41 protein-coding genes, 1 tRNA gene and 3 pseudogenes (1 of these 45 running past the window's edge) are annotated in these 57,671 nt (G+C 44.7%); 21 read left to right on the forward strand and 24 right to left on the reverse strand.

The annotated features are described in order from the left end of the window. Together QUA36_RS31260 and QUA36_RS04335 are read right to left on the reverse strand one after the other, a co-directional pair. Positions 1–269 (reverse strand): helix-turn-helix domain-containing protein (locus QUA36_RS31260; protein WP_445301419.1); only part of this gene is annotated, 269 nt, incomplete at its 3' end. A gap of 18 nt (positions 270–287) precedes the next feature. After that, positions 288–1,010 carry an IS1 family transposase gene (locus QUA36_RS04335; RefSeq protein WP_333455773.1) on the reverse strand — a complete coding sequence of 241 codons (723 nt, stop codon included), beginning with the start codon at positions 1,008–1,010 and terminating at the stop codon, positions 288–290. A gap of 1,327 nt (positions 1,011–2,337) precedes the next feature. Here QUA36_RS04335 and QUA36_RS04340 point away from each other — a divergent pair. Together QUA36_RS04340 and QUA36_RS04345 are read left to right on the forward strand one after the other, a co-directional pair. After that, positions 2,338–8,412 (forward strand): AAA family ATPase, encoded by a 6,075-nt coding sequence (locus QUA36_RS04340; RefSeq protein ID WP_333455775.1) that lies wholly within the window; start codon positions 2,338–2,340, stop codon positions 8,410–8,412. Between the two features lie 9 nt (positions 8,413–8,421). After that, entirely contained in the window at positions 8,422–9,921 is a 1,500-nt protein-coding gene (locus QUA36_RS04345; RefSeq protein WP_333164107.1) for a response regulator, read from the forward strand. Between the two features lie 839 nt (positions 9,922–10,760). Here QUA36_RS04345 and QUA36_RS04350 read toward each other — a convergent pair. The 4 genes from QUA36_RS04350 to QUA36_RS04365 form a co-directional block, all read right to left on the reverse strand. Beyond that, positions 10,761–10,834: transfer RNA gene (locus tag QUA36_RS04350), tRNA-Pro, on the reverse strand. Between the two features lie 37 nt (positions 10,835–10,871). Further along, positions 10,872–11,240: a DUF1818 family protein gene (locus QUA36_RS04355; protein ID WP_333164104.1), complete on the reverse strand. Its 369-nt coding sequence runs from the start codon at positions 11,238–11,240 to the stop codon at positions 10,872–10,874. 148 nt (positions 11,241–11,388) lie between these two features. After that, entirely contained in the window at positions 11,389–12,033 is a 645-nt protein-coding gene (locus QUA36_RS04360) for a hypothetical protein (RefSeq protein WP_333164101.1), read from the reverse strand. 248 nt (positions 12,034–12,281) lie between these two features. Next, entirely contained in the window at positions 12,282–12,515 is a 234-nt protein-coding gene (locus QUA36_RS04365) for a DNA-directed RNA polymerase subunit omega (protein WP_333164099.1), read from the reverse strand. Between the two features lie 80 nt (positions 12,516–12,595). Here QUA36_RS04365 and QUA36_RS04370 point away from each other — a divergent pair, with 80 nt between their 5' ends. Then, entirely contained in the window at positions 12,596–13,288 is a 693-nt protein-coding gene (locus QUA36_RS04370) for a GDSL-type esterase/lipase family protein (protein WP_333164096.1), read from the forward strand. Positions 13,289–13,502: 214 nt separating this feature from the next. Here the strand turns inward: QUA36_RS04370 and QUA36_RS04375 are convergent, their stop codons facing one another. After that, complete coding sequence (locus QUA36_RS04375; protein WP_333455778.1) at positions 13,503–14,981, reverse strand: amidase; 1,479 nt, start codon at positions 14,979–14,981, stop codon at positions 13,503–13,505. A 447-nt stretch (positions 14,982–15,428) separates the two neighbouring features. On the opposite strand from QUA36_RS04375, the gene QUA36_RS04380 reads away from it, so the two are divergent. Next, positions 15,429–16,682 carry an S-layer homology domain-containing protein gene (locus QUA36_RS04380; RefSeq protein ID WP_333455780.1) on the forward strand — a complete coding sequence of 418 codons (1,254 nt, stop codon included), beginning with the start codon at positions 15,429–15,431 and terminating at the stop codon, positions 16,680–16,682. A 127-nt stretch (positions 16,683–16,809) separates the two neighbouring features. Here QUA36_RS04380 and QUA36_RS04385 read toward each other — a convergent pair whose 3' ends face one another. The 7 genes from QUA36_RS04385 to QUA36_RS04415 form a co-directional block, all read right to left on the reverse strand. Further along, entirely contained in the window at positions 16,810–17,319 is a 510-nt protein-coding gene (locus QUA36_RS04385; protein WP_333455782.1) for a pentapeptide repeat-containing protein, read from the reverse strand. 85 nt (positions 17,320–17,404) lie between these two features. Continuing rightward, the gene (locus QUA36_RS04390) at positions 17,405–18,754 is read right to left on the reverse strand and encodes an LCP family protein (protein ID WP_333455519.1); all 1,350 of its coding nucleotides are present in this window, start codon (positions 18,752–18,754) and stop codon (positions 17,405–17,407) included. 14 nt (positions 18,755–18,768) lie between these two features. Further along, a complete protein-coding gene (locus tag QUA36_RS04395; RefSeq protein ID WP_333168680.1) occupies positions 18,769–19,116 on the reverse strand; it encodes a DUF6717 family protein in 348 nt (115 codons plus the stop codon). 424 nt (positions 19,117–19,540) lie between these two features. After that, a complete protein-coding gene (locus QUA36_RS04400; protein WP_333455784.1) occupies positions 19,541–20,716 on the reverse strand; it encodes an aminotransferase class V-fold PLP-dependent enzyme in 1,176 nt (391 codons plus the stop codon). A 49-nt stretch (positions 20,717–20,765) separates the two neighbouring features. Further along, the gene (locus QUA36_RS04405; RefSeq protein ID WP_333455786.1) at positions 20,766–21,371 is read right to left on the reverse strand and encodes a molybdenum cofactor guanylyltransferase; all 606 of its coding nucleotides are present in this window, start codon (positions 21,369–21,371) and stop codon (positions 20,766–20,768) included. Positions 21,372–21,544: 173 nt separating this feature from the next. Continuing rightward, complete coding sequence (locus QUA36_RS04410) at positions 21,545–22,609, reverse strand: anthranilate phosphoribosyltransferase family protein (protein WP_333455787.1); 1,065 nt, start codon at positions 22,607–22,609, stop codon at positions 21,545–21,547. Between the two features lie 121 nt (positions 22,610–22,730). Beyond that, positions 22,731–23,705: a LysR family transcriptional regulator gene (locus tag QUA36_RS04415; RefSeq protein WP_333455789.1), complete on the reverse strand. Its 975-nt coding sequence runs from the start codon at positions 23,703–23,705 to the stop codon at positions 22,731–22,733. Positions 23,706–24,296: 591 nt separating this feature from the next. Between QUA36_RS04415 and QUA36_RS04420 the strand changes: the two genes are divergently transcribed. Continuing rightward, positions 24,297–27,725 carry a PAS domain S-box protein gene (locus tag QUA36_RS04420; RefSeq protein ID WP_333455791.1) on the forward strand — a complete coding sequence of 1,143 codons (3,429 nt, stop codon included), beginning with the start codon at positions 24,297–24,299 and terminating at the stop codon, positions 27,723–27,725. A 13-nt stretch (positions 27,726–27,738) separates the two neighbouring features. Here QUA36_RS04420 and QUA36_RS04425 read toward each other — a convergent pair whose 3' ends face one another. Further along, a complete protein-coding gene (locus QUA36_RS04425) occupies positions 27,739–29,955 on the reverse strand; it encodes a polysaccharide biosynthesis tyrosine autokinase (protein WP_333455793.1) in 2,217 nt (738 codons plus the stop codon). Positions 29,956–30,013: 58 nt separating this feature from the next. Then, positions 30,014–30,765, reverse strand: a pseudogene (locus tag QUA36_RS31265) (IS5 family transposase). Positions 30,766–31,295: 530 nt separating this feature from the next. On the opposite strand from QUA36_RS31265, the gene QUA36_RS04435 reads away from it, so the two are divergent. The 4 genes from QUA36_RS04435 to QUA36_RS04450 all read left to right on the forward strand — a co-directional run bounded on the left by QUA36_RS04435 (position 31,296) and on the right by QUA36_RS04450 (position 38,079). Continuing rightward, entirely contained in the window at positions 31,296–34,073 is a 2,778-nt protein-coding gene (locus QUA36_RS04435; protein WP_333455795.1) for a polysaccharide biosynthesis protein, read from the forward strand. Positions 34,074–34,153: 80 nt separating this feature from the next. Then, the gene (locus QUA36_RS04440; RefSeq protein ID WP_333455797.1) at positions 34,154–35,479 is read left to right on the forward strand and encodes an MATE family efflux transporter; all 1,326 of its coding nucleotides are present in this window, start codon (positions 34,154–34,156) and stop codon (positions 35,477–35,479) included. Beyond that, complete coding sequence (locus QUA36_RS04445; RefSeq protein ID WP_333455799.1) at positions 35,436–36,641, forward strand: glycosyltransferase family 1 protein; 1,206 nt, start codon at positions 35,436–35,438, stop codon at positions 36,639–36,641. The genes QUA36_RS04440 and QUA36_RS04445 overlap by 44 nt, the downstream gene beginning before the upstream one ends. Next, entirely contained in the window at positions 36,619–38,079 is a 1,461-nt protein-coding gene (locus QUA36_RS04450; RefSeq protein WP_333455801.1) for an O-antigen polysaccharide polymerase Wzy family protein, read from the forward strand. The genes QUA36_RS04445 and QUA36_RS04450 overlap by 23 nt, the downstream gene beginning before the upstream one ends. A gap of 21 nt (positions 38,080–38,100) precedes the next feature. Here the strand turns inward: QUA36_RS04450 and QUA36_RS04455 are convergent, their stop codons facing one another. Continuing rightward, positions 38,101–39,852 carry a glycosyl hydrolase family 28-related protein gene (locus QUA36_RS04455; RefSeq protein ID WP_333455803.1) on the reverse strand — a complete coding sequence of 584 codons (1,752 nt, stop codon included), beginning with the start codon at positions 39,850–39,852 and terminating at the stop codon, positions 38,101–38,103. A 249-nt stretch (positions 39,853–40,101) separates the two neighbouring features. Here QUA36_RS04455 and QUA36_RS04460 point away from each other — a divergent pair, with 249 nt between their 5' ends. From QUA36_RS04460 to QUA36_RS04495, 9 genes and pseudogenes are all read left to right on the forward strand, one after another. Next, positions 40,102–41,292 carry a glycosyltransferase family 4 protein gene (locus QUA36_RS04460; protein ID WP_333455805.1) on the forward strand — a complete coding sequence of 397 codons (1,191 nt, stop codon included), beginning with the start codon at positions 40,102–40,104 and terminating at the stop codon, positions 41,290–41,292. Next, the gene (locus QUA36_RS04465) at positions 41,289–42,425 is read left to right on the forward strand and encodes a glycosyltransferase (RefSeq protein ID WP_333455807.1); all 1,137 of its coding nucleotides are present in this window, start codon (positions 41,289–41,291) and stop codon (positions 42,423–42,425) included. Before QUA36_RS04460 ends, QUA36_RS04465 begins: the two co-directional genes overlap by 4 nt. Positions 42,426–42,459: 34 nt before the next feature. Further along, positions 42,460–42,537 (forward strand): annotated as a pseudogene (locus QUA36_RS31270) (4-Cys prefix domain-containing protein); the annotation flags it as partial. A 30-nt stretch (positions 42,538–42,567) separates the two neighbouring features. After that, entirely contained in the window at positions 42,568–43,413 is an 846-nt protein-coding gene (locus QUA36_RS04470; RefSeq protein WP_333455809.1) for a serine/threonine-protein kinase, read from the forward strand. A 127-nt stretch (positions 43,414–43,540) separates the two neighbouring features. After that, a pseudogene (locus QUA36_RS31275) lies at positions 43,541–43,931 on the forward strand (sugar transferase). Positions 43,932–44,044: 113 nt separating this feature from the next. Beyond that, positions 44,045–45,124 (forward strand): GNAT family N-acetyltransferase, encoded by a 1,080-nt coding sequence (locus tag QUA36_RS04480; protein WP_333455813.1) that lies wholly within the window; start codon positions 44,045–44,047, stop codon positions 45,122–45,124. Between the two features lie 47 nt (positions 45,125–45,171). After that, positions 45,172–45,930: a class I SAM-dependent methyltransferase gene (locus tag QUA36_RS04485; RefSeq protein WP_333455815.1), complete on the forward strand. Its 759-nt coding sequence runs from the start codon at positions 45,172–45,174 to the stop codon at positions 45,928–45,930. 441 nt (positions 45,931–46,371) lie between these two features. After that, positions 46,372–47,082, forward strand: coding sequence for a sugar transferase (locus tag QUA36_RS04490; RefSeq protein WP_333455817.1), 711 nt, complete (start codon positions 46,372–46,374; stop codon positions 47,080–47,082). 240 nt (positions 47,083–47,322) lie between these two features. Then, entirely contained in the window at positions 47,323–48,459 is a 1,137-nt protein-coding gene (locus tag QUA36_RS04495) for a DegT/DnrJ/EryC1/StrS family aminotransferase (RefSeq protein ID WP_333455819.1), read from the forward strand. Between the two features lie 130 nt (positions 48,460–48,589). On the opposite strand, the gene QUA36_RS04500 is transcribed toward QUA36_RS04495, so the two are convergent. Further along, positions 48,590–49,888, reverse strand: coding sequence for a HEAT repeat domain-containing protein (locus tag QUA36_RS04500; protein WP_333455821.1), 1,299 nt, complete (start codon positions 49,886–49,888; stop codon positions 48,590–48,592). 223 nt (positions 49,889–50,111) lie between these two features. On the opposite strand from QUA36_RS04500, the gene QUA36_RS04505 reads away from it, so the two are divergent. Next, positions 50,112–50,981: a lipid kinase gene (locus tag QUA36_RS04505; protein ID WP_333161188.1), complete on the forward strand. Its 870-nt coding sequence runs from the start codon at positions 50,112–50,114 to the stop codon at positions 50,979–50,981. Between the two features lie 84 nt (positions 50,982–51,065). Here the strand turns inward: QUA36_RS04505 and QUA36_RS04510 are convergent, their stop codons facing one another. The 4 genes from QUA36_RS04510 to hemW all read right to left on the reverse strand — a co-directional run bounded on the left by QUA36_RS04510 (position 51,066) and on the right by hemW (position 55,032). Then, positions 51,066–52,631, reverse strand: a complete 1,566-nt coding sequence (locus QUA36_RS04510) for an FAD-dependent oxidoreductase (protein ID WP_333455823.1) — start codon at positions 52,629–52,631, stop codon at positions 51,066–51,068. A gap of 196 nt (positions 52,632–52,827) precedes the next feature. Beyond that, positions 52,828–53,100 carry a DUF1830 domain-containing protein gene (locus QUA36_RS04515; RefSeq protein WP_333161192.1) on the reverse strand — a complete coding sequence of 91 codons (273 nt, stop codon included), beginning with the start codon at positions 53,098–53,100 and terminating at the stop codon, positions 52,828–52,830. A gap of 101 nt (positions 53,101–53,201) precedes the next feature. Beyond that, complete coding sequence (locus QUA36_RS04520) at positions 53,202–53,462, reverse strand: hypothetical protein (RefSeq protein WP_333455825.1); 261 nt, start codon at positions 53,460–53,462, stop codon at positions 53,202–53,204. Positions 53,463–53,688: 226 nt separating this feature from the next. Next, positions 53,689–55,032 carry a radical SAM family heme chaperone HemW gene (hemW, locus tag QUA36_RS04525; RefSeq protein WP_333455827.1) on the reverse strand — a complete coding sequence of 448 codons (1,344 nt, stop codon included), beginning with the start codon at positions 55,030–55,032 and terminating at the stop codon, positions 53,689–53,691. A 53-nt stretch (positions 55,033–55,085) separates the two neighbouring features. Here hemW and QUA36_RS04530 point away from each other — a divergent pair, with 53 nt between their 5' ends. Both QUA36_RS04530 and QUA36_RS04535 read left to right on the forward strand, forming a co-directional pair. Next, positions 55,086–55,325: a hypothetical protein gene (locus QUA36_RS04530; RefSeq protein WP_333455829.1), complete on the forward strand. Its 240-nt coding sequence runs from the start codon at positions 55,086–55,088 to the stop codon at positions 55,323–55,325. Between the two features lie 106 nt (positions 55,326–55,431). After that, entirely contained in the window at positions 55,432–56,511 is a 1,080-nt protein-coding gene (locus QUA36_RS04535) for a PIN/TRAM domain-containing protein (protein WP_333161322.1), read from the forward strand. 293 nt (positions 56,512–56,804) lie between these two features. Here QUA36_RS04535 and QUA36_RS04540 read toward each other — a convergent pair whose 3' ends face one another. Continuing rightward, entirely contained in the window at positions 56,805–57,377 is a 573-nt protein-coding gene (locus QUA36_RS04540) for a Uma2 family endonuclease (RefSeq protein WP_333451545.1), read from the reverse strand. Between the two features lie 92 nt (positions 57,378–57,469). After that, on the reverse strand, positions 57,470–57,671 hold the final stretch of the coding sequence (locus tag QUA36_RS04545) for a Tex family protein (RefSeq protein WP_333455831.1). 2,009 nt of this gene lie beyond the right edge of the window; 202 of the gene's 2,211 nt are visible here — the last part of the coding sequence; its start codon lies beyond the right edge, outside the window; it ends in the stop codon at positions 57,470–57,472.

Here is a 57,671-nt window from a genome sequence, read left to right on the forward strand (position 1 = left end):
TTTGACCCTTTATGTCCTAGTTTGATTCCGGCGATGCCTTTGGTTTTAAATTGCTTTTTCCAATAACCAATAAAAAACTTACTTACACCCAAAATCTGGCTAATTTCATGGTAGATATTACCTGAGATCGCCATCCTTACAGCTATTGCTCGTTTTAGTTCTCTGGCATCGATATCACTTTTAATGAAAGATTGTAAACAATCTATTTCTTTTTCCCTATCTTTTTGGGTAGTCCCCTGAAGGAAAGGATCGAGAGAATAAAACTGAATTCAAAGAAAAGTAGGCATTTAGAGTTGTAAACTAGCATTGTAATGATGTACGAAGCGCCAAATTGCAGCAATATGATTTTCTAATTTTTTAGAGAAGGCTAAGCTCTTTCTTACCAGTCGAGAAACTCTTTGTCGAAGAGTACAGTTGAAGCGCTCGATATAGCTAGTCAAACCACTGTCTTTATCTACACTTTGATGACGAATGCTTGGCAATACAGAATCATAAGCACTCCAATGGTCTGTATAAATTACTGCACATTGACGGTACACTGGTGGTATTGAATTCCATAAAGATTGAGCCGATACTGCGCTACGATCTCCAATATGTACACCAACAATTTCCCTAGTCTCGGCATCCAATGCCAGCCAGACCCACTGCTGATTCCCTTTACTATCAACGAATGACCATAACTCATCCATCTGAACATTCAAGCGCTTTTTTTCCTTGGGAGTCACCTCTACTTGCTTCTTAACAGCAGCCGCTTGGCTATTGACATATCGCTGCACTGTATCTTCTGACACTTGCAGTACCCGAGCAATCCCCGCTTGAGAAATACGTTCAAGTAACATCCGTGACATTAATTCCTTTTGTTCTTTTGTAATAGGTTTCCATGCCGGATTTAAAACAAATTGACGGCCACATTTTCGACATTTATAGTTTTGTTTACCCTGTCGAGTTTGACCGTTCCGACTAACTTCTTTTGAGCCACAATTAGGACAATGGGGAATCTCTATTGTCATATCACACTATGGTAAACACTTCTCTCTAATAGTAACTTACTCGATCCTTTCCTTCAGGGCACTACCTCTTTTTGGGGCAGTTGTAAGTTATTCATGGTTTTATTGTCACAATCAAGTATTGCATATAATTGTATCATAGTCTTGATAATGATTTAGGATTGCTATACTAGGCATAAACTACGAAAAGTAATAACTTTAATTGTTAACGCTGAGGGTTTGCTCGCTAAAAAAGAAGCATAAATAGAGCGAAAAAAAGATAGCTATTAAAGCGGGAAGCGGCAGCCATCATGAGGAAGATGCAAACAACCCCGTCACACAATAGTTTCATTATTTGATGAGGGACGATCGCCCCAGCAAATTAGGCATATTATCAAAGGATACGCTCGCCTCTGTTCTGGGGGAAACTAAATCCAAACCAAAACTCCAACACGCCCGCCATGCCCAAACTTCCCGAATGCGTAGGCGTAAGCCGGGGTCGAGCCATCGCTGTCTCCTCTACGCCCGCAACCCACACTTAATCTGTGCAGTTCATCCCACAGGCTCAGACACCGACACTTGCCCCGACCTTTGACCAGACCCCAACGCCTAACCCGATGAACTGTGGGAACCCGAAGGGGCAAGCTACTATGGCTGCGAATTGATTCTGCAACCGAGGCAGCGGTGGACACCAGAGAAACAGTTAGAACTTTTGGATACCCACTCACTGTTTACTGGCCGGTGTCTCCAAGGTGAAATGACTTACCCCCAGTATGAAACGCCGCCTGTTCATTGGGATTGTTCGGCTTGCGGATGGATCACTGATTCGGTTTGAGGTGATGGTCATTGGTAACAAGTTAAGCTAATAAAGCATTTGTCAATCAGCAATTATGCTCAACATTTACTCGGATTTTGGGCATAAAACTGAGATTTTGGCGATCGAGGAATCATGCCTACCATGATATTTATACCTACTCCCTATCAAATCGTAAATTTTCCACTCCTAAAAAAGTGGTTTTTTTGAGTAATATTACTGATTGACAAATGCAATTAAGTCTTAGCTTGTCACCAACGGGTGATAGTTGACAAGGATAATTATCAGCAAGGGGAAAACGCTCCCTCGACACCCCACTTGAAAGTGCAGCCGACTAATCCCCCAACAAACACCCAAAACGCGCATTGAGGCAGCACAGTTAACAACACAATCTCATGAGACCACGATTGCCAGAAGCGAAACATGAGCTCACTTTTGTTGAGTAAATTACTATGTTACAATCAGCTCCAATAATAATTAAGTTTTAAAATCGGCCTTAACCTCACGCTCAATTCCCTTGCGATCGCTAGAATAACAATGACTATCAACTTAGCTGGCTATCAATTCGTTGAAACTCTCCACAGCGGGATAAGAACTTCAGTCAATCGCGCTCGGAGGATTTCGGACTTGTCCAGCGTGATCGTCAAAACGCTAAAGGCTGAGTATCCCACTCTTTCTGACATCACCCGCTTGCGGCACGAATATCAAATTCTGCAAAGCTTGAACGTAGAACCGATTATCAAAGCCATTAGTTTAGAAAGCTATAAAAACGGTTTAGCACTGATATTACAAGATTCAGGCTCCGAGTCTCTCAACGATTGGATGAAGGGTAAAAAACTCACAATCATTCAATTTCTTTCTTTGGGTCTCCAGCTTGTCTCTGCCTTAGCAGAAATCCATAAACATAACATTATTCATAAAGATGTAAAGCCACAAAATATAATCATCAACCCAGCCACTGAAAAAGTTCAAATTATTGATTTCAGCATCGCTTCGCGCCTAGAGCGAGAAAATTCGACGCTCAGCCATCCAGATTTGCTCGAAGGCACCCTCGCTTATATGTCGCCCGAACAAACTGGCCGGATGAATCGGTCAATTGACTACCGCACTGATTTTTATTCACTAGGCGTTACCTTCTATGAAATGCTCACAGGCGAGTTGCCCTTTAATTCCACAGACCCGCTGGAATTGGTACACAGCCATATTGCCAAAACTCCCATTCCCCTTCACCAGCTAAATCCTGAAATCCCACCACAAATTTCAGCGATTGCGATGAAGTTATTAGCTAAAAATGCTGAAGACCGCTACCAAAGCACTGAGGGACTAAAATTTGACTTAGAAACTTGCTTGGTAAAACTACAGGCTAGCGGATATATTTCCAACTTTGTTGTTGGAAGTGCGGATAAAGCAGGGCAATTAAATATACCGCAAAAGCTCTACGGTCGCGACCAAGAAATTGAAATAATTATAGAAACTTTCGATCGCGTTGCCAGTGGCACCACCGAATTAATGCTGGTTTCCGGTTATTCCGGGATAGGCAAAACAGTGTTGGTCAATGAAGTTCACAAACCCATTGTGCGGCAACGAGGCTATTTTATTGCGGGTAAATTTGACCAGTTCAAGCGCAATATTCCTTATGCTTCCCTCATTCAAGCATTCCAATCCTTAACTCAGCAACTTCTAACCGAAGGCGAAGCAGAAATCCAAACTTGGAAAGAAAAACTGTTATCCGCTTTAGGCGATAACGGACAAGTCATCATAGATGTTATCCCTGAAGTCGAATTAATTATTGGCAAACAGCCACCCGTAGCAGAATTAGGGGCAACTGAAGCTCAAAATCGTTTCAGTCGCGTGTTTAAACAATTCATTGGCGTATTTACCACTATTGACCATCCCTTAGTTATTTTCCTCGATGACTTGCAGTGGGCGGATTCGGCATCGTTGAAATTAATTGAATTGCTAATAACTGATTCTGATAGCAAGTATTTATTGCTGATTGGGGCATATCGAGATAATGAAGTTTCTCCCACTCATCCGACGATTCAAACGATTGACAAGATTCGCAAAACGGGTGCGACGGTGAATAATATTGTCCTTCAACCATTACACCTGGTTCATGTCGAAGAATTAATTGCGGATACTTTAAATGAATCTGGCGGTTCGGAATCCCTGTCTGTAAAGACGCGAAATTTCGCGTCTCTACTTTTTAATAAAACACAGGGCAATCCTTTCTTCTTAAGTCAACTCCTCAAAACTCTCTATCAAGAAGATTTGTTGACTTATAACTTCACCCCCCTAATCCCCCCTTACCAAGGGGGGACAAAGGGGGGTTGGCAATGGAATATCGAACAAATTCAAGCGATCGGCATCACCGATTACAATGTTGTCGAACTGATTGCTAGAAACATACGCAAATTGCCCGAATATACACAAAAAGTATTAAAATTTGCTGCTTGTATTGGCAACACTTTTAACTTAGAAGTTTTGGCGATTGTTAATCAGGAATCATCCTTAATCACGGCGGCGCAATTGTGGGAAGCACTTCAAGCTGGGTTGATTTTACCTTTGAGCAATGAATACAAAATTCCCCTCGTATTTAGTCAGGAAGAATCGGGCGGTTTTACATTAACTGATGTCAAGGTTGACTACAAGTTTTTACATGACCGAGTGCAGCAAGCTGCCTATTCTTTGATTCCCGATGATCAGAAAAAAGAGACCCACTTAAAAATCGGTCAACTGCTCCTGCAAAGTACAACGCCAGAAGACCGAAAAGAAAATATTTTCGCTTTAGTTAACCAACTCAATTATGGTACAGACTTACTTACAACTGAATCCCAAAAATATGAACTAGCCCAATTGAATCTGATTGCAGGTCAGAAAGCGAAAGCTGCTACAGCCCACGATTCCGCCGTCAAATATTTGCAAGTGGGTTTATCTCTGCTAGCGGTAGATAGTTGGGACAATCGGTATGAACTGGCATTAAGGCTGCATGAGGAAGCAGCAGAGTCAGCATATTTGAGTGGTGATTTTGACGGAATGCAGAGATTCGTTGAGATAGTACAAAACTGCGCCAAAACGCTATTGGACAAAGTAAAAGTGTACGAAGTCCAGATTCAAGCTTATATGGCGCAGAACAAGCTGCTCGAAGCATTGAATACGGGGCTACAAGTCTTAAAGCAGTTGGACGTAGAGTTTCCTGACTCACCAAACCCATCTGATATTGGGCAGGCGCTGGGGGAAACTGCGGCAATTTTGAGCGGAACTCGAATTGAGGACTTAATTGATCTCCCTGAAATGACAGATCCTTATCAATTAGCAGCGATCAGGATTTTGTCAAGTATATTTTCTGCTTGCTATTCTGGGATGCCCGTACTGGTGCCTTTAACAGTGTGCAAACAGGTCAATTTATCCGTTCAATATGGCAATGCTTCTGTGTCTCCCTTTGCATATGCGGTATACAGTCTTCTTCTTTGCGGGGCGGTAGGAGATATTGAGCGGGGCTATGAATTGGGCCAATTAGCTTTACGTCTAGTGTCAAAGTTAAATGGCAAAGAAATCGAAGTCAAGACTTGCCACTTAGTGTATGCTGCCGTTCAACATTGGAAAGAACACGTCCGAAATACCTTAGAACCTTTCCTGGCAGCTTTCTCTACCGGGCTGGAAACTGGAGATTTAGAATATGCTGGCTATGCCGTCATGGTGTGGAGTCATTACTCGTTTTTTGTTGGCAAGCAACTAATGCAACTTGAACGAGAGATAGCAACTTACACAGATGCACTTCATAAAATCAGCCAAGAAACAGCGCTTAATAATACAAAGATTTGTTGGCAAGCCGTCTTAAACATGATGGGAAGCAGCCAAAATTTATGCCAGTTACAGGGGGAAGTATACGATGAAGAGAAAATGCTGCCGCTATACCAGCAAACCAACAATCAACTGGCAATTCATTACTTATACTTGCACAAACTTGCGCTTTGTTATGTGTTTGATAATTACCAGGAAGCCTTACAAAATATCCCTCAAGTAGAAAGTTCTTTCGGCTCATCGACAGGGCAGCTAACTGTTGTTATTTTCTATTTCTACGATTCTCTAATACGGCTAGCTGTGTATCCTGAAACTTCGCCGTCTGACCAACAGGACATTCTTAACCGAGTACAAGCTAATCAAGAAAAGTTGCAAAACTGGGCACATTATGCCCCAATGAATCATCTGCATAAATTCTATTTGGTAGAGGCCGAAAAGCATCGGGTTTTAGGCGAAAAAGTAGAAGCGATCGAGATCTACGACAAAGCGATCGCTCTTGCGAAAGAAAACGAGTACATAAACGAAGAAGCATTGGCTCACGAACTCGCTGCCAAATTTTATTTGTCATGGGGTAAAGAAAAGATTGCCCGCACCTACATGACCGATGCTTATTATGCCTATATGCGCTGGGGAGCTTTAGCTAAAGTTAAACATCTAGAAGAAAAATACCCGCAATTAATAGCGCGATCGCCTGTGGTCACCGAAACCCCTTTCGACCCTACGAGGACAATTCCTCCTTTGACCATTACAGGCGGTCAAACAGAGTTGCTAGACTTGGCAACTGTAATGAAAGCATCTAGTGCCATTTCTAGCGAAATTGTTCTACCTAACTTGCTCACCAAGTTAATGAAAATTTTGATAGAAAATGCAGGTGCTGAAACTGGAGCGCTTATTCTCTCAAAAGAGGGTCAACTTGTTATAGAAGCGGCGGGGACTAAAGATCAAGTCCGAGTGCTAGAATCTTTACCAGTATCAACTTCTGGGCAAGTGCCTATCTCGGTACTTAATTACGTCACCAGAACTCAGAAAGATGTCGTTTTAAATGATTCGGGCCGCGAGGAAATCTTTAACGCCGACCCCTACATTGCCCAACACAAACCAAAATCAATTTTGTGTGCGCCTATCCTATATCAAGGTAAGTTAAGTGCCATCCTGTACCTAGAAAACAACGTGATTGCTGGCGCTTTCACGCCGAAGCGGGTAGAAGTGTTGCGGATGCTATCGGGACAAGTTGCGATCGCCTTAGAAAATGCCAACCTCTATCACACTTTAGAAGTCAAAGTAGAAGAGCGAACCGAGGAATTAAAAGCCAAAAATACGCGCCTAGAAGTAGAAATTCAAGAGAGACAGCGAGCCGAGCAAGCTGCCGAAGCCGCAAACCGCGCCAAGAGCCAATTTCTCGCCAACATGAGCCACGAACTTCGCACACCGCTCAACGGCATTTTAGGTTATACCCAAATCCTCAAACGAGACACAGGTTTAACCAGTCAGCAAAATTCTGGTATTAACATCATTCATCAGTGTGGCGAACACCTCCTAACTCTGATCAATGACGTTCTAGACCTCTCCAAAATCGAAGCCGGAAAAATGGAAATCTACCTCACCGAGTTTCACCTGTCAGACTTTCTCCAAGGCATTACTGAAATCTGCCAGATTCGCGCCCAACAGAAGGGAATCTCTTTGATTTACGAACCGCTAACTCCACTTCCAACTTGCGTCCAAGCCGATGAAAAAAGATTGCGGCAAATTCTGATCAACTTACTCGGTAATGCCATAAAATTCACCGAGAAAGGAGGCGTTAGTTTTAAAGTAGACAGATTGGAGGCTCAGCCATCTTTGTCATCACCAATCGCCAATCCCCAATCCCTAAGAGCGAAATTTATTTTCCAAGTAGAAGATACGGGAATTGGCATCGCGCCGGACGAACTCTCAAAAATATTTTTGCCCTTCGAGCAAGCCAGCGGTTCAGTTAGCCAAATAGAGGGGACAGGATTAGGGCTGCCAATTAGTCGCCAATTAGTGGAGATGATGGGCGGCGAACTGAAAGTACAAAGCTCTTTAGGTAAAGGCAGTATTTTCTGGTTTGAGTTAGAGTTGCCTATTACCGAAAGCTGGGAAGGGTATCAAAAAGAACCTGAAAAAATTATCAGGGGTTTCTCAGGCTCTCAGCAGAAAATTTTAGTCGTTGACGATCGCTGGGAAAATCGCTCTGTCCTAGTTAATCTTTTAGGTCCTATTGGGTTTGAATTAATGGAGGCAACGGACGGTCAAGACTGCGTGAATAAAGCGCTGTTATTTCAACCGGACTGTATTATAATTGACTTAGTAATGCCCGTCATGGACGGCTTTGAAGCGGTGAGGCGGATCAGAAAAATCCCTGCATTGAAAGATGTAATCGCGATCGGAACTTCTGCTAGCATTTTATCCGGCGAACCCCACAGTATTTTCCAGGCGGGTTGCAACGCTTTTCTCCTCAAACCAATTCGGGCAGAAAAGTTATTAGAATGTTTGGGCTACCATTTAGGTTTAGAATGGATTTATGAGGAGCGAACAACTTTCAGTTCAGAAGGTATCTTCACCGATTCCCCTTCTCAAATCCCAGACCAACAACTGATTGCTCCCCCTTCGGAAGAAGTTGCAGTCCTGTTCGATTTAGCCATGAAAGGTGAACTCCTCAGTATTGAGAAGCGAGCCAGCAAGCTGAAGGCAATAGATATGCGTTATGCACCTTTTGCCAATCAGTTGCTTGAATTAACCAAAAACTTTGAAGAAGACAAATTAGTTGAATTTGTTCAACAGTTTAGATGAGGACTAAAAATGACTAGCGAATCTTTAGACAGAGGAACCATTTTAATTGTGGATGATACGCCCACTAATCTGGGTTCAGTATTGGATTTTTTGAGCGCATCTGGCTTCACTGTTTGGGTAGCTCGCAGTGGGTCTAACGCTCTCAAAAAAGTGCAATATAGCCAGCCGGATTTAATTTTGTTGGATGTTCTGATGCCAGAGATGGACGGATTTAAAACCTGTCAACATCTAAAAGCAAGTGACTTAACTAAAGATATCCCAGTCATTTTTATGACCGCGCTAGACGATACAGAAAGCAAAGTCAAAGGCTTTAATGTGGGGGGAGTTGATTATATCACTAAGCCCCTTCAACAGGAAGAAGTTTTAGCTAGGGCTATCACGCACCTGAATCTGCGAAATCTAACTAAAAAGCTTCAGGCGCAAATTGTCGAGCGCGAGCGAGCGCAAGCCGACCTACAAGTTTTGACACAAGAGCTAGAGACGCGAGTAGAACAGCGCACCGCTGAACTTTCCCAAACGAATGAACGCCTCAAGCAGGAGGCTGCTGAACGCAAGCTTGCAGAAGCAGCTTTGCAAGCATCGGAAGCGCGAGAGCGGCACAAAGCCCTAGAACTCGAAAATTCCCTGCACGAACTCAAGGAGCTGCAAAGCCAGCTCATTCAGAGCGAAAAAATGTCCGGGCTAGGCCAACTCGTAGCTGGCGTAGCCCATGAAATCAATAATCCAATTAATTTTATTTATGGAAATCTTTCCTATGCTCTGGAATATTCAAAAGCTTTGGTCACTATCCTTGACCTCTACGAAAAGCACTATCCTAATCCGGCTCCAGATATACAAGCAGAAATCGCAGCAAGCGAGCTAGATTATGTCAAAAACGACTTGCCTAAATTGTTCAAATCGATGTACTTAGGAGCCGATCGCATCCGCGAAATCGTTTTGTCTTTGCGCCTCTTCGCACGGCAAGAAGGATATGAAATGAGATCGGTCAACCTTCACGAAGGCATGGACAGCACGCTGATGATTTTACAGAGCCGACTAAAATTTAAGGCAGACCGCCCCTCGATTGAAGTGGTGCGGGACTATTGCCCAAACCTGCCCGAAGTGGACTGTTATGGGGGAGAAATGAATCAGGTATTTATGAATGTACTTGCAAATGCGATCGATGCTATTGACGAGTGGAACAAGCAGAGATCGCTAGAAGAAATTAAAGCGAATCCTAGCGTGATTCGGATTAGCACAGAAGTAACAAGCAGCAATTGCGTAGTTGTCCGAATTGTGGACAATGGGCCAGGGATCTCAGAAGAGGTTCGTCGCCACGTATTTAACCCGTTTTTTACGACAAAACCCCCCGGTAAGGGCACAGGGATTGGGCTATCTATTAGCTGGCAAATTGTAGTGGAAAAACACCGGGGAAGCTTGGGGTGTGTTTCTGCACCAGGCAGGGGAACAGAGTTTACTATTGAGATTCCGATTCGGCAGGAGTCTCCTGTGTTGTCGCTGTCAGCTTGATGTTATGCAAAAAGCTAGTGAATCCATTGGGTTGATTTTTTAGGACAATTTCAGGATAGAAAGTTAAAAAAACTAAGGGGCGATCGCGCTTCGATGTTACTCTCTAACCCACCACTGATTTCTCACCTACAGAATGAAGTATTCGGGTGCGATAGCCCTCAAAAAAATCCACCTGTAAATAATCTGGATTTTTAACAAATATGTCCGACCATTCGATCGGATTCAACAGCAACGACGTAAGACATAGAGGCAAAGCCTCGCAAGGGATCGACTAAACTAGCCTCGTTCTCTCGCCCAAATGCTGCAACATTGACCTTACACAGCCTGAAGTGATATAGCAGTTTTATCCCACTTTTTGTCTGAGTATTTGATACTCCCGGGCCCTAAAGGGACGGGGATTCTTGAAGAGTTCGTATCTGAACTTTCAAAGGCGAAATCAAAGCGCCTCTACCCACTCAGCTTAGACAAATCCAAACTTTGCGTATACTTTTAGCTTTTGTGCTTTTAGAGTCCACCACTAATGCCAGATAGGTACGCTCAACAACCTGCCTTTTGTTTGCCCTTTAACTATTCCGAATCAAGTTGGATATGTCCGTTGCCGGGATTTCACCGTACTAGGTTGTTTCAACACGTAGATGGTTATTCTTACTTGCTGTGTGTATTATACCAAGAATTGAAGGCGGTTGAAACCGCTGCCGACTTATCCCCGTGTCTGAAGCCAGGGGCTTGCGTCTCGTTTTTCGGTCATATCTTGTCACCCCTTACTTATTGAGAATGACAATGTGCTGCGAAATCTCCCTAAAATGATGGAATCCCTGATTTCTCAAGGATTCCATCTATCGGAGCGGCGGGATTTGAACCCACGACCCCTACTACCCCAAAGTAGTGCGCTACCAAGCTGCGCTACGCCCCGACAGCTTTAATAGCTTAGCATAGAATTCCCGAAAAAGTCAAAAAACTTTTAAAACTTTTGCAGCCTGCACCAAAGTCGGAACCACAGCCGTCGGCCAAAAACCCTCGCACCTCCTGCCAGCATTCAAGATCAATTGCACGCTGTAAGCTTCGGGATAGCCTTCCACCTGCACCCACAGCAAGTCGCTTTCAGCTTCAATAGCTATTTTTTCCTCGTCCATTAACTCAGAAGCCATTTGACTCATTGCGCCTGCTAATTGCCCCAACAATCGGCAAAAATCGTTTAACTCAGCCTCCGTGAGTTCGATCGCCCAACCGTCGCCAGCCACCAAACCCTTAAACTCCTGGGCCTCTGGGTTCCATCCCAAACGCCACCCAACACCCGTTTTAATTACACGTTCCACCATTGAGGGATTTTAGATTTTAGATTTTAGATTTTAGATTTTAGATTAGTAGGACTTACCCATAAATACGAAAGAAAACGGGTTTTTTACTTGTGTTAAAAGCTCAAATGCAGTATTTCCATAAAAAACCCGGTTTCTGCATTCGTGAGTATTAAGGTGCCAGCAACTTCGCATCTCCCGGCTGCGGCTGCGGTATCTCCGGCGAACTCGATCGCCCTTGTGGTTTTTCGCCCGTCGGTGTGCGCCCACGCCCGGAAGTCTCGGTAAAGACATCAACCAAAGCTTGAACCAAAGCATCCCGCTGTGCTCTATTTAACCTTTGAATAGCAGCGCGATCCTGTTCCATCGGATTTGACCGCAAAACGTCGTTTCCCGGATACACGCTTTCCACCAAATAATCGGGAGTCGCGCCCAAATAGTCAGCTAAACTCAACTTCCAATCAAAGCGGTAATTGGGCGGGCGTCCTTTGACAAATACGTGATATCGAATCAACCGCCCGACTAAAGTATTGGTAGAATCGACTTTTCCAGTTTCCTTGGAAATGTAGTTATTTTCGATCGGGAAATCCGGCAATTTTTCGTACACCAATTTCCACGCATCTTGCACCCTCACTTGCAACGGCGCAGATTCTTGAGCAACCCGCTGCACAGACGCAGACTCAGAACTCCGCAGCAGCGAAGGTTCCAAAGCCGACAGACTCAGTTCGCCCGATTCCAATACCCAACTCAAAAGCGTGAAAATCGCCACACTCAAAGTAACGAACAGAAAACTCAAGGCCAGCTTTAATTTCTTCACAGTTTTGATAATAATTTCAAAAATAGAATAATTTCATAAACTTACCTCCAAGCAGATGTCCTAGTTTATAATTTTAGGACTTAGGAAAAGAAACCCGGTTTAGGAAAATCAGAAGTTTGTCAACGAGACAGCTAAGAAGAAACCGGGTTTCTCGCCCTGGCCCGCCAGTCTAGTTTGAAAAAGTTTTGAGTGTGAAGTTTAAAAAAATTGCTCGCAATTCACCACTCAAAACCCAAAACTCCCGAAGTCTAGATGTCTCCGATAATTTCCGGCTGAGTCAGTTCGTCCGACATCTCAAATATTGCCCGCATTACAGGTTTCATTTGATGGTCGTCCATATTGTCAAAATCTTCATAGCGACGGCGTTTTGCGCGGTTCGCCACCTGCACCGTAATCCGATAGCGGTTGGATGCAGCACTGATCAATTCTTCCGCCCGACGGGTTAGCTGAGTTGAATCGAAGGGTGGACGCTTATTAGCCATGAGACTACCTACTTTATGTAATGTTACATTCTAGTCTAGTATGTCAAGATTCATAATTTATTAACTGAGTATCATTGCTTATGCAGGTAGCAACAGCCTATTCCTTTGGTCACTTGCATCGGGGAAACTCTCATCCCCTCAAATTGGTTGCTTTCGGTGACAGCTTAATCTACGGTTTCGGCGACGGTGTAGGCGGTGGCTGGGTGGAAAGATTGCGGCGCCAGTGGATGTTACCGGAGAGTGCAGGACACGTTTTATACAATTTGGGGGTTCGGGGCGATCGCACCTATCAAGTCTCCCAGCGGCTCGAAAACGAGTTTCGCCACCGTGGCGAACTGAGAAACCGCGTCCCGGATGCGATTATTCTTTCGGTAGGTCTCAACGATTCGGCGAGAGTGCAGTCGCCTACCGGGCGCAGCTACACTGAGTTTGAACATTTTAAAACTGTTTTGGATCATTTATTAAACCTGTCCCAACAACTTTGTCCGGTGATATTTGTCGGGATGGTGCCGGTGGATGAAAGTAAAATGCCTTTTCAAGATTGTTTGTATTACAGTCATGCTGACCAATATCGGTATAAAGAAGCAACGAAATTAGCTTGTGAGTTGCGGGGAATTCCCTATTTAGATATTTTTGATAAATGGGTAAATCGGGGCAGTGATTGGTGGCGATCGCGCTTGATTGCAGATGGGCTTCATCCCAATGCAGCGGGCTATCAATCTTTATTTGAAGATGTGACAAGTTGGGAACCGATCGCCAGCATTAGTCATTAGTCATTAGTCAGTAGTCATTAGTCATCAGTAAAAATGAAGTAGGGTGCGTCAGCTAGCATTATTTCTGCTACAAACTAAGAATCTCACAACTGACCCACTCCCGCAAAAAACGGTACGTCAGAGTCATACTTTCCGTGCAAATAGAAAATCTCAAACCTCACGCACCCTAACACTGATTGTATTCTTCACCATCAAGTGAAACTTGATAAAATGCTCAGTAACCAGGTGGGTGTTGCAAACTACCAACCATTTTGTCGATCGCCTCTGCGATCGCCAACAACTCCATTTCACGCCACCGCTTACCAACAATTTGCATTCCAATCGGTAAACCATTTTGAGTTTGTCCAATTGGAATTACCACCGCAGGATGTCCACTAAGATTAAAGGGCATGGTATAAGATCCGTTTGCCACTGAATAAGGATAGGATCTGCCATCAATGTCAACGGCATTCCAAGCGGGACGGTGAGTAAACGCAGCGGTTGCGGCAACCGGACAAAGCCATACATCCCACGGTTCTAATGCCTCATCTATATGGGCAGTAAAGCGATCGCGCTGTGTGAGTACCTCGAAATATCTTTTCAAACTTGGATTCAATATCTCAGGTAGCAATCTGCTGAAATCTCCCAATTTTCGGAGTTCCTTGTCGCCTTGGGTGGCGGTGCGAAAGATTAACTCTAAACTACGACGCAGGTTATATCTATCCTGCGGTTGAGCGTAGATAGTGAGGTACATTGAGATCCGTCCGTAGAGATTCAATATTTGGGAAAGGTCAAAGTCTTTGGGAAGCCAGCGTTCGGTTTGGACACCTGCGTGAGAGAGTGTCTGCACGATCGACTCCATAGCTGCTCGAATTTCAGAAGCAACGGGAACTTCGGCCCATTCAGCAGTCCAAGCGATTTTGAGATGCTGCAAAGGCTTGCCAGAGGGTCGATCGAGCGGAACCGGTGGGACATCAGGGCGCCGCAGATCCGCGCCTGCAATTAACGAAAAACAAAGCCGGATGTCTTCGATTGATCGAGCAAAACACCCAACGGTCATCATTTGCCGAATAGACAGTGGCATTCCCGGCACTTCAGGAATCTGCCCTGCTGTAGAAATACGGCGATCTGTCGGCTTTAAACCATATATGCCGCAGAAATGAGCAGGCTGACGCACCGAACCCCCGAAATCATTCCCCAAATCCAAGGGTGAAAGTCCTGCTGCGACAGCCGCGGCACTCCCCCCAGAACTGCCTCCAGGTGTGTAGTCAAGATGCCAAGGATTATTCACCCGTGGAAACAGAGAATTTATGCTTTGATAATCGGCAGCCAGTTCCGCCATGTTGGTTTTTCCCATGATGACAGCACCTGCTGCCCGCAATCTCGCAACAGCAGTTGCATCCTGTTGAGGCACATAATCTTTGAGGGGAATATAGCCTGCTGTGGTGCGGAGTCCGGCTGTTTCAAAAATGTCTTTAATCGTGATGGGAACGCCATGTAAAGCACCCCAGTTTTCTCCTCTGGCTAGGGCTTCATCTGCAAGTCTTGCTCTTGTACGAGCATTGTCTTCATCCAGGGTACAAATGGCGTTTAATTGCGAGTTGTGCTTTGCGATTTGAGTAAGGTAAGCGTCCAGAACTTCGACGGCAGAGACTTCGCGATCGCGAATCATTCGCGCTAGCTGATGGGCAGAGGCAAACGTCAGGCTACTCATAAGCAACAAACAGGTATTTCTCGATCGAGTCAATTATATTCGCTTTTAGTTAATATATAGCAATCCTTGCAGGAGTCGTAAATTTTTTACCCCACCCCAACCCTCCCCTTATTAAGGGGAGGGAGTAAGAAATTCACAAATGATTTAGGATTTATATAGTTAACTAATATCAAACGGCTTTGTTCCTAAATCCTGTTAATTGCAGACACCAGGTAGATAAGGGAGATAAGCAACATAAGGATTTTAAGGAATTTAAGCATTTTAAAATCCCCCACTCAGAATAAAAATATTTATTTTAAACGACCGTATCTTCCCCACACTAAAAATAAAAGCATTCAATAATGATTACATAAGTGAGGAAAAAAGCCATTTCGGGCAGAATCAATCAGCCTATCAAAAGCTTAGTTCTCCTCAATAAAAAAATTGTGTAAATTGGAGAATCAAAAAATGTCTGTATTACATCGCATCAAATCCGGTACATCTGTTTTATTAACCTTGGGAACCGTTGCCGGAACCGCAGCGCCGATGCTAGCTCCCGCGCCTTCTTTTGCTCAGACAGCTTTTTCGGATGTTAATAGTAACTACTGGGCAAAAGACTTTATTCAAGATTTGTCAGAAAGAGGAATTATCAAAGGATTTCCCGATGGTAGTTTTCGGCCGGATGCACCGGTAACGCGGGCTGAATTCGCGGCAATGGTGCGTTCTGTGAAAAAGGCAAAAACCCGCGGTGCTGTAAGGTTTGCCGATGTTCCGTCTAATTTTTGGGCAAGCGGGGCGATCGCCGAAGCTTACGAAATGGGATGGATGTCTGGCTATCCCGGCAATGTTTTCAGACCGGCACAGCAGATTCCTCGCGTTCAAGTTGTAGTCGCTTTAAATAACGGCATGGGCTATGAGCCTACGTGCGATTTTCAAGATGTTCTCAGCTACTATAGCGATGCTGGTGAGATTCAAAGTTATGCTGTCAAAAGCGTTGCTGCTGCTACTGAAAAACAGTTGGTTGTCAGCTATCCCAATCCTAAATCTCTCAAACCGAACAAGTCAGCAACGCGAGCTGAAGTAGCTGCTTTTATCTATCAAACATTAGTGAGTAGCAATCAAGCAAGAGCAATTAATTCTCCTTACATTGCTAAGATTGATGTTAGCGAGTCGGTTGCTGTGCAAATTCCCAGCGGGGTGACTATCCCAATCGAGTATGCAAAAGGCAAGATTTTGCTCGGCCCCAATGACAAGTCTCCAATTACGCTGACTGTAGCTTCGGATATCACGGGCAATAATGGCCAAGTGCTGATACCGGAAGGGTCGAAAATTAGTGGCGAATTGCGATCGACTGCTTCGGGCGTTCAGTTTGTGGCTCAAGAATTAAGTATCATCAACGGCAGCAGAGTGCCTCTCAATGCCACTTCGCAAATGATTACTAGGAAAGAAACTGTTACCAAGGGTGTTAATGTTGGTAATCTGGTTAAGAATACGGCGTTGGGTGCAGCAGCAGCGGCGGCGATCGCAGGTGTTACGGGCGATCGGGCGATCGCGACTGAAGAGGTGCTCGGCGGTGCGGGAATCGGGACTTTGATCGGGGTGTTTTTGGGTCGAGATAAAGTCGATTTGTATGCTGTTAATCCTGACACCGATTTAGATTTGCTGTTGAAGTCCGATTTGGTAGTTGGTACTGCCAGCACAGGCATTTGTAGCGCTCGATAGAGCCGATACTAGGAAATTTTTTAAACCCCTCGCCTTGCAGGAGAGGGGCTTTAATTTGTATATTTTACCTCGCTACAGGTGCATCTAATCAAATAATTAGCCAGCGATTTTCTTGAAGTGTGAATTCCTACGGACATCCCAAACTTTCGCGGGTAGAAACTCCCGTCACGGGATTGACACCATCTGCTTTCTCGCACAGGAGAGTCACTTGATAAGCGTCGATAATCGCGTCACTAAAATCAGCGCCGGAAATTGCAGCATCAAAAAACCGAGTTCGAGTCATAATTGCCTCGGAAAAATTAGCATTCGTCAAATTAGCGCCATCAAATGTAACTCTATCTGCCAAAGCACCGGAGAGGTTGGCACCTGACAAGTTGGCATTCAGCAAAACTCCCTTAGTCAAAATCGCATTAGTTAAATCAGCACCTTGAAAATTGGTTCCCCGCATTTCAGCAGCGACAAATGTTCCCCCCGCTAAATCCGAGTTGGAAAAATCGCGATCGGACAAATTAATATTTGTGTAATTAATATTAGTTTTCGGCAGGGCAAATGCCGGAGTAGCACTCAGCAGCACCCACCCAACAGCCAACACTAAACTTAAAACCAGGCTCAGGAATATTCGGAAAACACTTTTCATGATGATGGGAATGGGGAATTGGGCATAGTTGACTGTTGACTGCTGACTGTTGACTGTTAACTGCTGACTAATGACTAATGACTAATTAAAATCGCTTTACCCAATCTTCGCCAACGCTAAGTGTCAAGTCAGAATTGATTTCACCCGTAGAAGATGCTTCAATTTTACCGCCACCTAACTCTTTTTGCAGTAGATTCGCTGCCTCTAAATCGCCTTGCTGAACAATAATTTGACTTTGACGCTGCTTCAGGGGCGCATCCTGCACAACAGATACATTAAAAAAGCCCTTTTTTGTGAGAAAGTCAGCAACGTTTTTTGCAGTTGTCGGTTTGCTAGAAGCGTTTTGGACAGATATTTTGAGGTTTTTGGGCAACAGGGACTCGCTGGGAGTGCGAAATCGTCCTTGTTCAAAATCCGGCACGCTCTGGTTCAAGTATTGTGTCATAATGCGATCGCGCCCGAGAACATCTACAATCCAATAACTCCTCAAATCCCCTGTTTCTGAACTAGAACGTCCAGGCAACATTACCATTTTAAAATTATCTCGCTCCAATTGCAAACCGAAATTGGCTAGCGTCAATATTTCCTCATAACTTAGGTTTGTATCCACATATTTTTGCATCAATCGAACAATTTGTGGCAAGCGCACCAATGCTGATGGACTTGCGAGGCGGTCCCGAATAGCTTGAATTAAAGATTGCTGCCGTTGAATGCGGCCAATATCTCCTAAACCGTCGTTGCGAAATCGAGCAAATTGTTCTGCCTGTTCTCCGTTGAGAGTTTGCCATCCCTGCCCTAAGTTTATTTTTAACTTTTGAGCGGTATCTGTATAGGACATCGCGCGAGGTACAAATACCTCAATTCCGCCCAACAAATCGACTAATTCCTGAAACGCATTACTGCTGACTCGCACGTATCGTTCAATTTTCGTATTGTTCAGCATACTGCTAACCAATCGCGTGGCCAAAGCTGCTCCTCCTCTAGCATTGGCTTCGTTGATTTTGCTGAAGCTAATTCCAGCATCTTCGACTTTAGTATCTCGTGGAACTGAAAGCAAACTAATAGATTTATCTCTAGGTTCGAGGTGCAATAAGAGTATTGTATCGCTGCGACCGTTAAATATCTTAGGGGAATTGGCGGCAGATTCTGGCACACTGTCAATTCCCAATATCAAGACATTAACTGACCGCGACAGGCGGTATCCAGAGCGGTTGGAGGATAGATAGTCAAAGCCAGTCGCCTCTAATACTCTATTGATAATTGGCGGTTCCACGGGAGCTAAAAGGGCGGTAATTGCACCCAATGTGGCCGAGATGGCGGCTGTGAAAACCAGGAAAAATAGCCCCACTATATACAGGAAGAATTTAGGCTTTTTTCTAGAAATTTGATCGACTGGTGTAACAAAGTCTCTTTTAAAAATTGACAAGTTTTTCATAGACTTGCTGTTGGTTATTGCAGTTTTTCAGCTTTGCAGTAAAACTTGGGCGGTGCTTCTAGAAAGTATTTGAACATAGCCGGACACAGCCAGCCTTCGAGATTTTTCGATTCCCACCGATACCAGTTACCGCCGTATTCTGCTTTCAACCACAGCATTTCTGCTTGATATCCGGGAAATGGATTGGCTGAAAATAAAAGTCGGAAACCTTGGGCGGCATTGGGAATGTCTGCCACAAGCGCGTTAATCATTTCGGGGACGCCCTGAACAAATGGTTCTCGGACAAGTCCGACTCGCTCGTCGTCAAAAACCCAGGTGTACTGTTCGCGATAGGGGTAAATTACCATCATGGCATTGGACATGGTATTCGCCTCTTTTCATTTCCTTTGTTTTGTCTGCAAAAATGCAAGTGTGGATACATTATATTCTGTTGCGCGGAAGTTGTGCGCTATCCGCTTTGACAACCCTGTTTTAACTTAGGATTTTTCGCGGGTTATTTACAAATTTTATTCGGTTTCGGCGGATTGGCTAAGTTTAGGGCTATGGGGCTTTAGATCTATTTTTTGGTTTTTTAAATTTTATGTAAAAACTATCTCAATTCAATAGGAACAAAGGTGATTCCTTGCAGAATTTTTACTCTTAGGGTGAATATTTGTATAACCATTACTACGTTTATAGTAAGGATAAATAGTCTGTATTCTCCCAAACTATGAGAACCGACACCCTAACTAAAAACCTATAACTGTTTGTAGCTGGGTGTGATGTTTCTTTTCGGGAAGCTCCAGCTCAAATTCTCGTCAGCTCAACCAGGGCATTAGCTAAATATTGATACTGCGGCAAAGTATTGTATAACTGAGCCGAAATCCTCACCAACTGCTTACTAGCATTTGGCCAAGGAATCACCGGTACTTCAATTTTAAAAATCTCCCATAGCGCCTCTTGCAAAGGTGGAATTCCTCCCTTTGCAACCTCATCAGATTGAGAGTCTGCCAGTGGCACAACTGCCATCGAACCCACCATTTCATCAGGACAAGGTAGTGGCAAATCTAATTTGTCAGCCAATATTTTTCTCCCCGCCAACGCTAAAGCATGATTCTTTGCCCTCAATTCAGGCCAGCCGCCGCTCAACAAAGAACCCATAAAATCAATAGCTACAGGTACGCACAAATAGGGACTCGGATCGACTGTTCCCATCCAGTCAAATTCTAGTTGAAAGCGCGATTTATCAGCGCGGGGAGAGTTAGCACCGTGACTGATCGTAGTTGGGCGAATGGCATTTTGCTTGTCGCGCCGCACGTATAAAAAGCCCGCACCTTTCGGCGCACACAGCCACTTGTGGCAATTTCCCGTATAGTAAGCCGCGCCAATTTCCTCTAAATTAAGTGCTACCATTCCCGGCGCGTGAGCTCCGTCTACCAATACATCTATGCCACGGTTAGCTAACTCACCGACTAATTGTTTGATGGGAAATATTAAACCTGTTTGGCTGACAACGTGGTCTAATAAAGCTAACTTTGTTTGCGGTGAAACGCACTTAATTATTGCTTCAATAATTTGGTCGGGTGACTCAATGGGAAAGGGGACTTCTGCTACTATTACTTTAGCGCCTGTGCGCTCGGCTACAAAGTTAAGTGTGTTGCGGCAAGCGTTGTATTCCTGATTTGTAGTTAGCAATTCGTCGCCCGGAGAAAAACAGAGCGATCGCAAAACAGCATTTACTCCCGTCGTGGCATTCGGGACAAACGCCAAGTCATCCTCAGCCGCACCGAGAAATGCTGCTAACTGATTTCTCGCATTATCCAACAAGGGTTCAAATTCCCGCAGAAGGAAGCGCAATGGTTCTCTTTCCAGTTGTTCTCGAAAAATAGTTTGCGCTTCCAGTACGGGAATCGGACAAGCCCCAAAAGAGCCGTGATTGAGGAAAGTTATATCGCGATCTAGCAACCAATATTGGTTAATCATTAGTAATTAGTAATTAGTAATTAGTCAGTCAACAGTCAACAGTCAACAGTCAACCGTTAACCATTTTACCTTTTAATTGCTCAAACTCTTCTAATGTATTGCAATTCGATAACATTACTGCTTCTCGTTCCCCTACAGGTAGAGGGATTGCGGAGATTTGATTTAACCACACTTGAAAGGAACGTCCCCCTTTGTCAATAAAACTTTGCAAGCTGGGCAGAGATTGTTGGCGGTAGAAGCCGCACAAAGGCTCCCAGCGCGAATTTTGATAAGGCACAACTGCTAAAGTTGATGGGGGAAATTCTGTTAACTGAGTTGCCCAATTCTGAATAATCTGGGCATCCAACAAGGGCAAATCGCAAGCTAACAGTAAAATCCAGTCGGCGGCTATTTCTGTCAATCCCTGAGTCAATGCAACCAAGGGCCCGGAGCCCGGATTGTACTCTACCAGAAATTGGGATGTTTCGGTTAATGTCGATCGATAGCGATCGGGCCAAGCAGTCAGAACATAAACTTCGGGGGTTACAACTGCGGCAACTTCCAACGCCCGCTGAAATAGGGATTTGCCCTCAATTTCCAGCAAAGCTTTATCCCTACCCATCCGCGAACTTTGACCGCCTGCAAGCACAATTACAGCAATTTTATGATTAGTCATTAGTCATTAGTCATTAGTCATTAGTCATTAGTCATTAGTTATTAGTCATTAGTTATCGCAAGAATTGCCTGTTTTGAATAGGCCAAATGCCTGTTCCACAATAATTATTGGAGATGTCTAGTAGTCAGTAGTCAGTAGTCATTAGTTAACTGTCAACTGTCAACTGTCAACTGTCAACTCAAAACACTAACTGCTTGGCTAACTTCCTCAAGTTTTTGCACGACTTGACCGCTGCTCAATAAAGTTTCTGCCTCAATCAAACCCGAGTTTATATCCAAACAAACTCCGCTGCGCCACAGATAAAAGCCGCCGTTCCAGATAGCGGACTGCATCAATTCTGAGGGTTTTCCCAGCAACACTTCCTGCATTTGTTTGAATAACTCTGGGGCTGATTCCAAGGCAGGATTTGTGTTGCTAAAACCGTAATCTCCGTGAGCTAAAAGCACTCGTTCAAACTCAGCATCCGGCTTGGAAATGCCGATAATCGCAGTACGATCGCGCGGCAAATCGCAGCTTCCCTCCAATCCTTTGACTGTGGTATAATTTTTTATTCCCCGCAGCTCAAAGGCTTTTTGAAACATACTTTCTGTGGGCGGGTGGACGTAGCCTGATATGACGTTAACGTCGCCGGCACAGGGACACCACATCAACTCCATTGTCGAAAAAGGTGGCCGTTTACCAATTTCGCGGCGGTAGGGAACTAAAGCGGCGGCTTGAGGAAAATGCTTGGGAAGGTAAACAAAACCCAAACCCGTATTGTCAAAAACTTGCTGGACTTTTTCTAAACTCAGTTTTCTCCAGTCAACTCCCAAACCGCGCCAAATTTCAATCAGGGGAATGCCTTCCTTGGTTGGCATGGTATCGCCCCCGTGCATGACTGCTGGAACGCCCCTAGCCGCTAAAATTAGGGCGGTTATTGGGCTAATTGGAGCTGTGCGCGATCGCCCGTCGTAAGCAACGCCAAACACGGCCACGGTAGAGACGGAAAACCCTTTTTCTCGGTTTGGGGGGGCAAGAAGGGGCCCCAATTCTTCATAAGCATCGAGCATTCCGGCTAATTCTTCCCCAGTCGGCCGTTTAATGCGGTGGGCAATCATAAAAGCTCCGATTTGAGCCGGTGTTGCTTCTTGCAGCAGCATCATCCGCGTGGCTGCTGCTGCTTCGGAGCGAGTTAAGTTTTCTCCTGTGTGTACTCCGCTGCCAATTTTTCGCAGCAATTCTCTAAATGCGTCACTCATAACATTTGAAATTGGTAATTGGTAAGGGGTAGTTGGTAGTTAGTAATTGGTAGTTAGTAATTGGTAATATTTGAATCCGTTTAAATTTAAAATTCCCAAAATTCACTTCAAAATTATCGAATTAACTCCCTGATTTTTCTAGCTTGATTACATCAAAAGGCGGCACAAATTCGCGTACCAGATTCCAGAAATGGGCGATCGGCGGAATTTGCATTCGATCGTGTGTTGTCACCAATACCACTTCGCGAGTCCAAGTGGGATCTGCAGCCGATTGGCCGATCGCCGAAACCTTGGAATTTGACCGATCTTGGGCGATCGACCGAATTGCTAAAGTACGATCGCCCTTCGCCTCCACCAAAGCTGAATGCGGCAGCAAAGCAATCAATTCTCCCTGTCGCACCACACCCCGAAAAGCATCAAGAGTGTTGAGTTCCAAAACAGCATGAAGTTTAGCACCGATGCGTCCAAATTGTTCTTGCACCATCCGCTGCATTCCGTACCCATCCTTAAACACCACTTGCGGGTAACAAATCAATTCCGGCCAAGGTACTCGATCGTACTGGGCCAGAGGATGACCCGCCGCCATCAATACCTCGATCGGCTCATTGTAGAGCACCTCAACCAACATTTCCGGGGCTTGAGTAAAATAGCGGTTGTTCATCACCACCGCTATGTCCACCAACCCATCTTTGAGAACTTTCAGGGCTCGATCGCTCCCGAGGGCAGTCACCCGCAATTGCACGTCTGGATAGTCGCGGCAAAACTTTTGCAGCACAGGCGGCAAATAAGCAGCGCAAACCGAATGAATCGCAGCCACGCAGAGTTCCGGCTGCTTTCCCGCCCGTAAGTCTCCCAATTCTTCAGCAGCATTTTGCCAAGTCTGACAGATTTTGCGAGCGTGAGGCAGTAGGCATTCCCCTCCCACGGTCAGTTTCGCGTGGGCCGTGCGGTGAAACAGCGACAAACCCACTTCCGCTTCTAATCCCTGCACTTGGCGGCTAATAGTCGATTGGGTAACGCCACACTTCCGGGCCGCTTGCTGAAAGCTACCAGTTTCAGCAACTGAAAGAAATGCTTGAAGCTGCTCTAAGCGCATGGATGTTTAATTCGAGATGGTTTCAGAAATTTTACTGGAAGATAATCTGTGACATTAACCGATTTAGTAGCAGAATTTAGTAGACTTTGATACAGGTACAGATTAGTTTTGATTCCGGCGCCAGAGGCGGCGATGCTTCGCTCCAAGCATCAATCTGCTCCGGCAGGATTTCTGAGCCTCCAAGTAGAGGTTGATTCTCCTATGTTGAAGGGATTTCTGAATCTGCAAACTTATCAAAAAATAGATTCAATCAAGATGAATTTATCGAATATTGCAAGCTTCTAGCTAAACCGTTTCAATGAACGGCGCTCTAGTAATCTCTTCATCAAGTGCGCTCAATTGCTCTGTTTTTCCGTAAGTTGTGAATTCAAAAGATAGCATTGAATTTCGTACCTCCTTGGGAATTCTAGTACCTCACTCTCCCTAAACCTCTCAATAAATGTACGAATATTTCAGGCAGGTTAAAGCCTGCTGTGAACTTTCCTCCCCGGACTAAAGTCACTTTTGTTTTATGTTTTTTTGTGTATAAACTAGAAATTAGCGGGTCAGCAACACAAGTGCAACTAGGATCGATCGCACAGGAAAGCCGAAATGCTGCTCTTTATTAAGATTATGTCATTTAACCACAATTTTATTCCCCAAGATGGCTGTTGCCAGTGGCAACCCCAGTTGATGGGACTGCACGCGGTCAGCGATGTGTTAATTGCCTTGGCTTATTATTCAATTCCAGCACTTCTGACATACTATGCCCGGAAGCAGCGGGACGTGCCTTTGAGCAAGGGGTTTATCCTATTGGGAGCCTGGTTTTTCTGGGGCGGGACAACTCACTTGATGCAAGTTTGGATGCTGGTGCATCCCAGCGAATGGCTGTCAAGTTCGATCGCCGCCTTGACCGCGATCATCTCTTTGTGGGTTTTAGCGTCCCTGATACCCTCGATTTCTCAAGTGTTGGCTTTGGCTGGGCCGGCCTATTTTCCTGGAAATACGGCGCTGGGAACCCAAAAGGTCGATCGACGGCAAGCCGACTCTGCTATTACAAATTCCGTCCCCTGGCTCACAACCGAACTCCAGCAAATTAACGAGCAATTGCTCGCAGAAATAACCCAGCGCGAGCGAGTCGAAGAACTACTGCTTGACGCTTTAGGAAAGCTGCAAGAAAGTGAAGAACGTTTCCGCGTTTTTCAGGAATTATCTTTAGACGGATTTAACGTGTTCCGCAGCATTCGTGACGAATCCACAATTGTGGATTTTGAATGGGAATACGTCAATCCCGCAGCGGCCAAAATTCAACAACATACACCTGAAGAATTAATCGGCAAGCGATTGCTGCAAGTCCTGCCCGGTCATAAAGATAGCAGTTTGTTCGACCGTTACGTGCAAGTTGTAGAAACAGGAATTCCCCTCGATACCGAGATTTATTACAACAGGGAAGGCATTGTCGGCTGGTTTCGGATTATGACCGTTAAATTGGGCGACGGCATTGCTATTTCTTTTGGCGATATTACTAAGCGCAAGCAAGTAGAAGCATCCCTGCGCGAGGCGCTGCAAAAACTCACTTCTCATTTTGAAAATACTCCCCTAGCGGTGATTGAGTGGGATGAAAATTTTAGGGTTAGTGGCTGGTCGCCGGCAGCAGAGAAGATTTTTGGGTGGAAGGAAACAGAAGTTTTAGGCAAGCATTTTAGCGAATGGAAATTTATTGATCAGGGTGATTTTGAAGAGGTAAAATCGGCAGTTTATAGTTTAAAAAAACCAGGTAGTCGCTGCAATGTAGTTCGCAACAGCAATTATCATAAGGGTGGTTCGTTGGTGCATTGCGAGTGGTACAATTCGGCCTTTTACAGTGATTCGGGACAGTTGGTATCGGTACTGTCTCTGGTTTTGGACGTGACGGAACGCTTTAAATTTCTGGAAGTGCTGCGACAGTCTGAAGAGCGGTTTCGGATTGCTGCAGAAAGTGCCAGCGATTTGATTTACGAATGGGATATCGAGACCGACATCGTGCTGTGGTTCGGTCACGTAGACGAACATTTGGAGTACGAAAAAGGCGGATTTCCGAGGACAAGAGCAGCTTGGAACAGTATCTTGCACCCGATCGACCGCGATCGAGTTTTGGCCGCAGTCGATCGGTATTTGAGTGCGCCAGACAGTTCTGCGGCCCCATTTTTTCAGGAATACCGCGTTCATTGCCAGCGGGGCCGCTTGCTCCATTGGATTGATCGGGGCAAAGCAGTGCTTGACAAACAAGGTAATCCCTGCAAATGGATCGGCGTGATTAGCGACATCACCGCTCGCAAAGAGGCCGAACAACAGCGGAATTGGGCATTGGCGCGGGAACAGGCCGCCCGTCGCGAAGCCGAAGCCAGCGAACAGTTGTACCGTGTCCTCGCTGAAGCCATCCCGCAAATAGTTTGGACTGCCACAGCCGACGGCTGGTTCGACTACTACAACCAGCGCTGGTTTGAATATACTGGCTTGACCCTGGAGGAAACTCAAGGCTGGGGGTGGCAGCTCGCCCTGCATCCAGATGACGTGGAAGATTCCGTAGAGAGCTGGAAGACCTCGGTGGAGACAGGGAAGACTTACGAGGTGGAATACCGCTTTAAACGGGCATCTGACGGAGCTTACCGCTGGCATTTGGGCAGGGCATTGCCCGTGCGGGACGCTGAGGGGAAAATTCTCAAATGGTTCGGGACTTGTACTGATATTGACGATCGCCAGCGATCAGCCCAAACAGCATATTTTCGTGCTCAAGCTTTGGCTGTGCTGTCCTCGGCTTCCCTCGATTACGAGGAGGCGCTGCAAGGTTTGGCAGATTTAACAGTACCGACGCTGGGGGATTGGTGCTGTGTGCATTTGCTTGATGCCGACGGCTCGATCCGCTTGCAAGCAGTTGCTCACTCAGATCCAAGCAAAGTAGCTCTGCTGTGGCAAATTGATCGGCGTATGCCGCTAGACCCCCAGGGACGGCACGGAGTAGCAAAGGTGCTACGGACTGGTGAGTCGAAGCTCTACCCAGAAATACCGGAATGGGTGATCGAGGCGGTTGTGCCCGACAGGGAACTGCAGTTGGTGCTGCGAGCCCAATCCCAGGTGCTGTCGGCAATCTGCGTGCCGCTGATCGCTCGCGGGCGGACGCTGGGAGCGATTTCGTTGCTGTGCGGGGAGTCGGGCCGCCGCTGCGGGGAGGAGGATTTGGTTTTGCTGGAGGATTTGGCGCGGGATGCGGCTGTGGCGATCGACAATGCGCGACTTTACCGGGAAGCGGCGGAGGCCAACCGGATTAAAGACCAGTTTTTGGGAACGCTTTCTCACGAGTTGCGGACGCCTCTGAACGCGATTTTGGGCTGGGCCCAGATGCTGCGGCAGCGCCAGATGAGTCCGGAAAAAACGGCTGTGGGTTTGGAGACTATTGAGCGAAACGCCCGGTTGCAGACTCAAATGATTGAGGATTTGCTGGACGTTTCCCGGATTGTCAGTGGCAAAGTGTGTTTGAAGCTGTTCCCGGTGGATTTGGTGCGGATTGTAGAAACGGCGGTGAAGGCGCTGACCCCTGATGCTGAAGCTAGGGGAATTGAATTGGTCAGTTTTTGTGGCGAAAAGGTAAGCTCGGTGAGGGGCGATGCTACTCGTTTGCAGCAGGTGGTGTCTAATTTGCTCTCGAATGCTATTAAGTTTACGCCGCCGTCGGGTCGCGTGGAAATCACGCTCTCGGAGGATGGGGAACCGGGAGCAGCGGGTGACGCCATGTTGTCTGGGCCGTCTCCGGTTCACTCTGTTTCGATCGTTGTCAGAGATACGGGAATTGGCATCAGCAAGGAGTTTTTGCCCTTTGTGTTCGATCGCTTCCGCCAAGCTGACAGCTCTTCTACTCGCAATTACGGCGGCCTGGGACTAGGATTGGCGATCGTCCGCCATCTCGTGGAACTCCACGGCGGCAGTGTCTGGGCCGAAAGTCCTGGGGAAGGACTCGGCTCGACTTTCGGAGTGCGGCTGCCAATAACAACAGTTAACAGTTAACTGTTGTTATTGGTTACTGGTTATTCGTTATTTTATTGATACCAGGACTCTGCTCTTGAGCGTAAGATTCATTGGTAAAATAGTAATGGCTGTGCGGTTCGTTTTTAGGACTTACTCCATTCACCACTAAGCCCAGAACGTGCTGGCTTGATTTCTTCAATAGCTCCTTCGCAAAAGCCACAGTACCAGAATTAAGAACTCCAGGTCGCACAACCAATAAAATCCCATCTGCTTTATTCCCCAGAATCAGAGCATCAGCAGCAACATTCAGAGAAGGAGCATCAATAATCACTGCATCATAAGTAGCCGCAAATTGCTTAATCAATAAAGTGATACGCTGTGAATCCAACAGAGCCATTGGATTAGGGGGAATTACCCCACAAGTGAGCACATCTAAATTATCCATGACTTGGGCGATCGCATCCCCAAACCCAGCTTGTCCAACTATCACATTGCTCAAACCTACTTGATTGGGAAGCTCCCAAATCCGATGTTGAACAGGACAGTGCATATCCGCATCTACCAGCAAAACCTTCCGTCCTAATTGAGCTATAGCTACAGCCAAATTAGCCGATACAGTAGACTTGCCTTCTTGCGGTAGCGAACTACTGACAACAATCACTTTCAGCTCTTTATCCGAACTCAGGAACCTCAGATTCGCCTGAAGCATTCGGTAAGCAGCACTACTCGACGTATGGGGAGTATCTCTCACAACAATCTGTCGGGGAGATTGTTCTAAATCCTGCGAAGCAGACTTAAGTCGCCAGGAATTGCGCCGAGGATTTTTTTCAGACTTTCTATGAAAAGGAATCACCCCCAACAAAGTAAACCCAAATAATTCCCTCGCCTCTTCAATAGTTTTGACAGACTTATCTTGAGATTCTAAAAGCAGCGCCGCAGCTATACCCAGCAGAGTTCCCAAAAAACCGCCAGATACCAGCAATAAAGACTTGCGAGAACGCACTGGTTCTTCGGGAACACTCGGCTTTTGGATAATCCGAGCATTCCCCACTTGCTGATTTTCAGTAATCCGAATTTCCTGGAGTTTTTTTTGCAATTCCTGATAATCAGCTTCGGCTTCTTGGAGTTTTCTTTCTAGTTCCCGCTTTTCCTTCTCTAGCTTCGGCAAAAGTTTTACCCGCTGCTTGTACCCAGCTAGAGCATTTGATAGAATAGTAACTCGTTGACCCAAACCCTGGCGTTCTACATCTACCTTGATAAATTCTTCGATCAGTTTTGGTTTCACCTCTCCTATCTGTAAACTTTGATTTGGCAACGGCTGTTGCCCGCCTAAAACTTGTTGTATTTGTTGGTCTAGTAAAGCTTTCATCGTAGCTTTCTTAGTTTCTAACCTAGTGATTATAGGCGAATTGTCCTGGTAGCGATTTTGCTCAATTGCTAACTGCCGCTCTATTTGTTTGTATTCTTTGAGAGCTTCCTGCACAGTGCTAGATTGGCTGAGATTGCTGGCGGTCAATGCTTGCTGGGGATTCATTTGTAATTCGTCTTCAAATGCTTTAGACTGAGCTCTGGCCTTGAGCAAATCAGACTTAGCTTGGTCGATTTGACTTTCTAGTCCCGCCATAACTGCCACTGCTGATTTAGCTTCTTCTTCAAGATTTACAACTTTATTATCTTCTTTAAATTTGCTCAATTCTGCCGCTGCTTTCCGCATAGCTTGGTCTGAATTAGGCAGTTTTTTTTCAATAAACTGTCGAACAGAGACAGCTTCTAAGCGATTTACTTTTTGATTGTTATCAATATAAAATTTCATCAGGCTTTTTACGACATCTGCTGCTATTTTTGGGTTTTGGTGTTTGTATGAAACCGTTAGGATATCAGCTCCCCGAATAGTAGCTACTGTCAGTTTTTTTAAAAAATCCTTGGTTTTCAGAGGATTATTTTTTTCGTCTTTTAACTGAAGCCTATTTATAGTTTGTTCGACATTTTCTAGAGAACGAATCAGTTCGATCTCGGTAGTCAGAGGGTTACTTTGCTCTGCCGCAGGAGTCAACTGTCCGATTTCTTTTCCCAATTCTGTTAAAGCAGAGCCAGGAGTGGTTTTCTTAAATAACAGCTTTCCTTCTGCTTCATAAACTGCTTTTTGCTTCAGCGTGGCGTAGGTGGTGAGTGCCACAACCGAGGCAAATACAGCTAAGGCTGGCAGCCACCTGCGCTTCAGAATCTGCCAGTATTCCTGAAATCCGATACCACTTTCAGTTGATTCCATCAGGTACTCCGAAAAATGATTTTTTGTAAACTCTAACACCCTAGGGCGTGTTTTCAAACTATAACCACAACAGACTGCGGGCGATCGTAATCATGGCTGTATAATTTGCAGCCAATTTCTCATATCGGGTAGCAATAGGTCTCCATTGCTTGAGTCGGTTGATAGCACATTCAACTATATTGCGTTGACGGTAGATTTCACGGGTAAAAGAACCGCGACGTAGTTCATTTGAAAGTCGTGGGATGGTAAAACGGATACCTCGCCGACGTAGATCACGAAGGATGCGACGACGTGCGATCGCTTTGTCTCCTACGACTCTTTCAGGGGGTTGACTCGGACGACCTGCACCAGAATGCGCTTACTACTCCTTGTTCAATCAATTGTTCTAAAAAAATTGACTCGTTACGTTGACAAGCGACTCAGAAGAAAAGTTATAGGTTTACCTTTACCCTCACTTTAACGTATGTGTATTTTGGTACTAAAACCACCACGATAACGGCCTAGTTTTTCCTGTGATTCGCCTCCTTTTTTCCACCATAGCCGAGGGTTGGTGGGCACGGATCACGGCTCGATCGACGTAATGAACCGGATAGTCTAGCTTTCGGAGTTGATCCGTATCGGCTTGTAGGCCTTATTTGACTTGTTTCCTTCGATCTTTTTGCCACCGATAAAACCGTGTTGCCACCATGAACCCACTTACTATAACGTTTTGGCTGGTCTCGCCACAGAGTCCCGGTTCTGAGTATCCACAGAATGCCATTGACAACTTGTCGATGGTCGTGACGCAGGCTTACCGGTTTTGGGTTGGATCGGTGGAAGTAGCGGTTTTAACTAATCCCCCTGTCCCGTACTTAAGTCTCCAAGGGTTCCTCAAGACTCCCTGCCGGAACTCGCCTATTTTCGAGGATACAACGAGGCAAGAAAACACGCCCTAGGCTTTTAAACTCATTATTGAGAATATCCATTATCTCACTTAAGTCAAGCACTGTCATGGTTGTAACACATATGTTGTTAGTCATCCCCCTAAAGACATATATTTTGGTGAAGATAAGTAAATAATTGTAAAATTTTATGGCGATGGAACCAATAGTAGGAGAAGATAAACGCACCAATAACCTGGCATCTAAAAATTTTATCTCAAAGAAAATACTCTCGAAAAGGAAATTAAGAGCCGGGACATATTCTTGATAATCTCTCCTTAATGATAATATCACTTGAGTGAGGCCCGACGATTAAAAGGTTGATTAATTTCAGGGGACAGGGTGGTATAAAAGAATACCTCAGAATTAGGTACTCGATCTAGTTACGGTAAAGTTGTTGTCTCATAGCGTCGGAGGAATATGATCATAAAAAAAATTAGCAAAGTGTTGGTGGGATTAAGAACCCGTCATTTTTTGGTAATCGATGCAATTTGTTTTGCGATCGCACCATTACTGGCCTTGGCAATTCGTTTAGATGATACATTGACTCTGGCTCCCTATCTAAACAGTCTAGCGGTAGTTACAGTATTATTTGTAGCAGTCAAACTAGCAGTATTTTATGCCGGCGGCTTCTACAAGCGTTACTGGCAGTATGCGGGTCTGGAAGAAATGGCACAAATAGCGATGCTGATAGGTATATCCCTAGCAGTGGAAATTATCTTGTTCCAACAACTCTACCAGCTAAATAATTCCCCGATCGCAAATCTGCCACGCTCGCTGCCGCTACTAGACGCTATCATCAGCTTTTTGTTAGTGGCGGCGATTCGTTTCAGCATTCCAGCCCTGGAAAGATGGAACCAAAAATCGTGGAAAGTTCCGCAACGCGATCGGGTCCTGATAGTCGGTGCGGGCAGTGCAGGCACATCTCTGATGCAAACGATGCAGAGGAGCCCAGAGGTAGGACTCGATCCAATCGCTTTCATAGACGACGACCCCAAAAAAATCAGCAAGCAGATTCGCAAACTGACTGTAGTCGGCAATCGCTGTAACATTCCGGAAGTAGTTCGATCGCTAAATATCGGCAAAGTCATGATTGCCATCCCCTCAGCTCCGGGAAAAGAGATTAGGGAGATCGTAGAAATTTGTCAGTCAATTGGAATTCCAACCAGCACCCTCCCCGGCCTCAATGAAATCATCAACGGTCGTGTCAGTTTAGGTAGCCTCAGAGAAGTACAGATTGAGGACTTGCTCCGCCGCGCCCCCATCCAAACCGATACCCAAAAAGTCTTGGGATTGATTGGAGGCAAAAAAGTTCTAATTACCGGTGCCGGCGGCTCCATCGGCAGCGAACTTTGTCGGCAAATATTAAAGTGCGCTCCTGCGGAAATTATCATCGTCGGACACGGAGAAAATTCTGTATTCAACATTCAACAAGAATTAGGAAAAGTCCTGTCCGAACTCAAAAAAGACAGCCCAACCCCAACAGATATTACTCGCGTGACAGCCTTTATGGCCGATATTCGTTTGCTGGAGCGATTAGAGTACGTTTTTTTAACAATGAGACCAGACATTATTTTTCATGCGGCGGCTCACAAACACGTACCCATGATGGAATTAAACCCGCCGGAAGCGATTACTAACAATGTGCGGGGGACGAAAAATCTGCTGGATCTGGCATTGAAATACAATGTGGAACAATTTGTGATGATTTCCACCGACAAAGCGGTGAATCCAACTAGCATTATGGGAGCTAGCAAAAGAGTTGCCGAAATGCTGGTGCTGCAAGCAGCCAAAAAAAGCAAAAACCCCTTTGTAGTGGTTCGTTTCGGTAATGTTCTTGGCAGCCGCGGTAGCGTCGTGCCTACTTTCAAGCGACAAATTGCTGAGGGCGGGCCGATCACAATTACCCATCCAGATATCACTCGCTATTTCATGACAATTCCCGAGGCTGTTCAACTGGTTTTGCAGGCGGCAGTCATCGGCAATGGCGGGGAAGTTTTCATGCTTGAGATGGGAGAACCAGTCAGAATTGTTGATTTGGCAAAGGATTTGATTCGGCTCTCAGGATATGAAGTGGGCAAAGACATAGAAATCGCGTTTACAGGGCTGCGACCGGGAGAAAAATTGTTTGAAGAACTGTTTATTCCGGGCGAGAAATACAACCGCACTAAACACGAAAAAATTCTGAGTCTCGGCAATGCCAGCCGCCTAGTGAAAGAAAATATTGACCAGGAAGTAGAAGCCCTTTGTCAAGCGGGCGATCGCAATGATGCGAATTTAATTGTCTCAATGCTACAGCAGTTAGTGCCTGAGTATGTACCAGGGTATTCAACCGCCTATTTGCAGGCCAATACAGCCCAAAAAAGAACTGCTGTGGCAAAGATTAGCAGTGCAGCATCTATTCAGTTAGAGAATGATTTGCTGGTGGCTCTTGTAAATGAGGAGTTTCGGATTCACTATCAGTCTATCGTCTGCCTGGAAACCAATCAAATTAGTGGTTTTGAAGCGCTTTTGCGCTGGCAGCACCCGAATCGAGGTTTGCTGTGGCCAGACGAATTCCTACCAGCGGCAGAAGAAACCGGCTTGATTGTTCCTATTGGCGAGTGGGTGCTGCGGCAAGCTTGCAGCCAGATGGGGGTTTGGCAGTCGCAATTTCGTCTTGACTCTCCTTTAACAGTCAGCGTGAATCTGACTAGCAAACAGTTTTTCCAAGCTGACTTAATCGAGACGATTGCCAAAATATTGAAGGAAACAAATCTCGATGCTCCGAGTTTGAGGTTAGAAATTCCTGAATATGTTGTGACGGAAAATTCCGAGTTGGCTGGGTCTGTTTTTCTCAAACTTAAAACTTTAGGTGTGGAAGTACAAATCGACCACTGTGGTCTTAGTGATGTATCATTAACTCAGCTCTACCAATTGACGCGGCTGAAGTATGGGAAATTCGACAGTTTGAAGCTAGATTGCTCTCTAGTCAGTGGGCTGGATGCTAGCAACCCCAACTTAGAAATTTTTCACAAAATTATTGCCATAACTCAAGAGTTAGGTATGGGCATGATTGCCACAGGAGTAGAAACGAGCTGGCAAATAGCTCAGCTAAAATCCATGAAGTGCGTCTACGGGCAGGGATACTTTTTCTCGAAGCCTGTAGAAGGCTATAAGGTAGAAAACTTGATTGGGGGTATGGCTGTTAAAAGTTAATGGGGGATTTGTGAATAACTTTGAAAGGGAAAATACACGATGGGAAATTCACCAATTAGCAAGCAGGTAATTAGTTACTCATGCAACAGTTGAAACCACTAACATTGCGCCGTAATTTTTCATGGACTTTCACAGGCAACCTTGTTTATGCGGCTTCCCAGTGGGGGATGTTGGTGGTGCTTGCTAAATTGGGCCGTCCTGAAATGCTGGGTCAATTTACCTTGGGTCTGGCGGTGACAGCGCCGGTATTCATGCTGACAAATCTGCAACTGCGATCAATCCAGGCAACTGATGCTAAACACGAGTATCTTTTCGGCGACTATCTGGGACTCAGATTGATCGGGATATTCTTGGGAATTTTGATTGTGGCAGGGATTGCGATCGCAGCAGGATATCGCTGGGAGACATCGCTGGTTATTTTAACGTTGGCTTTAGCCAAAGGATTTGAGTCAATCAGCGATGTATTTTACGGACTGATCCAGAACCACGAACGAATGGATCGCATTGCCATATCTCTAATGATTAAAGGGCCACTTTCACTGGTCATGTTGGGTATAGGAGTTTACTCAACGAGGACTGTTTTAGGGGGTGTAGTCGGTTTGACTGTTGCTTGGGCTTTTCTTCTCTTTACTTTCGACGTTCGTAGTGGGGCATTACTGTTGAAATCTCCTCCTTTATTAGAAGGGGAGAATTTGCCAGAACTGGCGCTTCAGTCATCAGTAGTAATTAAAAATCCCCTCCAACCGCGCTGGGATTGGAAAACCCTAGTTAAGCTGATTTGGCTTGCCCTTCCTCTAGGTTTGGTGATGATGCTGATTTCCCTCAATACAAATATCCCTCGCTACTTTATCGAGCGGTATTTGGGCGAGCGAGAACTGGGAATTTTTGGTGCCATATCTTACCTAATGGTCGCAGGAACAATGGTCATAAGTTCGCTAGGGCATTCAGCCAGTCCGCGATTGGCAAAATACTACGCAGCGGGAGATAGCGCTGCTTTCCGCAAGCTTCTGTTTAAGCTGGTACAATTTGGGTTCGGGCTGGGTGGGGCGGTCGTCCTAGTGGCTATGGTGGTCGGTAGGCAACTTCTCGCTCTGATTTATAGACCTGAATATGCCGAGCAGGCAGATATATTAGTGTGGTTGATGATAGCCGCAGGTATTGGTTACGGATGCTCTTTTCTAAGTTCCGCTCTGACAGCTGCTAGGTGCTTCCGCATTCAATTGCCTTTGTTTACTTTAGTAACAGGTGCTTCAGCGACAACGGGCTTGTGGTTAATTCCCGCTTACGGACTGCGAGGAGCAGCGTTTGCCTTAATTATTGCGTCAGTCGTGCAACTATTTTTAAGTTTGGGAATTATTTTCTATGTACTCCATCAAATCAGTAGATATTCAAAGACAGAATCATAAAGCTAAATTGAGCGATGGCGGTTTAATACGCATCCTCCACGTCGTAGGAGGCATGAGCCAAGGTGGGATCGAAACTTGGCTCATGCACGTCCTCAGACATATCGATCGCGATCGCTTCCAGATGGATTTTCTGGTTCACACTACCGAACCCTGCGCTTACGACGATGAAGTTCTCGCCCTTGGCAGTCGAATTATCCGTTGCCCTCACATCCACCAGCCGTGGATATACAGCCCTCAATTCAAACAAATTCTCCGCGATTATGGCCCATACAATATAGTTCACAGTCACGTTCATTACTTCAGCGGTTACGTTCTTCGCTTGGCGAAGCAGGCAGGAGTACCCATCCGGATTGCCCACAGCCATAACGATACTTCCTCATCTGAAGCAAAGGCGAAATGGTCTCGACAATTGTATTTAAGTTTAACCCGACGGTGGATTGGTAAGTATGCTACTTTAGGACTCGGATGCAGCCAGAAAGCAGCCGCAGATCTGTTTGGCCCTGCTTGGAAAAGCGATCCCCGTTGGCAAATTCTCTACTATGGCATCGACCTAACGCCCTTTGGAGAACAGCTAGATCCAGTGTCAGTACGGGGTGAATTAGGTATACCTGATGATGCTTTTGTAGTTGGTCACGTAGGTAGATTTGAAGAACAAAAAAACCACCTATTTCTGTTGGAAATAGCAGCGGAAATTGCCAAGCGAGAACCTAAAATGTGCCTGTTACCTATCGGTAGTGGTTCCCTACGTCCGCAGATCGAGCAAAAAGCAATTGACATGGGTTTAACCGAGCATATTATCTTGGCAGGTAACCGACGAGACGTACCCCGCCTGATGCTTGGTGCAATGGATGTTTTCATGTTGCCATCCCTTCATGAGGGATTACCAGTAGTAGGAATAGAAGCTCAATCCGCTGGGTTGCCCTTTATTTTGTCGGATGTTATTACAGAAGAGGTAGATATAGTTAAGCCTTTAGTGCAACGCATCAGTCTGTCCCAACCAGCCTCCGTGTGGGCTGATGCGGTTTTGGCAGCTAGAAATGCCGCCTCGCTCCTTACCCGCGCAGAAAGTCGAGCTATCCTAGAAAGCAGCCCATTTAATATAGCATTTAGTGTAAAAGCACTAACAAAAACTTATTGCGATGAATCGTGCCAAAAATATTAGAGCAGATAAAGTTAGCCTTTTAGTTCTTGCTGCTCATTGTTTTATTTTGGCAAGTTTGAATTTATTCAACTTGCTGTATGATTTATGGGGTTTAGAAGCTGAGTCGCTGATTTATCCTACCTGTTGTTTGTTCATGGCACTCGCTATTTGGACATATTGGTCGTGGTATCTGGTTACACAAAGCTTATTTAACCCTTATCTGCTGTTTTTTCTGTCAGCGGTATTATTTAACGGCGGGCAGGCACTGTTAGAAGTTTTTCACATGAATCCGGACGGTATTTTAGATGGAGAACTCACATCAGAAAGCCTCCTCAAAACCCTGTTTTTTGTGATCCTTGGTTTATCATCATTTCATTTGGGAGGATTAATTAGTGCTGTTCACGGAAAAGTCATAGGTGTTAAAGCAAAGCAAAAAAAAGACTTAGAAAGTGTTCGGAAGGATACTTCTAAAGTTGGATGGACATTTTTTAGCATATCGTTTTTGCCATCTTTGCTCGTAATCCAACAAACTATTAGCATTGTTTTATCGGGTGGCTATTTTAGCCTTTACCAGCAAGATGATGCTACCAGTTTTGGTGCAGCACCTCAAATCTTGTCTGATTTTCTTGTGCCAGCAGCTCTGTTTATACTTGCTGGCAGTAAAAAGCTCCCCAAAAGTCAATTTATATCTGCATCTGTGATCGTTGTTTATGTAGCAACTAGGTTTTTCTTAGGCCAAAGAAATCAAGCCGTAATGCCATTGATTGCCTTTGCATGGCTATGGAATCAAATGATTTACCCGATTCCTAAAACTTTATTATTCGGGGTGGGTGGCTTTTTAGGATTCATTGTTATGCCTTTGGTTGGAGCTACTAGAAATTCTGCTGGTCAAGATCGTTTATCTGCTGATTCGCTTTTGCAAACCTTGTCTTCTATGAATAATCCTGTTGCAGAAATTATCTCTGAAATGGGAGGTTCGATAAACACCGTTGCTTACACCCTCGAACTCGTTCCCAAGGTTCATGGTTACAACTTGGGGGCTGACTACTTCTATGCCTTACTTACCCTGATTCCTAATTTGTTTTGGAAAATTCACCCGACTATTGAGCGAGGCACCTGCGGTAAATGGTTAACCCGGCAAATTAAGCCCAGCTTTGCTGCCAGAGGTGGTAGCTTAGGGTTTTCTTTTATTGCCGAAGCTTATCTCAATTTTGGTTGGGCGGGAGGACTCATTGCCTTGGGAGTACTTGGTTTTCTGGTAGGAAAACTTACTTTATGGGCAACCCGATCGGAGAATCCAGCTAAAATGGCAATGGTTGCCAGCTTCCTTTCTTTTTTCATGTTTTACGCCCGCTCTGATTCTATTTCTCAGATTCGTTCTTTAGTATGGTACTCTCAGATTCCCTATGGGAGCGTGCGCTTGCTAGGCTGGTTACGATCCAAAAAATTGATCGCATAAGCTGTCAATAGTTTGATGTTTTTAGGGTAAGAAGTTAACGTTGTGATTGTTGCTACTAGATTTAGATCGAAAAAGTTGCAGCGTATCACCGCTAGCTACTTGCAAAGAGTTTCTCTTAACCTCACAGTTAGCCACGCAATTACTCTCCCAAATAATTCCGGCCTTCATGGTGTTTGCTGTTTGATTATCAACTAGAGAATTGTCATTAACTTTCACCCGCTCGAACAATCCGTCAACAATGATTGCCGCTCTGTAATAGTCATTAAAAGAACCGCTACTTCGACCCGGATTTAGAATAGTGTTATGGGAGATTTCCCCGCCAACGATCGGCATGGATATATAAATACCTCCACCTAGAGAGTTTTCAATTGTGTTTCCCAAAATGCGGAGATTTTTAGTTACCACCTTGGGAAATTTATATCTCCATAATTTTATGCCATTAGCCAGATTGTCGCCACCACTACCCTTCCCAGAGAAATTACTAAAGTAAATTTGATTGTTCAGAATGTTTAGGTTTTCGATCGGTGCGTCGGATCTTGGCTCTAACCAAATACCCGCGCTCCTAGTATCACCCCCCAATTTGCGCCAATCATTAATATTTAGGCTAATTTGATTATGAGATATTGTGCAATTGCCGATAGCTGGATTGGTAGTATTAGTTTTGTAAAAATAAGACCATATTGCAATACCCGTGTAAGCTTCTTTGATGATATTATGAGTGATCGTTTGATTGTTGGAACTGATGGCGAAACCCGTAACATATATACCATTTGTAAAACCATGAATTATGTTATTATCAACAACTTGGTCATCTCCGTGAATCTCAATAGCCGTCCTTGCTCCAGGTGTTCCCGCACCATTCCTGGAAGAGAAATAATTATGAGATATCCTCACTTTTTTGGCATGGCTGTAAATTGTTGAGTGATCGTAATCGACGCTGCCTCCACCTATTAATTCAAAAATGTTATTTTCGATCGTCACATCAGATACTAATAGTTCGCCGTTTATAGTGATGCCATTAACGTTGTTGAGGTTGCTAAATCTACAGCCTTCTATATGAATTCTTTTACCTGCAAAAATACGGAGCGCGTATCTATGCTTTGTGTTGTCTTCAAGCTCTGATTCGGATCTAACTCGATTTGCAGTGCCGTTACCATCAATGGCAATATTATACATAGCAAAATCAGAAAGATCCGTTTTGGGTTTTTCCCCTGCTAAAATCGCGCTATAATTACCTTGGCTATCGGCTAATTTAATAATGCTGTTGTGATGTCCCGACCCGCGTAAAATTACCTTTGGTCGAATGGTAATAGCTTGTAAGGTCGCAGGGTTAATACTAACTTGATAAATTCCTTTTGGGAAAAATAATGTTCCGCCCCCAGAGCGATCGACGGCATCAATTGCTTTCTGAATAGCGCTGGTGTCATCTGCAATGCCGTTGCCAATAGCTCCAAAGTCTTTGACAGAAACAGTGACAGAAACAGTAACAGGTTTTGCCAACCTGGTAGATTGAATCGGGGCAGTAACTCTAACATTTAGAGACGATTGCTGTAAATCAGCATTACTTTTTGATTGGGACGCTCGTGCAGATGCCGCCAGCGCTATCTCGCTTCTAATAGGGATAGACTGCTGTCCATTTTCCGCAGTTACATCGGGTTGTCGTTGAGTGTTAAGTTTATTTAAAACCCTCAACGATAAAATTACTATAAATCCTAATCCTACCGTAAGCAACAAGGTTTTAAGTAGCACGATTTTTGATATTTTATATTTCATAGCCTTTGTTTCCAGTAGGAGCGATCGCAGTTGCGATACATGAAGAAAAATTATTTTTGTAACAATTTTTAACAATCTGCCTTAATGTAGATGCTATGTTATAAATTATAGTTTATTTACGCAAAAAACTTTAGGTTAGGGAGAAGAAATTTACCAAATTTAAATTTTCTGTAAAAATAATATTTTTTTATCGATTCTATATTAGAAATAGAAGGTTTCTAGTAAATTAATTGTAGGGGCTGTCGATAGATGAAAGTTGTTGTAACCCTTGAATATCGGTTCGATCGCACGCCAGAGGGAAAAGTGTGGACGCAAACAACCTTTCCCTATAGCTTCTGGACGCGCTACTTAGAAGTATTCGATCACGTCAGCGTAGTAGCCCGTACCCGCGATGTACCCCGCGTGCCTTCAGATTGGCAACGCGCAGACGGCGAGGGAGTTTCCTTTGCTCCCATTCCATACTACATCGGCCCTTGGCAGTATCTCCGCAAGGCGCGAAAAGTCAAACAGGCGGCCAGAAACGCTGTCGGCCCAGACGATGCCGTAATTTTACGCCTAAGTTCCCAAATAGCTTCCTGCATCCAACCGATGTTGTGTAAAATCCGACATCCCTACGGTGTAGAAATTGTGGCAGACCCTTATGATGTATTTGCGCCCGGTTCCATCAAGCATCCCTTGCGCCCTCTTTTTCGTTGGTGGTTTCCACGAGGTTTGCGACGTGAATGCCAAGAAGCCTGCGCTGCTGCCTACGTTACAAAAGATGCTTTACAAAAACGATATCCTTGTCCCAACTTATCGGTTGGTGTATCGGATGTAGAAATTTTAGAAGCTTCGCTGGTGGCTGCACCCCGTCCCCTGCGTCGGGAAACAGGAACTTTGACGCTACTGTTTGTAGGTTCCTTAGCCCAACTATATAAAGCTCCCAATATTTTGATTGAAGCTGTGGCAATCTGTATGCAGGAAGGAGTAAATATCGAATTAATTATGGTTGGCGATGGCAAATACAGAGCAGAATTGGAAGAACAGGTTAAAGTATTGGGCTTGGGAAAGCGAGTTTCTTTCCTCGGTCAGTTGCCATCTGGGGATGCAGTACGCGCCCAGTTAGATCGCGCCGACCTTTTCATTCTCCCCTCATACCAAGAAGGCTTGCCCAGAGCAATGGTAGAAGCAATGGCAAGAGCTTTGCCTTGTATTGGCTCTACCGTCGGTGGCATTCCCGAATTACTGCCAGATGAGGATATGGTGTCGCCTGGTAATGTAAATGCCTTAGCGAGTAAAATTCGGGAGGTAGTAACAGATCCCGATCGCATGGCGCAGATGTCAGCTCGTAACTTGGAGAAAGCCAAAGAGTATACAGATGAAGTTCTCCGCCAGCAGCGACTGGTATTTTATCGCTACGTGCGAGAGCAAACAGAAGCATGCTTGAGGGGAAAAAAATGAACAAACTTTTAATTGTTACTACTATCCCCGATACCCTTGACTTTTTTCTGCCTTTGACCAAGCACTTACGGAGTCAAGGTTGGCGAGTAGATGCGATGGCGAAAGAGCTGTCCACTAGCAAGGAATACCTACAATTTTTCGATCGCGTTTGGGATGTTGAATGGTCGCGCAATCCCCTCGATCCCAAAAATTTGATTACGGCTCCGGGACAAATTCGGCAGGCATTTTTGGAACAGCAATACGATTTAGTAAATGTTTCCACGCCCGTAGCTGCTTTTGTTACCCGCTACGCTCTTAATGATTGGAGAAAACAGGGAAAAGTCAAGGTAATTTACACAGCCCAAGGCTTTCACTTCTACGAGGGGGGCGCATTGCATAAAAATGCGATATTCTTAGGACTGGAAAAGATTGCGGGCCCCTGGACGGACTATTTAGTAGTAGTTAATCGGGAAGATGAAGCATCGGCCAAGCGCTATGGCTTGATCGCTGCTGAACGAGTCCATTATATTCCCGGAACTGGATTAAATCTCGATCGCTTTAATCCCAATGCTATTTCCGAAGCTGAAATAATGCGAGTACGTCAAGAGTTGGGATTGGCGCCGGAAAACTCTTTGTTTTTATCGGTGGCTGAATTTATTCCCCGCAAACGTCCTGGGGATATTTTAAAGGCCTTAGCTCAATTCGATCGACCTCAAGTTCACTTAGCTTTTGCCGGAAATGGTAAAATTTTGCAGGAAATGCAGCAACTCGCATCTAATTTGGGAATTCAAAAGCAAGTACATTTTTTGGGATTGCGGCGAGATATTCCCGTTTTGATGCGTGCCTCTGTAGCTACTGTGATTGCTTCCGGCCAAGAAGGGCTTCCTAATTGCGTCATGGAATCTTTGTGCATGGAAGTACCTGTTATCGGTACAGAAATTCGGGGCACCCGCGATTTATTAAAAGATGGCAATGGACTGCTGGTTAAATTGGGAGATGTGAAGGAAATTGCCAAAGCAATGGCATGGATTTTAGACCATCCCAAAGAAGCTCAAGAAATGGGCAAGCGCGGACGAGAAGCTATGGTTAATTATGACGTGCCCCATATCTTAGAGCTATACGGAAATTTGTATAGTGAAGCTTTATCGAATTAATTACAACCAGCCGAAGCATAAGACGGAATCAGCTATGAGTATTTGCCTTAACCCAGACTGCAGCCAACGAAATTTGCTGGTAGATTCCAGAGAGCGATATTGTCAAAGTTGCGGGTGCAATTTAGTGTTGCAAAATCGCTATTTGGTAACAAAATTAATTCGCGATTTTTGCGATCCGGGCTATAGTTCGATCTACCTGGTCGATGATAATGGTACGCCCAAAATTTTGAAAGTTTTGCAGCAACGTTACAACAATAAGCCAAGAATAATACAGCTTTTTCGGCAAGAAGTAGAGGTATTAAAAAATTTGGAGCATCCGGCGATTCCCAAGGCCGATTGTTACTTTCAACACCCGGTAAGTAATGGCAAGAGTTTGCATTGCGTTGTCATGGAAAAAATTGAGGGTTGCACTTTAAAGGAATGGCTGCAACAACACCAACCTATTGACCAGAAACAAGCCATTGAATGGTTAGAGCAGATAGTAAATATTCTAAATTTTGTGCATCAGCGGAAATATTTACATCGCGATGTAAGAGCAAATAATATTATGATCGAGAAGAGTGGTAAGCTGGTGTTGATTGACTTTGCTGGGGCAATCAAAAGAGATTTAATCTACAAGACTTATGCCTATATAAGGAAAGTAATCAGCGCCTTCATATTTACAAAGACTGAAACAGACGGTTATACACCTCCCGAACAAAACAGAAATTATTGTTTGCCTCAATCAGACTTTTTTTCGCTAGGGCGAACTTTTGTTTATTTGCTGACAGGTAAAGAACCAAAAGATGAATCAATGTACGATGGAAAATATAAGGTTTTAACCTGGCGAAAATATGCTATCAATGGGGTCTCCGAGCGGTCTGGCAATTTAATCGATAAATTGATGACACCTAATGTTTCAGAGCGATACAAAAACGCACGGGAAATATTGGAGGAAATAAGAATTATTAAGGAAGAACTAGATGCCAATAAATTGAAAATATTATAAGTTATAATGCTTGAGCAAGGATATAAAGATTAATGCGCTGGTATATCCACAGAAAAACTATCCTTTGAAAGGGCGCAATTGACACCGATAAATTTGTTAGCCAATAACTAAAAGTAGAGAATAGACCATGAATAATGACCAATCACCAAGCATCCAATTGAGTAAATTAGTTAAGTTTGTATTAGATAGGTTAGTGGCAGCGATCGCGCTTTTGGTTTTCTCTCCCGCGATACTAATAGTGGCGCTCGCCATTTACATTCGCATGGGTAGCCCAATTGTTTTTACCCAACCGCGGCCAGGCAAAAACGGCGAAGTTTTCCAATTCTACAAGTTTCGCACTTCGGACGAGCGATCGCGACGCGAAGGGCAATCTTCTCCCCGACTTAGAGCGAATCACCGCGATCGGTCAATTTCTTCGCAAAACCCGTTTAGACGAATTTCCTCAACTCGGCCACGTTATAGATGTGTCGCTTTCTACACGCAAAACTTGTATATCGTTTCCGGTTGCATCTGAATAATAACGAATGAGAGCTTTTTGTAGAGACGGCGATTTATCGCGTCTCGCCATCAGTAGGAAATCCCTAGCAATTCAACCGGACAGGAGATTAATTATTATTTTGGAGAGCAGCAAATGAATATTCAAGTAATTGGTTTATCAGACTCTTTGTGGTTAGAGACTCTGCAAAAACTTCGCCACGATATTTATCATTTGCCTGAGTATCTATATTTAGAGTCTGTTAGGTACAACGCCGTAGCAGAAGCTATTTTGATAGCGGAAGATGACAAAATATTTTTTCTGCCTTATTTGTTGCGTCGGTGCGATCACATATTTGACCAAAGCTTAGCAACACAAGAAGTTTTTGATGTAGTCTCCCCTTATGGTTATCCGGGAATTCTGTTGAGTGATAAGGCAGCTAGTACGAAAGAGTTTTTAGATGGGGCAATCAATCAGCTAATCTCTGCATTGCGTGCCAAGGGAGTGTGTTCGGCATTTTTTCGGCTGCATCCGATACTTAACAGCGGCTTCAATGATTTTTTATCTCCCGATATTTGCAACGTTAATGGAGAAACTGTATCTGTTAATTTGAAACTCTCCGAAGCAGAAATATGGAGTCAAACTCGATCGGAACACCGCACCAGTATTAATAAGTTGAAACGTTCGGGAATGACTGCTAGAATGGTTCCTTTTCAGGAGTCGATCGGCGAGTTTATTTCAATTTACTATGAAACAATGGATCGGTTAGGGGCTGGGCGATCGTACTATTTTGATGATGAATACTTTTCGCATTTCTCTAAACTAGGTGAAAAAGTCCACTTGTGTATAGTAGAATTAGAGGAAAAAGTTACTTGTTCAGGGATATTTACCGAGTGTGGTGGAATAATTCAATATCATTTGGGAGGAACCAGAAACGAGTTTTTTAAACAAGCACCCAGCAAGCTGATGTTCGATTATGTTCGATTTTGGGCTAAAGAACGTGGCAATGAAGTTTTTCATTTGGGGGGAGGTGTTGGAGGTGGCAAGGATACTCTCTATCATTTTAAAGCAGGTTTTTCTAAGCAGACGCACACCTTTCTGACGCTGCGCTTAATTATAAATGAAGAAAAATATCGCCATCTGGTTGAATTGCAGGCAAAGTCTTTAAATGCGGAGGTTGAAGAACTACTGAGTACAAAATTTTTTCCTGCTTATCGCTGCACAAAATCAAGTTAAATAAAATTGAAAGTTGGTCAGATTTTTGAATAGGAATTGAAAAGTATATGTCACTCATCAACAACAAAGAAGTTTACAGTACAGTCGAATTTGATCTGTGGGCAGATAAAAAAAGTCTCACCGAAGACGAAAAGTATCTAATTGTCAAGTATTTGAAGAAAAATGAAAAAACAGTTGAAGCTGGCACGGCAGCGGGAAGAATTCTGTGGGAAATGAAAGATTTAGGTTTTCAAGAGCTTTACGGCTATGATTATGTGCCTGAATTTATCGAACAAGCAAAGCAGAGAGATCGAAGTCAGATTATCTCTTTTGAAGAGGATGCAACTGATTTAAGTTACGAAAATTCCGGTTTCGAGCAGATAACTTACTTGCAGCAAATTGTGTGTTTTATAGAGGAAGAGGAAAAAAGATTAAAAGCTTTGACAGAGGCTTATCGGATTCTCAAAAATGGGGGGACAGCAGTCTTCTCATTTTTAAGTTTTGAATCGAGAATCAAAAGTCCGTTTGTATTTTATTTAGCATATTTAAGTATGTTGAGGAGGTTATCTGGATCGAATCGCTCAATTCAATATATCCCTTGGCTTAAGCTGGGCGGAAAATATAACTTTTTGGCGCTACTCGATCGCGGGCCTTACCCATATTGGTATAAAGTACAAGAGGCTCACCAAATCTTGACACAAGTCGGGTTTAAAATAATTTCCGTTGGTTCTAGTTATCAAATTGGCAAAGGTAAGATGTGTGATGACATAGAATCCTTGAAACATGAATTAATGGCAGGGATGCTTTACTTTGTTTGCAAGAAGTAAATTCTAGTAAAGTGAGTAACTTTATGAACAACTACGATCGCGAGCGTGTCAAGGTGGATTAGCCGGACATAATGTTACAGGTTGGACACTGGTAAACGATCGCGCAACGCTCAATCATACCTCGTTAAGCGTGCACTCCGCCCGATAGCGGCCAGAGATTCTTTTGACTGTAGAACTAGGTATGCAACCATAATTAACGTTTTTTTGAAAAGTCAGCGAGCGTCCCCATCCTCAAAATGTTACAAAAAATTCATAAAACAGCGACGTTTTTTAAATTTTATGTAAAAGTCAGCGATCGTCCCAACCATAGGTTTACAAAAGCTTCATGAAACACCGAAGTTATTTAAAGTTTCTGTAAATTTGACAGAATTCATTATCGTATAAACCCGGAGCCTGCAAAAATCAGGGAAGTACAGTAAATTGCTGCTGGGGTGTAGAATCATGAGTATTTACGAATTACTACCGCTCAAATCAAACTCACAAATATCGCAACTTAATAAGCTAGTAAATCCCAAAAAAATCAGCCAATTGGTTAAGTGGGTATTAGATAGATTATGTGCAGCGATCGCCCTTTTGGTTTTCTCTCCCGTAATATTAATAGTTGCGATCGCCATTTACATCCGCATGGGCGGGCCAATCTTTTTCTGCCAACCCCGTCCCGGTAAAAACGGTCGGGTTTTCAATTTCTACAAGTTTCGCACTATGACAAGCGATTGCGACGCTGATGGCAATTTGCTGCCCGACGAACAGCGTCTCATACCCCTCGGTCAATTTCTTCGCAAAACCAGTCTGGACGAACTCCCTCAACTCTGGAATGTTATCAAAGGTGACATGAGTTTTGTCGGGCCTCGTCCTTTACTCGTCAGATACCTCGATCGCTATACTCCAGAACAAGCACGCCGCCACGAAGTTATGCCTGGAATTACTGGTTGGGCTCAAGTCAATGGTCGCAATACTATTAGCTGGGATGCTAAATTCAAACTTGATGTTTGCTATGTCGATAATTGGAGTTTGTGGTTTGACTTAAAAATTCTGTTTCTGACAGTATTGAAAGTCTTGAAAAGAGACGGAATTAACCAAGAAGGCTATGCTACAGCCCCAGAATTCACAGGTCTGCTTGACGATCGCAAAACTAGCACTGAAATCCGGTAGCGGTTCGTTTATTAAAACAGACTAAAGATTTTTGAGAGTCTTCTAAAAAGGACTTAAGCTATGAGCCAGGGGATTTAACCCCTGGCTTCTCTGATTGCTCAATCTAGAAGAAACTAAAACGACACAAAGAAAAATATAATTATTTAGTGGGAGGGCGGCTCAATTTTTTAAACATTCAGCCTGAATAACTCCTCAAGTCAAACTTTTTTCCAGCCTATCGTTCTCCTAAACGAGAGTAAAATGACAAAACAAATTCTCCTCTCAACACCTCACATGGGTTGCCTCGAACAAGAGTTCGTCAAAGAAGCCTTTGATACCAACTGGATCGCCCCCGTTGGCCCCCATGTGGATGCTTTCGAGCAAGAATTCTGCGAAATAGTTGGCGCAAAACACGCAGCGGCTGTTAGTTCCGGTACCGCAGCTTTGCATTTGGCTCTAAAATTAATTGGTGTCGGTTCGGGAGATGAGGTTTTTTGCTCGACTCTGACTTTTATTGCAACTGCTAGCCCGATTACTTATCTTGGCGCCAAACCAGTTTTTATCGATAGCGATCGCACTTCTTGGAACATGAATCCCGAATTATTGCGATCAGCTCTTGACAAACGAGCCAAAATTGGTAAATTACCCAAAGCTGTTGTTATCGTACACCTCTACGGTCAAAGTTGCGATATCGACCCCATTCTGGAAGCTTGCAATACTTATGAAATTCCGCTCATAGAAGATGCAGCCGAATCTCTAGGGGCTAGCTACAAAAATCGCTCTCCGGGAAGCTTTGGTAAAATAGGCATTTTCTCATTCAACGGTAATAAAATTATCACCACTTCCGGCGGCGGAATGTTAGTTTCAGATGACCAAAAACTGGTAGAAAAAGCTCGTTTTTTGGCAACACAAGCCCGTGACCCCGCTCCTCATTACCAACATTCAGAAATTGGCTACAATTACCGTCTCAGCAATATTTTGGCTGGAATTGGTCGCGGTCAATTACGGGTTTTGGAAGAGCGAGTGGAAGCTAGACGACGCAATTTTGACTTTTACAAACAAGCTTTAGGAAACTTGCCGGGAATTGAATTTATGCCGGAAGCTGCCTTTGGAAAAGCTACTCGCTGGCTGACTTGTTTAACGATCGATCCGGCAGCTTTCGGTGCAGATAGAGAACAAGTTCGTTTAGCACTTGCTCAAGAGAAAATAGAAGCGCGTCCGGTTTGGAAACCTTTACACTTACAGCCAGTATTTGCAGATTGCGAATGTTTGGGGGGTGCGGTGGCCGAAGAGTTATTCGAGTACGGACTTTGCTTGCCTTCGGGTTCTAATTTAACTGATGAAGATTTAGAGCGGGTGACAAGTGCGATCGCCCAAATTCACAAAGAACATCGATGATATAGCCGAAGGAAGTTCGGCAACAGATTCTCTAACGGATGTAACGGAGGTCAGGAAGAAGAAAGATGCGATCGCTATTCTATTCATGAATTTTTCAAGAATTTGGGGAGTTAGGTATTCTGCCTTTTGATTAATTTTCTTGCCATTCTTGCAGGGCGATCGCAATTCCTTGTTTCAATCTTGCTTCGAGACTCTCTTGCTTAACTAAGTTTTCTAATTTTTGCCTCGCCTCGGCAGCACCTAGCTGTTTGAGCGCTGCCATGCAGTGCAGCCTGACGCTGCTGTCTGCGTCGCCCAACATTAAAATCAGAGCATCTAGCCCTCTCATATCTCCTAATTTTCCTAAACCTAAAGCTAAAGAGTTTTTGCCAACTGCCTCCTGCACGGCAGGATGATTTCTTTTCAACAAATCAATCAGAATTTCAGCAGCTACAGCTTTTAATTCTGGCTTCTCTACTCGCCCTAAAACAGTGACTATCTCTTGATAAACAGTAGGATTTTTGTTATTAAATGGCGCCATTAATATCTGATGCAAATATGCTAAAGCGGTTGCATTTTCCATCCAGCTTAGGGCGCGCACTGTTTCGATTTGCAATTCAACCGGAGTTGTGGGCGATCGCAGCAATTCAAATAAAGCAGCCGCTGCAGCATCGGTTTTCACTCGCCCGATCGCGATCGCCGCTTGCTGACAAACTTCTAATCGGATGTCCGAAAGCAAAGGTTTGAGCAAGTTAACTAAATCTAATTCTGCATCTAAATAGGCGCGCGCGCCGAGAGCTCGCACGGCTTCTTTTCTGACTGCTGTCGCCGGATCTTTGAGTGCTGCTACCAGTACCGGCGGGATGCGGGAGTCGTGAAAGCTGCTCAGGGCCTCGATTGCGTGCGCCCGCACCGCAACTTGAGAGTCTCCGACTACGCTCAACAGCGGTGGGATGGTTTCGGTGCGTCGAATTTGGGCGAGTGCTGCTGTGGCAAACTGTCGCGAGTCTTCTTGGAGTAGGAGAGTTGCGAGGGATTCTATGGCTGTCGGGCCGAAATTCCCTAGGGTTTCGGCGGCGATTTGGCTCAATTCTTCGTCGGAATTTTTGACTAATTCTACTAAAGCTTGAATCACTTCCGGGCGATCGAACTTTCCGAGAATGCGGGCGGCGAACCACCGGGGCTCCGTGTCTGCGTCTTCGTCTTCGAGTACGGCAATTAAAGGTGCGATCACGCCATTTCCCAGATGGGGCATTACTTTAGCAATTTCCCAACGGTCTTGAAAATCGCCCCATTCTAAGGCTTGTATTGCTAAACTGACAGCTCGATCTAAAATGTCTTGTTCCTGCGGCTTGGTGCCCTTGGCTGTCACTTGCTGCAAGCATTCGACTAACCCAGGCCAGTTTTGGCGATCGGCAGCGACTTGCGCTTGTTCTAAAAAATTATACATAATTTTAGTTTTGCTTCGATCTAGAAGCGAGATTGTTTGCTGCTAGCCCAGACCGGAGGTACTTTTTAGGAATCTTTTGCTACAATTATCCATCTTTTGACATTTTTGTCAATCCATCATAACCGGTTAAATCGAACTAAAGCATTAATTTCATGTAGTTAAGCGATCGATCTATACTTTTTGTAATTTAAAATATTCCATATTCCCAATAAAAAATTAACAAATGAAGAAAGCTCTACTTTTAGTAAACCAGCACTCCCGAAAAGGGCAAAAGCTATTATCTCAAGCCACTGTAGAATTAGAAGCACTGGGTTTTGAGTTAATTATAGAATCTACCGACCACGCCAGCGAACTTCCCGAAACAATTCGGCGCTACCAAAATCAAGTCGAATTAGTAATAATCGGCGGCGGCGACGGCACTCTCAACGCCGCCATAGAAGGTTTGATAGACACCAAGTTACCCTTGGGTATTTTGCCGATGGGAACTGCTAACGACCTAGCCCGCACTCTAAAAATTCCTACAGATTTATCCGCAGCTTGTCAAGTAATTGCCAGCGGTAAAGTTCGGCTAATAGACTTAGGTTGGGTGAACGGCCAGCATTTTTTTAATGTGGCGAGTTTGGGATTGAGCGTGCAAATTACCCAGCGACTGACTAAAAATGTGAAGCAGCGCTGGGGAATTTTAGCTTATGCTTTTACTGCTTTGCAGACAATTTTGTCAGCGCGACCGTTCCGAGCAGAAATTAAGGTAAACAACCAATTTTTTAATGTTAAAACTATTCAAATAGCCATTGGCAACGGCCGCTATTACGGCGGCGGCATGACAGTTGCCGAGGATGCCACAATCGACGACAAGCGACTGGATTTGTACAGTTTGGAAACAAAACACTGGTGGGAAATCATTGCTTTGCTGCCGGCTATGAAGCAAGGAAATCATACCAGTCGGCATAACGTTCGCACATTGCAAGCTCAAGAATTTGAGGTTAATACTAGCAAACGCCGTCCGATTAATACTGACGGTGAAATCACAACTTACACCCCTGCAAAATTCCGAGTCATTCCCCAAGCTTTAGCAGTTATAGCTCCTTCATAAACTAATATATCAATTAACTGGTTACCAGGCTGGAGCCTGGTAACGAGTAATTTTCTTGTGCAACAAGCCGGAGAGCCTGTTCACTTAATAATCGCCTCCAGCGCCATATTGCCACGCTTCAACTAATCGGTGAAAATAGTATTGCTGCTCCGGCGCTAAATTTTTCACCTGCGGTTCTACGGCTTTCCCCAAAGGCTGCAATCCCGTATAAATTCCTAAATTTACATAATGAACCATCCAATCGAGCAAATTAGCTATTCCCACCTGCGGGATAATTTTCATAACTAATCCGGGATGGCTAATTGCTGTTTTAAACAGAGTTTGTGACAAAGCCGGAAACAGCACGATATCTTGAAGAAACGGTTTGAGTACCGGTTCTCCCAACTCTTCCATTACCTGAAATACGGCAGCCAAAAGTTGATTGATTTGATTTGGGTCTATTTTTTGATTTATCGCAGCACTCATCGAACGCTGAAACAACCAGGTAACTGATAGATTCGGCTGGTAGGGTTGCAAAAGTGCCAGGGAATTTTTGTTGAGACTATCGCTTGTCAAAGCTTCCTCAATTCCTAGAGTCAAGCGTTTGAGGTGGCGCACCATTGCGCCGAAACCGCCGAAGCTGAGGGGAGATTGGCTACCGCTGCTGTCTCCGACTGGGAGTATGCGATTCCAAGGCGTTTTTAGAGGGCTTTGGCGATAGCAGGGGAAGAATCCGTAGAGTGCTCTTTGGAATTTTAACTGTTCGAGTTCGACGTTTTGATATTGGGGAAGCAAGCGCAAATACTCTTCAAATAATGTTTCTAAACTGAATCTTTCTGTGTCGGCGTCTATGTAGGTAAATAAGTAGGTGGTGCGGCCGTCTCTGGCTGGAAATGCTTCCCAAAAATATTGGCACTGATTTTGCATTGGGGTGAAGGATGCAAATATGTCGCCGGTGTCGTTTTGGGGAAATCCTTGAGCGCAACTGCCGACTACTAAACATACGGCGTCGGGTTTTTTGCCTTGTCTTGCTTGGCGGACAATGGGCGAAAAATGCCCCATTGCGTCTAATAATAATCGGGTTTTAAATAAATTTTTAGCAAGTTGTAAATCGGTCTTTTCCGATTCAACAAGGACTCCATCTGGGTGAATTGTGGCAATTTTAAAGGGGGTGTTTTCAAATAGTTTTCCTCCTGATTGGAGGAATCGCTGCTTGAGGGTTTCTAGGAGGTAAACTGGGTCTATTCCGATGTTGAGTACGTCGCGCACCCAAATGTCGGGGGTGTTGGCAAAGCTGATGCGGGCTGGGTTATATTCGGTAGCTATGGCTTTTTCTATCTCTTCAACAGATAGCAAATTTAGTTCTAAGAATGCGTCTAATTCTTTGCGAGAAATGTTCCATTCTTGATCGCGTCCTCGCAGGGTGCCGCGTTCAAGCAGGGCTACTCGCCAACCCCGCACGGCTAAGGCTGTACCGATTAATATTCCTAGGGTTCCGCCGCTGATAACTATGTCGAAGTCGAGGGTTTCGAGGGGTTGTTGGCTGTGTTGGACTGCTTGGGCTGCTGGTGCGGTGTTTTGTTTGAGGTTTTCCCAGAGTCGATCGACTTTTCTCAGGCCTCCGAGGGCGTCTCCTGGTAGTTGGGAGAGGATTTGTTCGGTGAGGGACATCGGGTTTTAGGATTGAAGAGTGGTGGATTTTTTATAATTTAGCTTAGATTAACATTTGCGACAGTTTTAGGGCTGACGCATGGGGTGGCGAGAATCACGGAGTTTTTATCATCATACAAATAATCATAAAGAGAAACCCGGTTTATGAAAAAAAACCGGGTTTCTACCTCTCGTTGGTAAGTCTAAGGAATTATCTTTAATCAGCCGTGCTTAATTCTTCAACTCGCAGCCGATCGCACAAAATTCGCTCGCACACAATCGCACCCGTCTCCGCACTCCTACAAACTTCTAACTGAGCTTCCGGCAGCGCTTCAAACAAAAAACGTTCCCCCGGAAACACTGTCCGCTCAAAATACCAATTAGGAATATTTGTAATGCGAGCGATTTGCACTTTGCTAGTATTATTAAGATACCAACACAAAATGCGCGTATGACCTTCGGAAAGTACCTGATTTAGTGTCAAATTCATTTTTTTAACTTGTTTGTGCAATTGTGCGAGCGATCGGCTACAAGCCTAAACTTAATATAGCATATTACCCGTTAAAACACATTTTTTTTACATTATTTGGGTTAATTAATAAATTTCGCCTGGGAAACATCAGCGCCTTCCACGTATTCCCAAGAAGGTGCAAAAGCCGGCATTGCTAAAGTGCAAGATTTCCATCCTCCCTTAACAGGTGCGTTCAACAATTGACAGTGACCGACAGAACCTCTTGCCTGTTGGTAGTGACCACAAAAATTACACTTGGAAGCCGGATTGCATCCGCGCTCGCTAATTACAACGCAGGGCTGGTTTTGGGTTTTGTTGCGATCGATAGTTAAAGTGTTCATTAAATTACTTTTTAAATGTTCAGTCTTAAGTATGACGGCTGGAGTGCAGTCGTGGCCTCTATCTCAAGGCTTAGTTCGCCTTTAAGTTTTGTTTAGGGATCGATATAAAATATATTATTTTTGAGATGATCAAGCTAGGGAGCAATTAAATTTCCTTCCGCTCGCATTGGCGGCCCCGGCTTTAGGGTCGATCGCGCTTGCTGGGGATATACTTCCTCAGACAGAGCTAATTATCCTCGCCTAACTGGCTGAACAAATCGGCTAAAATTGTATTAGAAAATAAAAAGCCTTCGGGATCGCTCAACCTCAAATTGCCAGAAAGTGGCAGTTTCGCGCCCTCGCCTAAAGTTGAGATCGATCCATCCGATCGCCCAATTTCCACCCATCCTTGTCGCCAGTAGGGCTGCAAACAACGCCAAATTTTATCAACCGTTTGCTGAGTAAACTTTTGAGTCAGCGCCGACAGGCTAACTCCTTCTGCTAAACGCAAACCTAGCATCAGCGTTTCTAACAAAATGTCATTTTCTGAAACTTGAAAATTTGGCTCAATTGCTGGGTAAATATCTGGCTGGGTTTCCACTCCAATTTGAGGAGTAGCAGGGGAATTTAGGCCAGAGATCGATCGCACCCACTGATAATATTCTTGAGTTTTGCGAGGCCTTGTCAACCTCCGGCCTTCCACGTAACTCGCCGCCCCCATTCCCAAACCGTAATAAGGGCGATTTTCCCAATAAACGCGGTTGTGGCGGCACTGATAGCCCGATCGAGCGTAATTAGAAATTTCGTAATGTTCGTATCCAGCACCGGTCAGAATTTCCCGCGCTAAACGGTACATTTGAGCAGCGGTGTCATCTGCTGGTAGCGGCTGCGCGCCTGCTTCAAAGTAGCGCCCGAAAGCAGTTCCCTGCTCAACAATTAAGTCGTAACTCGACAGGTGAGTCGGGCTAATTTCCACTGCAGATTTCAGGGAAGCTTCCCACTGTTCTAAAGTTTGGTGTGGCAGTCCCGAAATTAGGTCTAAACTGAAATTGACAATACCAGCCGATCGCACTATTTCCACTGCTTCAAAAATATCAGCGACCGAGTGCGATCGTCCGCAAGCTTGCAGCAATTCATCCTGAAAAGCTTGCACTCCCAAACTCACTCGATTTACTCCCGCCGCTGCATATCCCCGCAATTGTTCTAAAGTAAACGTACCAGGGTCTATTTCTATAGAAATTTCCGCCTCAGCAGCAATCCCAAATTGGCCGTCGAGAGTCTCTAAAATATTGCTCAACTGACTGACAGAAAGCAGTGAAGGCGTGCCGCCACCAAAAAAAACTGTTTTGAGAGATGCGCCTAAATTTTTAGTTTCTTGAATTTCTTGACACAGTACAGCAACGTATTGGACTATGGTGCCGGAATTCTCGCCATTTTTGCGATCGCCCACCACAAAAACCGGAAAATCGCAGTAGTAACAGCGGCGGCGACAAAAAGGTATGTGCAGGTAAGCTGAAGTGGGAATGCCGGAATTTGTCGCTTGCACACTTTTTTTTAATTCAAATGTTAAATAATCTGTGGTAGGGTTCATTACATTTCAAGCCGAAAGCGCAACTTCAAATCTAAAGTTTTAATTAAACAATCATGAATAATTATGTATATTATGACATTTTCTTAGCAAAAAAGCGCTGCGAACGATGCCGTCCCGCCCTCGCCCGTGCTACGGCTCTTTATAATTTAACCTCGTACGATTTTGATCGACCACAATTCCCCAACAGCCCGCAGCGCGGTCTATTCGCACCTCGTGCCTGCTTTCGGCGGGGCGTGGTAAATTCCGAGCGACTCGCTGGCACATCCCCCAAAGGGTACAACCGCGAAATATAAGTTTATGAAAGTCCCTGAGTAAATATGGCGATATCCGACCAAAGCATGAAAACAAGTATCAGCACTGCAAAGATATAATGTGAATAAATTCATTAACCTAGAACTAATGCTAGACGCAATCATAATAATCTCATTCATAATCGCAGGCGGAGGCATCGGCTATTACGGAGTCGAACTCCTGCCGATCGAGCTGCTGGAGCAAGTTACAAATATACAAGGTTTAAGTTCTGTACTAGGTTCCTTTGGAGCATTAATCGGCTTCGTGATGGGATTAGTGGCTCAAACAACCTATCGGCGCTTGGAAAAACAAGTCCGCGATATGCCAGTCGAGATGCTGCTGACGCGGGCGATCGGCTTAATCATCGGACTGCTAGTAGCGAACTTAATGCTGGCTCCGCTGTTCCTGCTGCCAATTCCCCGCGAGTTCGGCTTCATCAAACCTTTAGTCGCAGTCTTGGGTAGCGTCATGTTCGGCTTCACAGGCGTCAGTTTGACCGACACCCACGGCCGCGCTTTCTTGCGGCTGATCAACCCCAAAAGCTTTGACACGGTGTTGGTAGCCGAAGGTACTTTCAAACCAGCAACTGCCAAAGTTGTCGATACTAGCTGCATTATTGACGGCCGAATTGAAAACTTGCTAGAAACTGGTTTCCTCGAAGGTCAAATTATCGTGCCGCAATTCGTGCTCCAAGAACTGCAACTGGTAGCTGATTCCGCCAACGATCAAAAGCGAGTGCGCGGACGCCGCGGCTTAGATGTACTCAACCGCATCAAAGAAACATATCCAGAACGGATTCAAATTCACTCGGCTGACTACGAAGATATTGCCACAGTCGATGCGAAATTAGTCCGATTTGCTTTAGATATCGACGGCATTTTGCTCACCAACGATTACAACTTATCAAAAGTAGCTACCGTCCAAAAACTGCCGGTTTTGAATATCAACGATTTGACTCATGCGGTGCGCCCGACTTATTTGCCGGGAGATACGATCGAACTAAAAATCCGCAAAGAAGGCAAAGAACCCTCTCAGGGAATCGGTTACTTGGATGACGGCACAATGGTTGTCGTAGAAGCAGGAAGCAGCTATGTCGGCGGCGAAGCCAGAGTCGTAGTCACCAGCGCCCTGCAAACAAGCGCCGGCCGCATGATATTCGCCCGTCCTCAAGAATCCGTTATTGTTTAAAACTGAGTAACAATGGCCAGGGCAATCAGAATCAAATATTGCGATCGGTGTTCCCAATCTGCCCCGACTCTCTACCGCGCCCGGTATGACGAGTCGGGGCAGTGGTTTTTTTTGTGTCTTAAATGTTGGGAATCGGTAAGTAAAAACAATCCTTTTTACTTCTACGGTGGCACTTGGAAAGCCAGCAAGAAAAAATAGCAATTACCAGCTTCTTCTTCTTTTCTCTTCCTTCGCGTCCTTAGCGTCTTCGCGGTTCAATCATATCAATATCAGTGATTCAGGAGTAATTAAAATCAACCAATCTCGATCGCATCTTCATACAATGTCTCGATCGCACAGCTAAAATTAACGCTAGCAAACTGAACTTCTTGTCCTTGAGTGTAAGGATAAAGCACCCACAAACCCTCTGCATTCCGGCGAAAACACTCTACACTAACTTTTTCTTGATTGATTAACACATACTCTTGCAAACTTTCAGAAGTGCGGTAATCAGCAAACTTTTCACCTCTGTCAAAAGCCGCTGTTGTCGGCGATAAAACTTCCACAATTAAGTGCGGGTAGATAATGAAATCTTCAGCAGTATTTCTGTCCCGTTCATCGCAAGTCACCGCTACATCGGGATAGTAATAACAACCTGCTGCCTCAATCCGAACTTTTATGTCTGCTACGTAAGGTATGCAGCCACTTCCCCGAAGATGATTTCTCAGCAAAATTGCTGCATTGAGACTAATGATGGCGTGAGCTTTGCTGGTCCCTGCCATTGCATAGATTTCACCTTGCCTGTACTCGTGTTTGATCGGACTGACTTTCTCGCCTGCTAAATAATCTTCGGGGGAGACGTAGGTGTCACTTTTACTTGCAACCATATAATTTGGAGGTTGGTGAGGATTACACAATTATAGCCGTAGCACGGGCGAGGGCGGGACGCCATCGCCCTTTTTCACCTTTCCCCAAAGTTTCAACGTCGGCGCGGGGCCGGAAGCCTGGCGCTATTGCCATTTTGCGGTTGCGGTTTTTCTTGCAGCTTCATTGTCAAACTAACCCGCTTTAATTTCTCATTCACCTCCAAAACCCGCACTTTCACAACTTGTCCGACTTTAACAATCTGGTTGGGGTCATCTACGAATCGATCGGCTAATTGAGAAACGTGAACCAAACCA

Source organism: Microcoleus sp. Pol10D4 (assembly GCF_036701555.1).
Classification (GTDB): domain Bacteria; phylum Cyanobacteriota; class Cyanobacteriia; order Cyanobacteriales; family Microcoleaceae; genus Microcoleus.

Coding starts and splice junctions, on each gene's coding strand:
- QUA36_RS04335 (WP_333455773.1), bottom strand. CDS start 1,010: ATGACAATAGAGATTCCCCATTGTCCTAATTGTGGCTCAAAAGAAGTT.
- QUA36_RS04340 (WP_333455775.1), top strand. CDS start 2,338: ATGACTATCAACTTAGCTGGCTATCAATTCGTTGAAACTCTCCACAGC.
- QUA36_RS04345 (WP_333164107.1), top strand. CDS start 8,422: ATGACTAGCGAATCTTTAGACAGAGGAACCATTTTAATTGTGGATGAT.
- QUA36_RS04355 (WP_333164104.1), bottom strand. CDS start 11,240: ATGGTGGAACGTGTAATTAAAACGGGTGTTGGGTGGCGTTTGGGATGG.
- QUA36_RS04365 (WP_333164099.1), bottom strand. CDS start 12,515: ATGGCTAATAAGCGTCCACCCTTCGATTCAACTCAGCTAACCCGTCGG.
- QUA36_RS04370 (WP_333164096.1), top strand. CDS start 12,596: ATGCAGGTAGCAACAGCCTATTCCTTTGGTCACTTGCATCGGGGAAAC.
- QUA36_RS04375 (WP_333455778.1), bottom strand. CDS start 14,981: ATGAGTAGCCTGACGTTTGCCTCTGCCCATCAGCTAGCGCGAATGATT.
- QUA36_RS04380 (WP_333455780.1), top strand. CDS start 15,429: ATGTCTGTATTACATCGCATCAAATCCGGTACATCTGTTTTATTAACC.
- QUA36_RS04385 (WP_333455782.1), bottom strand. CDS start 17,319: ATGAAAAGTGTTTTCCGAATATTCCTGAGCCTGGTTTTAAGTTTAGTG.
- QUA36_RS04390 (WP_333455519.1), bottom strand. CDS start 18,754: ATGAAAAACTTGTCAATTTTTAAAAGAGACTTTGTTACACCAGTCGAT.
- QUA36_RS04395 (WP_333168680.1), bottom strand. CDS start 19,116: ATGTCCAATGCCATGATGGTAATTTACCCCTATCGCGAACAGTACACC.
- QUA36_RS04400 (WP_333455784.1), bottom strand. CDS start 20,716: ATGATTAACCAATATTGGTTGCTAGATCGCGATATAACTTTCCTCAAT.
- QUA36_RS04405 (WP_333455786.1), bottom strand. CDS start 21,371: ATGACTAATCATAAAATTGCTGTAATTGTGCTTGCAGGCGGTCAAAGT.
- QUA36_RS04410 (WP_333455787.1), bottom strand. CDS start 22,609: ATGAGTGACGCATTTAGAGAATTGCTGCGAAAAATTGGCAGCGGAGTA.
- QUA36_RS04415 (WP_333455789.1), bottom strand. CDS start 23,705: ATGCGCTTAGAGCAGCTTCAAGCATTTCTTTCAGTTGCTGAAACTGGT.
- QUA36_RS04420 (WP_333455791.1), top strand. CDS start 24,297: ATGCTGCTCTTTATTAAGATTATGTCATTTAACCACAATTTTATTCCC.
- QUA36_RS04425 (WP_333455793.1), bottom strand. CDS start 29,955: ATGGAATCAACTGAAAGTGGTATCGGATTTCAGGAATACTGGCAGATT.
- QUA36_RS04435 (WP_333455795.1), top strand. CDS start 31,296: ATGATCATAAAAAAAATTAGCAAAGTGTTGGTGGGATTAAGAACCCGT.
- QUA36_RS04440 (WP_333455797.1), top strand. CDS start 34,154: ATGCAACAGTTGAAACCACTAACATTGCGCCGTAATTTTTCATGGACT.
- QUA36_RS04445 (WP_333455799.1), top strand. CDS start 35,436: ATGTACTCCATCAAATCAGTAGATATTCAAAGACAGAATCATAAAGCT.
- QUA36_RS04450 (WP_333455801.1), top strand. CDS start 36,619: ATGAATCGTGCCAAAAATATTAGAGCAGATAAAGTTAGCCTTTTAGTT.
- QUA36_RS04455 (WP_333455803.1), bottom strand. CDS start 39,852: ATGAAATATAAAATATCAAAAATCGTGCTACTTAAAACCTTGTTGCTT.
- QUA36_RS04460 (WP_333455805.1), top strand. CDS start 40,102: ATGAAAGTTGTTGTAACCCTTGAATATCGGTTCGATCGCACGCCAGAG.
- QUA36_RS04465 (WP_333455807.1), top strand. CDS start 41,289: ATGAACAAACTTTTAATTGTTACTACTATCCCCGATACCCTTGACTTT.
- QUA36_RS04480 (WP_333455813.1), top strand. CDS start 44,045: ATGAATATTCAAGTAATTGGTTTATCAGACTCTTTGTGGTTAGAGACT.
- QUA36_RS04485 (WP_333455815.1), top strand. CDS start 45,172: ATGTCACTCATCAACAACAAAGAAGTTTACAGTACAGTCGAATTTGAT.
- QUA36_RS04490 (WP_333455817.1), top strand. CDS start 46,372: ATGAGTATTTACGAATTACTACCGCTCAAATCAAACTCACAAATATCG.
- QUA36_RS04495 (WP_333455819.1), top strand. CDS start 47,323: ATGACAAAACAAATTCTCCTCTCAACACCTCACATGGGTTGCCTCGAA.
- QUA36_RS04500 (WP_333455821.1), bottom strand. CDS start 49,888: ATGTATAATTTTTTAGAACAAGCGCAAGTCGCTGCCGATCGCCAAAAC.
- QUA36_RS04505 (WP_333161188.1), top strand. CDS start 50,112: ATGAAGAAAGCTCTACTTTTAGTAAACCAGCACTCCCGAAAAGGGCAA.
- QUA36_RS04510 (WP_333455823.1), bottom strand. CDS start 52,631: ATGTCCCTCACCGAACAAATCCTCTCCCAACTACCAGGAGACGCCCTC.
- QUA36_RS04515 (WP_333161192.1), bottom strand. CDS start 53,100: ATGAATTTGACACTAAATCAGGTACTTTCCGAAGGTCATACGCGCATT.
- QUA36_RS04520 (WP_333455825.1), bottom strand. CDS start 53,462: ATGAACACTTTAACTATCGATCGCAACAAAACCCAAAACCAGCCCTGC.
- hemW (WP_333455827.1), bottom strand. CDS start 55,032: ATGAACCCTACCACAGATTATTTAACATTTGAATTAAAAAAAAGTGTG.
- QUA36_RS04530 (WP_333455829.1), top strand. CDS start 55,086: ATGAATAATTATGTATATTATGACATTTTCTTAGCAAAAAAGCGCTGC.
- QUA36_RS04535 (WP_333161322.1), top strand. CDS start 55,432: ATGCTAGACGCAATCATAATAATCTCATTCATAATCGCAGGCGGAGGC.
- QUA36_RS04540 (WP_333451545.1), bottom strand. CDS start 57,377: ATGGTTGCAAGTAAAAGTGACACCTACGTCTCCCCCGAAGATTATTTA.